Origin of the sequence: Amycolatopsis kentuckyensis (assembly GCF_041679295.1) — a bacterium.
In the GTDB taxonomy this organism is placed as follows: domain Bacteria; phylum Actinomycetota; class Actinomycetes; order Mycobacteriales; family Pseudonocardiaceae; genus Amycolatopsis; species Amycolatopsis kentuckyensis_A.
In genome coordinates, this window is the sequence record NZ_JBGDMD010000012.1 from 166883 (window position 1) to 222447 (window position 55565).

The following is a 55565-nucleotide window of genomic DNA, read 5'->3' on the forward strand; positions in this document are numbered from 1 at the left end:
CCGCGGCCGGACAGGAACCCCAGGAACGTCACCGGCAGCCCGCGCGCCCGGCGCTCCAAAGCCCGCCGCCGGGGCCCGTCGCCCGCCACCACCAGCCGGACCTTCACACCGGCCTCGGTCAGGGAAGCGACGGTGTCCACGCTGCGCTCCACGTGCTTCTCCGGCGACAGCCGTCCACAGTGGACGAGCAGGGCGTCCGCGCCGGAGGCCAGGCCGGCGCGCCAGCCGGCGTCGCGCATCGCGGGCCGGAACGTCGACAGGTCGACACCGAGCGGCACGCGGCGGACGTTCGGCGCGGCGATCCGGTCGAACTCCGCGCGCGCGAACGCCGTCGTGCAGACGACCGTGTCGTAGCTGGCCGCCATCCGCCGGTTGGCGACGTCGGCGACGCGGCGCGCCACCGGCTCGGGCAGCAGGAACTGCTCCAGCAGCCGGTCGAGGCGCTCGTGGGAGATGACCGTGCTCGGTACGCCGTGGCGCCGCGCCCAGCCACCCATCCCCCGCAGCGTCAGCCGGTCCGACACCTCCAGCCGGTCGGGTTCGAGTCTTCGCAGGACCGCGCGGACGCGGTGCGGGTCGACGGCCCGGTAGCCGCCGGTGCCCGGGATCTTCGGGGCCGGCAGGGAGAACCGGCGCACGCCGGTCGGCAGGACCTCGTCGGCGTAGCGGGTGCCGGGCACGACGAGCGTCACGGCGTGGCCGCTCGCGACGTAGCCGGCGCCGAGGTGGTGCAGCGCCGTGCGCAGCCCGCCCGAGCGCGGCCCGTAGAAGTTCGCGAGCTGGACGATGTGCATGTCAGGCCGCGCGGGCGGCCCGGCCGCGCACGGCTTCGTAGTGCCCGAGCAGCTCGTGGCAGACGGCGGGCCAGGTGCGGCCCAGCACGACCTTGCGCGCCTTCTCGCCGAGCCTCGCGCGCAACGCGGCGTCGCGGAGGGCGTCGACCTTCTCGACGAGCGCCGGACCGAAGCCCTCGCGGTCGGCGGGCAGCAGGTAACCGGTGCGGCCGGGCAGGACGAGGTCCTTGGGGCCGCCCGCGGCCGGCGCGAGCACCGGCAGGCCGGACGCCATCGCCTCCTGCACCGCCTGGCAGAACGTCTCGTGCGGGCCGGTGTGGACGAAGACGTCGAAGCTCGCGTAGGCCTTCGAGAGGTCGTCGCCGTACTTCGCGCCGAGGAAGGCCGCACCGGGCAGCTGCTCCCTGAGGTTTTCGAGTTCGGGCCCGTCGCCGACGACGACCACGCGGATCCCGGGCACGCCGGCGAGCGCGGCCAGCCGGTCGACCTCCTTCTCCGGCGCCAGCCGGCCGACGAACCCGACGAGCAGCTCGCCGTTCGGAGCCAGCTCGGCCCGCAGCTCGGCGTCGACGTGGTCCGGGGAGAAGCGCTCGATGTCGACGCCCCGCGCCCAGCGGTGCACGCGCGGGACGCCGTGCAGCTCGAGCTGCTCGACGGAGTCGCTGGACGGCGCGAGGGTCCGGTCGGCCCGCGAGTGCAGCCGCCGCACCCAGCGCCACGCGGCGCGCGCGGCGATGCCGAAGCCGTACGCCTGGGCGAACCCGGCGATGTCGGTCTGGTAGACGGCGATGGCCGGCACTCTCAACCGTCGCGCGGCGGCCAGCCCGCGGGCACCGACGACGAACGGCGAGGCGAGGTGCACGACGTCCGGGCCGAACGCGGCGAGCGCGTTCAGCACCGTGCGCGTGGGCAGGCCGATCGGCAGGGAGTTGACCCCGGGCACGTCGAGCGCGGGGATCCGCACCACGGGCGCGCCGCGGTAGGAGTCCGGGCCCGGGCCGGGGGCGATGATCAGCACGTCGTGAGCGCGTTCGCGCAGGTGCTCGACGACCCGCAGGACGGAGTTGGTCACGCCGTTCACCTGGGGCAGGAAACTTTCGGTGACTATGGCGACTCGCACGTCTTGGACGATCGCACCCGTTCCTGGCGCACGTGTGACACGGCGGCCAACGCTGCCGGAACAGATCGGCTACGACATGTCATCTCAAGGTCGTGTCCCGGAAACCAGCGGGGCCCAGACTAAGCAGGCATGACCCTCTTGTCCTCCCGGCCGCCGCGGCCCGTCGAGCCCGGCTTGCTGTCGAGGGCGCTCGAAGTGGCCGGACGGCTGGCCAACGACGCCACCGACGTGATCACCGCGACCGCCGGCCGCGGCGCCCACCCGTCCACGCTGGATTCGCCGTTCGACTGGGTCACCGACACCGACCGCATCCTGGAGCGCCACACCAGGCGCGTGCTGACGGCGGAGTTCCCGGGCATCCCGGTGGTCGGCCACGAGTTCGGCGCGGACCACGGAGCGGACGTGGCGGAGTACCGCTGGGTGGTCGACTCGGTCGACGGCACGGCGAACTACGTGGCGGGCGTCCCGTGGTGCGCGTACAGCCTGGCGCTGGTGGACGCGGCGGGCCCGGTGGTGGGGGTGGTGGCGGACCCGTACCGAGCCCAGATCTACGCGGCCGCGCGCGGACGAGGGGCCCGCGCGAACGGCAAGCCGGTCCAGCTGGTCGACCGCTGCGTGACGGCGGGAGCGCTGGTCTGCACGGAGTTCGCCCGGCGCGGCCCGTGGCCGGGGATGGGCGGCTTCATCGAGCGAGCGGCGGCGGCGCACGCGGGGGTCCGGGTCCTGGGATCGGCGGCGTTGTCGATCGCCCAGGTGGCATTGGGCCACGCGGCGGCGGCGGTGCTGCACAGCTACCACGAGTGGGACGTGGCCGGCTCGGTGGCAATGGCGATCGAGGCGGGAGCGGTGGTCCTGGACAAGCACGGCGAGGACGCGGCGCTGCCAACGGACGGCCTGCTGGTGGCAGCCCCAGGGGTGGCGGACGAGGTACTGGGCTGGTGGCAGGAGACGGCCCACGCGGGCTAATCCGGTTGCACGCCCGGCGACGATCAAGGCATGCCCACCCTCCACACGGCACGGCTCACCCTGGTCCCCCTCACCGACGAGCACATCGAGCTGGAGTACGAGCTGGACTCAGACCCCGAGGTCATGCGCTACCTGACCGGCCGAGCCTCGACCCGCACCGAGGTCGAGCGGGCCCACAAACGCCGGACGGACGTAGCGCCCGGCTTCGGGTTCTGGATGGGTTTCGCCGAAGAGGACTTCATCGGCTGGTGGATCCTCCGCCCGCCCCACGGCCCCGACCAGCCGGACATCGAAGGCGAAGCCGAGCTGGGCTACCGCCTGCTGCGCAGCCAGTGGCGGCGCGGATACGCCCGCGAGGGCTCGCTCGAGCTGCTTCGCTACGGGTTCAAGGAGCTGGGGTTGAACCGCATCTTCGCCCAGACAATGGCGGTCAACACCCCATCCCGGGCAACGATGGCCTCGATAGGCATGACGTTCGCAAGGGCATTCACCTCAGCCGCGGAGTACGAAGACCCGATCAAGGGCGCTGAGCAGGGCGAAGTCGAATACGAGATCACCCGAAGCGACTGGCTGAAGACAACGGACTGAGCACGACACGAGCCCCGAAGGGGCCGCGCCTAGACCTCCCCCGCCCCTCGTCCCAGCCGCAGTCAGCACCGGAGACCCGGGGTCAAGGGTGAGCGAAGCGAATCGCGAAGCGACGCCGAAGGCGCCCTTGAGGCCGGGTCTCCGGTGTTGAACAATCGAGGGATGAGGAGCGGGGGAAACCCCAAGGTCAAACGGAAACCCGCTTGTCAACCCGCCGAATCCACCAGAGCAACGGCCCAGCCACCAGCCAAGTGAAGAACACAAAACTCCCCAGCGGCAGCAAGGTCAAAGCCGCCGACCGCCCAGCCACCCGAGCCAACTCCGGATCAGAAGCGTCGTACTCGATCCGAACAAGCTGCCCAGCAGCCAACCCATCCGGGTAAAGCACCCCGTTGGCCGGACTGTGCACAATGCCATCAGGCGTCTCGAAGTGGATGATCGTCCGATCGAACGCCACCGAATCGACGGTCGCGTTAGCGGTACCCAGCTGCGCGGAGATAGCGCCGTCGTTGCGGATCGCGGCGAACAGCAAGCAAACACACATGACGGTGAGGAGCGAGGCAACGCCGAGGGCAGCCCACCACCCGACGCGCCTCACCCGCTCACCTCTCGTGCTCACGCCGCGAGCGTAGCGGTCCCGCTCAGCCCGCGTGTTCGGCGGCGAGATTCCGGTGGTTCTCCTGGATCTGGTCGAACGACTTCGGCTTCACGGACGCCGAACGAGCCGTGAAAGCGGCCGGCGAAGCCCCGTTCGGGCCCACGGACGGCTTGCCCGCCGTGTACAGCCACGTCTGGAACAGGTCGTGCAGCGGCTTGCCGGAGATCTTCTCCGCCAACGCGATGAACTCCAGGATCCGGCCGGACGAGCCTGCCTTCTGCACCTGCCACGCCTTCAAAATGGCAAAGAACGCCTGGTCGCCCACAGCCGTCCGCAGCGCCTGCAGGGCCAGCGCGCCCCGGTCGTACACGGCGTTGTCGAACTGGTTGTCCGCGCCCGGGTCGGCCGGGACGAGCTTCCACAGGTCGCCGTCGGCCGGGTTCGAGTCGTACGTGTACTGCGCCAGCTCGGCGACCGTGCCCTCGCCCTCGTGCTCCGACCACAGCCACTCGGCGTAGGACGCGAAGCCCTCGTTCAGCCAGATGTCGCTCCAGCGGCCGAGGGAGACGTTGTCGCCGAACCACTGGTGGGCGTTCTCGTGCGCGATCAGCGTCGTGTTGGAGCCCGCGCGGAAGTTGCGGGCGCCGTACGTCGGCCGGGTCTGGTTCTCCAGGGAGAAGCCGATGCCGCTTGTCACGACCCCACCCTCGGCCTCGAACGGGTACGGCCCGAACTGGGTACCGAGGAACTCGTTGATCTCCGGCGTGCGCTCGACGCTGGCCTTCGCCGCGTACAGCGAGTCACCGAGGTCGGCGCCGTACCCCGTGATGAACGGCTTGCCGTCCGGCGTCGTCGACTGGTTCAGCTCGTACGGGCCGACGATGAACGACGTCAGGTACGTGGCCTGCGGCTTCGTGCTGCGCCACTGCCAGCGGGTCCACCCCGCCCGGCTCTTCGTCGTGCGAACGAGCGAGCCGTTGGAGATGACGGTGTTGCCGTCCGGGGCCTCGACCGTGACGTCGTAGGTCGCCCGGTCGGTCGGGTGGTCGTTGGCCGGGAACCACCACGCCGAGCTCTGCGGCTCGTCGATGCCGAGCGCACCGAACGCGCCCTTCTTCCAGGCGTTGATGCCGTCCACCGTCTCGGTCGACGGCGTGTCCGAGTACGCCACGACGACGGTCGCGGTCTGGCCCTTGAGCAGCGGCTGCGCCGGGGTGATGACGAGCTCGCCGTTGCCGGTCTGGTTCGCGAACTGCGCGGGCCGGTTGTTCACGCGGACGCTCGACGCCTTCAGCGCGAAGTCGAGGTCGAACCGCGAGAGGTCCTGCGTGGCGGTGAGCAGCAGCGTCGTCGTGCCCGCGAGGACGTCGGTCGCCGGCTGGTAGGTCAGGCGGATGTCGTAGTGGAGCACGTCCGTGCCGCCGTTGCCGGCGTTCGGGTAGTACGGGTCGCCGACACCGGGGGCGCCGGGCGCGGGGGCCGCGGCGGCGGTACCGGCGAGCAGCACCGAGACGACGCCGGCCGCGAGCGCACCGAAGCCGGTGCGCGTTCTTGCACGCATTCGAATCCCTCCAACGGGTGAGGTTCAGCGCGCTCGAACGTAGCCAGCCAGGAAGCACCCAGGAACAGCCGAAGGGAGGATCTTGCCTGCTGGGATCACACCCGGAAAGCGGTTGACCGAGGCCGTCAGACCGCCGAGACGGCCGCGCTGACCGCGGAGCGCAACCGGCCGTGCAGGTGGCGGTGCCGGGCCCGGTCCACCCGCACCTCCACGACCCGCAGCCCCGGCGCCGGCCGCAGGGCCGCGCGGAACTCCGTCAGCGTCTCCGCGACGACGTGCGGGACGCGGTAGCCGGCGCACAACGCGCCCAGGTCGGCGCCGTGCGGCGTGCCGAAGACGCGCTCGAAGCTCGCCGCGTGCTCCGGCGCGCCCTGCTCCAGCAGCGAGAAGATGCCGCCGCCGTCGTCGTTGCACACCACGATCGTCAGGTCGGGGCGCTGCTCGGCCGGCCCGGTCAGCAGGCCCGACGCGTCGTGCAGGAACGTCAGGTCGCCCAGCAGCGCGTACGACGGCCCGCGGTGGACGTGCGCCGCGCCGATCGCCGTCGACACCGTCCCGTCGATGCCCGCGACCCCGCGGTTGCGGTGCACCAGCACGTCCGGGCGCAGCCGGCCCGCCAGCGCGACGTCGCGCGTCGGGTTGGACGAGCCCACCACCAGCAGCGAGTCCGCCGGCAGCGCGTCCACCAGCTCGGACGCGAGCCGCAGCCCGGACGGCCACGGCTCCGAGTCCAGCACCGAAGCGACCGCCGCGGACGCCGCCGCGTCGGCCCGGCGCCAGCTCGCCAGCCACTCCGGGTCGGCCGGCTTGGTCGGCTCGTCGAACCACTGCCCGACCTGGCGGACGTTGTGCGCGGGCGCCGGCCAGTCCGAGTCCGGGCGGACCAGCAGGACCTCGACCGACGGGTCCGAGATCACCTTCTGGATCTGCCGGAACACCGTCGGCCGGCCGAGGCAGAGCACCTGCTCCGGCTTGTGCTTCGCGATGAACTCCTCGACGCCCAGCAGCCACGCGCCGGACGAGATCGCCGTGCCGCCGGACAGGCCCAGCCCGCCGGTCTCCGACACCACCGGCCAGCCGTGCTGCTCGGCCCACTCGCTGGCCGCCTGGACGCCGGTGTCGCACGCGATGACCAGGCCGTGGCGCGCCGAGGGCACCACGAACGACGGCAGCGCGCCGAAGTCGGGCAGCTCGGTCCAGCGGGAGCCGTCGGGCCGGCCGTCGAGGGACTCGTACCACTCGCCGTCATCGTCCAGGTCCGGGACGAGCGGCTCGCGGAACGGGATGTTCAGGTGCACCGGGCCGCAGCGCCACTCGCCGTAGGCGGCGTTCCACGCGCGGCAGATCTGGCTGCGCCAGTAGGAGTTCTGGCCGGCCCGCCGTTCGGCGACGGCCAGCTCGTCGAAGTAGCGGATCGCGTTGCCGTAGAGCTGGTGCTGGTCGATGACCTGCGACGCCCCGGCCGCGCGAAGCTCGGGCGGCCGGTCGGCGGTCAGCACGATCAGCGGGACGCCGGCGCGGTCGGCCTCGAGGACGGCGGGGTGGAAGTTCGCGGCCGCGGTGCCGGACGTGCAGAGCACGGCCACCGGGCGGCCGGTGCGCGCGGCGATGCCGAGGGCGAGGAACGCGGCCCCGCGCTCGTCGATGCGGACGTGGAGCTGGAGCTTCCCGGCCGCCGCCGCGTCATAGAGCGCGATCGACAGCGGCGCGTTGCGGGAGCCCGGGCAGAGGACGACGTGCGAAACGGTGTTGCGGACGAGTTCGTCGACGATGACCCTGGCCTGCGCGGTGGAAGGGTTCACCGGCAGGCCTCGCATCCATCGAGATCAGTTGAGTCCACAGGTCCTATTCTCCCAAACGTGGATGACGCCCGAGTTTCCGAGCTGTTCGACCCCGCCGCGTGGACCGAGGTCGAAGGTTTCGCCTTCACCGACATCACCTACCACCGCTCCGCTGAGAGCCGCGGCGGCAAACGCGTGGTGCGCATCGCGTTCGACCGCCCGGAGGTCCGCAACGCCTTCCGGCCGCACACCGTCGACGAGCTCTACCGGGCCCTGGACCACGCCCGGATGAGCGCCGACGTCGGCTGTGTCCTGCTCACCGGGAACGGCCCCTCGCCCAAGGACGGCGGGTGGGCGTTCTGCTCCGGTGGTGACCAGCGTATTCGCGGACGCTCCGGCTATCAGTACGCGAGCGGCGAGACCTCCGACACGGTGGACCCCGCGCGGGCCGGCCGGCTGCACATCCTCGAGGTCCAGCGGCTGATCCGGTTCCTGCCGAAACCGGTGATCGCGGTCGTGCCGGGCTGGGCCGCGGGCGGCGGGCACTCCCTGCACGTCGTGTGCGATCTCACGCTCGCTTCGGCCGAGCACGCGAAGTTCAAGCAGACCGACGCCGACGTCGGCTCGTTCGACGGCGGCTACGGCTCGGCGTACCTGGCGAAGATGGCCGGGCAGAAGTTCGCCCGTGAGATCTTTTTTCTCGGCCGCGAGTACTCGGCCGAGCAGATGCACCACATGGGCGCGGTGAACGCGGTCGTCCCGCACGCCGACTTGGAAAAAGAGGCGCTGACCTGGGCGTGGGAGATCACCCGCAAGTCGCCGACGGCCCAGCGGATGCTGAAGTACGCGTTCAACCTCACCGACGACGGCCTCGTCGGCCAGCAGCTGTTCGCCGGCGAGACCACCCGCCTGGCGTACATGCAGGACGAAGCCGTCGAAGGCCGCGACGCGTTCCTGCAGAAGCGCGACCCCGACTTCAAGGACGTCCCCTATTACTACTGAGCTGCTCCCGGTCCACCTCGACGGCTCGCCGTCGGCGCTGGTCACGCTGAAGAACGCCATCGCGGACGCGCTGGGCGGCGGCCGGGCCGTGCTGCCGTTCACCGACCCCGCGCTGCGGGACGCGATGGCCCCGGCCGAGCCCGCCGAGCCGGACACCGCCGTGGTCATCGCCACGTCGGGCTCGACCGGCGCGCCCAAGGGCGTGCTGCTGTCGGCCCGCGCGCTGACCGCGTCGGCCGAGGCCACGCACACGCGCCTCGGCGGCCCCGGCCACTGGCTCCTGGCGACGCCGGCGCACTACATCGGCGGCCTGCAGGTGCTGGTCCGGTCGCTGCTGGCCGGGACGTCCCCGGTGTTCCTGACCGGCACCGGCTTCCGGCCGGACGACTTCGCGGCCGCGGCGGCCAAGCTCACCGGCGGCCCGCGGTACACGGCGCTGGTGCCGACCCAGCTGGTCCGGCTGCTCGACGACGGCGGCGCCGGGCTGGCCGCGGCGAAGACGTTCGACGCGATCGTGGTCGGCGCGGCGGCGACGTCGGCGGCCTTGCGCGAGCGCGCGGCCGACGCGGGCGTGGCGATCGTGCCCGCGTACGGCATGAGCGAGACGGCGAGCGGCTGCGTCTACGACGGCTTCCCCCTCGACGGCGTCCGCGTCGACGTCTCCGGGGAGCGCATCCGCATCGCCGGGGAGGTCCTCGCGCACGGCTACCGGCTCCAGCCGTCGCTGAGCGCGGAGTCGTTTTCGGACGGCTGGTTCACGACGTCCGACCGTGGGGTTCGTCACGACGACGGCCGGATCGAGGTCCTCGGCCGGGCCGACGACATGATCAACACCGGCGGTGTGAAGGTCTCGGCGAACGCGATCGAGCGCTTGCTGACCGCCCAGCCGGGCGTGCGCGACGCGTGCGTGGTCGGCCTGCCGGACCCCGAGTGGGGCGAGGCCGTCGTGGCGCTGGTGGTCCCGGACGGTGAACCGCGCGAAGCGGACGAACTGCGCGCCGCAGTCCGGGCCGAACTCGGTGCGGCAGCGACGCCGAAACGCGTCGAATACGCCTCCGACCTGCCACTACGCGGTCCGGGCAAGATCGACCGCGCGGCCGTGAAACAGCGACTTGAGTCGGGTTTGCGCGGCTGAATGGCGGCACTTCGTTGACATGTACGCCGTGCACCCGCTTGGCTACGGACCATGACGCGCTGGATTCGCACTGCTCTGATCGGTTCCGCCGTCGCCTTGGGGGTCCTCCTTCCCGCGGGCGCGGCCTTGGCGGACGGCCCCGGAGCCGACCCCAACAGCGGCCAGCTCACCTGGCAGCTGCCGACCACCGACTGACTGCCGCTCACTGATCGACATGGCGTTGAATGGCGCCATGGCGACAGTGAACGAGTGGATCGAGGGGGCGCGGCCCCGGACGCTGCCGAACGCGGTGGCCCCGGTGGTGGCGGGTGTCGGCGCGGCGATCGCGCTGGACGCGTTCTCGTGGTGGCGCTCGGCGCTGGCGCTGCTCGTCTCCCTCTCGCTGATCGTCGGCGTCAACTACGCCAACGACTACTCCGACGGCATCCGCGGCACGGACGAAAACCGCGTCGGCCCGCTGCGGCTGGTCGGTTCGGGCGTCGCCGCGCCGAAGGCGGTGCTGACCGCCGCGCTGGTCGCACTGGGCCTGGCCGGGGTGCTGGGGCTCGTGCTCGTCGTCAGCAGCGGGCACTGGTGGCTGCTGGCGATGGGCGCGCTGTGCATCCTCGGCGCGTGGTTCTACACCGGCGGCAAGAAGCCTTACGGCTACTACGGTTTCGGCGAGATCGCGGTGTTCGTGTTCTTCGGGCTGGCCGGCGTGCTGGGCACGGTGTACGTCCAGGCCGGGCGGGTCAGCTGGGCCGGGCTGGCGTGCGCGGTCGCCGTCGGCAGCTTCTCGACGGCGGTCCTGACGGCCAACAACCTTCGCGACATCCCGACGGACATCGAGTCCGGCAAGCGCACCCTGGCGACCCGCCTGGGCGACGGCGGGACGCGGCGGCTGTACCTGGTCCTGCTCGCGGTGCCGTACGCGCTGAGCATCGTGCTCGGGATCTTCCACCCGCTGCTGCTGATCACGCTGGTGACGGCGCCGTTGCTGCTGAAGTCGGTCCGCGCGGTCGGCGGCGGCGCGCACGGCCGTGAGCTGATCCCGGCGCTGCGGGACACCGGCCTGGCGATGCTCGCCTGGGCCGTGCTCGCCGCCGTCGCGCTGAGCTTCTAGTCCTCCGGGACGAAGAACTTCCCGGTCGTCAGGAACTCCTCGAACAACGCCGTGTGCGGAGCCAGGTCCAGGCCCTGGGCCTCGATCCACTCGTCGTTGTAGTACGTGTGCGCGTACCGCTCGCCGCCGTCGCACAGGAGCGTCACGACGCTGCCCGCCTGGCCGTCCTCGACCATCCGCGAGATGAGCCGGAACGCGCCGTAGAGGTTCGTGCCGGTCGAGCCGCCCGCCCAGTGCCCGGTGCGCTCGCGCAGCAGCCTGATCGCCGCCAGGGAGCCGGCGTCGGGGATCCGGAACATCTCGTCGATGACGCCGGGCACGAACGACGGTTCGCAGCGCGGGCGCCCGATCCCCTCGATCCGCGACGGCATGCCCGTCGCGTAGTCGAGCGCGCCCGTCTCCCAGGCTCCGTAGAACGACGAGTTCTCCGGGTCGGCCACGCAGATCTTCGTCGTGTGGCGCTTGTAGCGGACGTACCGGCCGAACGTCGCGCTCGTGCCGCCCGTGCCCGCGCCGACTACGATCCACGTCGGGATCGGGTGGCGTTCCGAGCGCATCTGTGCGAAGACCGATTCGGCGATGTTGTTGTTGCCGCGCCAGTCCGTCGCGCGCTCGGCGTAGGTGAACTGGTCGAGGTAGTGCCCGCCGCTCTCGGCCGCGAGCCGCTCCGCCTCGGGGTACATCGCCGGGGCTTCGTCGACGTAGTGGCACTCACCGCCGTAGAACTCGATGAGCGCGATCTTCTCCTTCGACGTCTTCCGCGGCACGACCGTGATGAAGCGCAGGCCGAGCATGCGCGCGAAGTACGCCTCGGACACCGCCGTCGACCCGCTGGACGCCTCGACGAGGACCGTGTCCGGGCCGATCTGGCCGTTTACGAGCCCGTAGAGGAACAGCGAGCGGGCCAGCCGGTGCTTGAGCGAGCCGGTCGGGTGGACGGACTCGTCCTTGAGGTACAGGTCGATGCCCCACTCCGGGGGCAACGGGAAGACGTGCAGGTGGGTGTCGGCGCTGCGGTTCGCGTCGGCCTCGATGATCCGGACGGCCTCGCGGACCCAGCTGCGGGCGTGCGGGCGGCTCATTCGGCTTGCCCGGGAGCGTCCCCGCGCAGCTGGGCGCGCAGCTCCGCACGAGCCCGGGCGCGCTTCTCGTTGCGCTTCGCCAGGCCGGCCGTGACGCGGGCGTTGAGCGAGCGGAACAGCAGGAGGCCCAGCGGCAGGCCGACGACCAGGCCGATGAGCAGGGCGACCAGCAGCGGCACGCCCACCAGGCTCAGCACCCACGCGATCACCGCGACCAGCAGGAACCGTGCCAGCAGGTACAGCGTCAGGTCACGGGCCAGCTGCGGGGGCTTCTCGTCGCTCACACCAACGCAGGCTACGCCCCGCCCGCCCGGTCCTTCTGCAGGCCCGCGTTGTTCGGGCGGCCCTCGAAGCGCGTCGAGAGCACGACGGTCGTGTTCGTCCGCCCGACGCCGGGGATGCGCCGGAGCCGGCCGAGCGTCCGCTCCAGCTCGTCGACGGTCGACACGCGCACCTTGACGACGAAGGCCTCGTCGCCCGCCACGGCGTAGCAGCTCTCGACCTCGTCGAGCTCGGCGAGCGCGTCGGCGACGTCGTCCTCCGTCGCGGTGTCGGTCGGGTGGATGCTGACGAGGGCGGTGACGCCGAGGCCGACCGAGCTCGGGTCGACGACCGCGTGGTAGCCGGTGATCACGCCGGCGGCTTCCAGCTTGCCCACCCGCTCGTGCACCGATGACGCCGAGAGCCCGACCGCTCGCCCGAGGTCGGCGTAAGTGGCCCGTCCGTTGATGCGCAACGCCGCGATGATCTTCCGGTCCAACTGATCCACGGGATCACTCTATGCGGTTGGACAATCCCCCATTGAGACCACGCCTCGCGGCCGATGACCCCGGCGAACGGCATCTCCGCACGTCATGTCACCACGACAATAGTTGCAGAACGTAAGCAAGCTGTCCGTTTTGACCTTTAAGGGCTCTTTACTCTTGGACAACCGTTCGAGTACCCGACGGGTGAAGTGCAACGATTGCCGTGTTGGCTACCCCGGCGCGACGGGCCAGAAGGGCCCGGATTGCCTCCGGTATAGCAGTGAGGTCGTTAAGGAGGCGGAAAATGACCGCGACGATGGGCGGACGCCTGCTCACCCCTGGCGAGGTGGCAGCACTGTTCCGGGTGGACCCCAAGACGGTCACCCGATGGGCGACGGCGGGCCGGATCGGCTCGATCCGGACCCCGGGCGGGCACCGGCGGTTCCGGGAGTCCGAGGTGAACGAGCTCCTCGCGGAGCTGACCACGGACGCCAGCGAACCGGCCCGCAAGGTCTGAAGGAGTTCCGGCGGAGGGCCGCGCCGGGCACGGGGACTCCCCCGGCCCGCGCGGCCCTTCGTCGTTCCCGCGACCGCACCCAGCGGCAACGCGGCGGCGCCCCACCGCCCCGCGGCCACGCCCACCGGCGGCGCAGCAAGACCCCGCCGACAACGCAGCCACACCCAGCCCCAAAGCGGCCACACCCACCGCCCCGCGGCCGCGTTCGCCGGCTCCGCCACCGGGCCGACCACCTCGGCCCACTGTCTTGAATGACTCATTCAGGTCTTCGGAGGTCTCGAATGACTCATTCAAGACCTCCGGGCCGCGAACCATCCGCACCCCGGAGCCGTATCCAGGTAATGGGGAACCAATCCCCGCCCGGCGCGGCCGTTCGTGTTCCGGTCGTCACCCCGCTCGCCGGGGTTCGGGCCGAAACCCGGTCCGACGGGTTAACCTCGGGGGACCCACACGGAAGGATCCGGCATGCTCGCTCTGCTCGCGGCGGTCGGCGCGCTGGTCGTCGCCCTGCTCCTGTGGCGGTCGTTCGCCGGTCAGCGGATGGTCACTTCGCCGCCGCGCCGCGCCCCGATCGCCCCGGACGACGATCCCGACTTCCTGCGCCAGCTGGCCGAACAGCAGCGCAAACGCCGGGACGAAGAGAGCTAGCCCGTCAGCGGTAGCCCTGCGAGAGCGGGGTAGCGAACCCGTCGGCCACCGTGGCCGCCAGGTCCAGCAGCGCCAGGCGCGTGTCCCCGGACAGCCGGTCCAGCTCGATCTCCGCGCCTTCTTCCAGGTGCGGGTCGAACGGGATCTTGCAGACCGCGCGGACCTTCGCCCCGAAGTGGGCCGACAGCTTGTCCAGGTCGACCGAGCCACCCTTCGGGCGGACCGAGTTGATCACCGCCACCGAGCGCTTGACCAGCTCGCCGTAGCCGTGGGCCTCGAGCCAGTCGAGCGTCGCCGAGGCGCTGCGGGCGCCGTCGACCGAGCCCGACGACACGACCACCAGCGCGTCCGCGACGTCCAGGACGCCCTTCATCGCCGAGTGCATCAGGCCGGTGCCGCAGTCGGTGAGCACGATGTTGTAGAAGTGCTCGAGCAGGTTGACCGTGCGCCGGTAGTCCTCCTCGGAGAAGGCCTCGGAAACGGCCGGGTCCTGCTCGCTCGCGAGGATTTCCAGCCGGCTGGCGCCCTGGGACGTGTAGGACCGGACGTCGCTGTAGCGCGTGATGCGGGCCGCGTCGCGCAGGAGGTGGCGGACCGTCGCCGTCGTCTCCAGCGGGAGCTTCTGCGACAGCGTGCCGCGGTCCGGGTTCGCGTCCACGGCCACCACGCGGTCGCCGCGCAGGGAGGCGAACGTCGCCCCGAGCGTCGTCGTCACCGTCGTCTTGCCGACGCCGCCCTTGAGGGACAGCATCGCGATCTTGTAGCAGCCACGCAGGGGCTGGTTGACGCGCGCGATGAGGTCGCGGCGCTGGGTGTCCGCCGGGCTCTCGCCGGGGTTGATCAGCTTGCCGGAGCCGACGTAGACGGCCTTGCGCCAGCCGGACTGCGGCGGCCGCTTGACCTGCTTGACCAGGTGCGCGGTCGAGAGGTCGTGCCCGTGGCCCGGCTGCTGCGGCGCCGCGTGCCGGCCACCCTGAGGCTGCGGCAGGCCGGACGCCTGCTGCTGCTGGTACTGGGCCTGGGTGTACTGCGGCTGCAGCGGCGGCAGGTTCTGGTCGTAGCCGTAGCCCGGCGGCACCTGGTGCGGGCCCGACACGGCCGGGTTGGGCACCTGGTGCGGCCCGGACACCGCCGGGTTCACCTGATGAGGCCCGGACACCGCCGGGTTCGGCGGCGGCGCGACCGCCTGGGTCGGCTGCACGTCGAACGCCCCCGACGTCTCCGGGTGCGGGTGCGAGTCCGTCCGGTCTTCGGCGAACAGGCTCACCTCAGGCTGCTTCTCGGCCTCTTCGGGGTGGCCAGGAGCCGATTCTTCACTGGGTCCGGTCACCGGTGTAAACCTCCGCGCACTCCGCCCGACATCACGCCCCCTGGTGACGACGGTAGTCGGCGGACCCGCGGCCTGCTCAGCCCACCCCGGCGTACGAGTGCAAGCCCGCGGTGACGAGGTTCACGAAGAACAGGTTGAAGATCATCGCGGCGAACCCGACGATGTTGATCGCCGCGGCGCGCGCCCCGCGCCAGCCCGCGGTCGCCCGCGAGTGCAGGTAGGCCGCGTAGATGACCCAGGCGATGAACGCGACGGTCTCCTTGGGGTCCCAGCCCCAGAACCGGCCCCACGCCGACTCGGCCCAGACCGCGCCGCAGAGCACGCCGAAGGTGAAGACCGGGAAGGCGAAGATCGTCGTCCGGTAGGCGATCCGGTCGAGGACGTCGGCCGCGGGCAGCTTCGAGGCGAACCGGGCGAACTTGGTCTCGTCCTTCTCGTAGGCCGCGCGGAACAGGTAAAGGACGCTCGCGACCCCGGGGACCAGGAAGACGCCGGAGCCGATGATGGCCGCCGAGACGTGGATGACCAGCCAGTACGACTGCAGCGCGGGCTGCACCGGTGCCGCGGTCGTGTACAGCAGCGTCCCGTTGATGAACATCAGGATCACGACGGGCAGCAGCAGGAAGCCGGTGAGGTGGCGGACCGGGAACTTCCACATCACGACGATCCAGGTGACCACCGTGATGAAGGTGACCGCCATGCCGTACTCGTACATGTTGCCCCACGGCGCGCGGTGCACGGCGAGCCCGCGCAGCACGATCGCCGACAGCTGCAGCAGCGCGCCGAGCACGAGCAGCGACGCGCCCATCTTGCCGATCCGCTCGGGGCGGCCGGACGTGCGCTGCGTGGCCTGGACCTCCTCGATCGGCGGCCCGCCGGCGCCGACGAGCTCGCGCGCCCGGAGCTTCGCCCGCTCGGTGGCGAGCCGGCCCTTGGCGCCGAAGCCCTGTTCGACCAGCGTCATCATCAGCGCGACGACGTAGATCGCCGCGGCGGTGGTGTACAGCCAGTCGCTGTACTGCGACAGCGTCTCGTTGATCGGCATGCCTCAGCCCTTCTGACCACTGATCAGGCGTTCACTGATCCGGTGGAACTCTTCGCCGTACCCCGCCTGGTCGGTGCGGGCGAGTCCGGCGACCTCGATCACGGTACCCGGGTCGTCCTCGGTCCCCGGCTTCACCCGCACCCACAGCCGGCGGCGCTTGACCAGCAGGGACGCGCCGAGGCCGAGGAACATCGAGATCGCGAAGCCGAGCACGAACCCCTGCGTCGGGTCGTGGGAGACCTGCAGGGAAACCCAGTGGTTGACGCCGTCGAAGCGGATCTTCGTGCCGTCGTCGAGCTTGATCTCCTGGCCGACCTTCAGGTTCTCGCGGGCGATCTTCTTCAGCCGGCCGTCGTCCACCAGGGACTGGTCGATCTCGAACACCGACTGGCCGCGCCCGGCGTCCAGGCCGAGGTCGCCGCGCATGATGTCGACGGCGACGGCGGGGTCCTTCAGCTCCGGCGCGGCCGACGTCAGGACGTTGCCATGCAGGAACGACGTCGGCGCGAACAGGCCGGTGATGGCCAGCTGACGGGTGCGCCGCTGGACCTCGTCGGTGACGCCGGGCTGGTCGAACTTCGTCGCGCCCTCGGCGAGCATCGTGGTCGGGTCGACCGTGCGCCACTGGGTGTTCTGGGTGCGCTTGTCGCCGTTGGGGAAGGTCACCGTGAACTGCGGCGAGTAGCCCTGGCCGAGCAGGTAGACGCGGTCGCCGGCGGTCCGCAGCGGCGAGTTGACCTCGAGGCCGTACGGGCGCCAGGTGCCGGTGTCGAGGTCGCCGCCGGACTGGTACTGGATGTTCGCGTGGTAGTACTCCGGCTCGCCGGCCGGGGTGTACCGCACGGTGAAGTCGTTCACCTTCACGCAGAACGGGTCGAGGTCGGTGCCGTCGACGCGCAGGCCCGCGTTGAAGGAGTCGTAGTTGTAGATGCCGGAGTTGCAGAACGAGCTGCCGTCGGCCTGGACGATGACCTGGCCCTCGTAGCCGTAGAGCTTGCCGAGCGCGAAGAACACGATCAGGCCCAGCATGCTGAAGTGGAAGAGCAGGTTGCCGGTCTCGCGCAGGAACCCGCGTTCGGCGGAGATCGTGCGGACGCCGTCGGCCTCTTCGCGCTCGACGCGGCGCCAGCCCGACAGTTGCTTGTGGACGGCCGCGATCTCGGCTCCGACGTCGGACTTGCCGCGGCCGAGCCGGTAGTGCGGCATCCGAGCGAGGTTGCGCGGGGTCAGCACGGGCTTCGCGCGCATCGCCTTGACGTAGTCGAAGCTGCGCGGTGTCAGGCAGCCGACCAGCGAGATCATCAGCAGCAGGTAGATGGCCGAGAACCAGATGCTGGAGTAGACGTCGTAGAACTCGAGCTTGTCGAGCAGGGTGCCCCACCAGCCGTGGGCGGCGATGTACTCGTCGACCTTGGGGGCGTTGAGCTTCCGCTGCGGCAGGAGCGCACCGGGCAGGGCGGCCAGGGCGAGCAGGAACAGCAGGACGAGCGCGGTGCGCATCGACGTCAGGCCGCGCCAGGTGTTGCGGATGAAGGCGAAGGTGCGCTTGGCGGGCGTGGGACCTTGCGGGGTCTTGGGCGGCGCTTCGGTTGTCGTCACAGCGGCAGCTCCAGGTTGCCCGCAAGTTCGTTGCGGAGCCAGCCCATCAGATCTCCCCAGACGCCGGTGACCAGCAGGATGCCGACGATCATCAGCAGCACGCCGCCGAAGATCTGCACCTGCCGGCCGTGCCGGCGCACCCAGTCGGTGGCGCGCACGGCCCAGCGGGCGCCGAGCGCGATGAGCAGGAACGGCAGCCCGAGGCCGAGGCAGTAGACGGCGATCAGCAGGTACCCGCGCGCCTCGGCACCGCCCGTGGCGCTGGCCAGCGTGGTGACGGCGGAGAGCGTCGGGCCGATGCAGGGCGTCCAGCCGAGGCCGAAGATGGCGCCGAGCACCGGGGCGCCCCAGATGCCGCCACCCGGCACGCGGTGCGAGCGGACCTCGCGCTGCAGGCCGGGGATCCAGCCGAGGAAGACCAGCGCCATGGCGATGGTCAGGACGCCACCGATGCGCTGGAGCAGGTCCTGGTTGAGCACGAGCGTGTCGGCCAGCCAGACGAGGGTGCCGAGGGTGGCGACGAAGACGACGGTGAACCCGAGCACGAAGAGCAGGGCGGCGCCGAGAACGGCCCAGCGACCTTTTTTGCGTTCTTCGTCGGCGCTGACGGCGGGAGCATCGGCCCCGACGAGCGCGGCGAGGTACGCGAGGTACCCCGGCACGAGCGGCACGACACAGGGCGAGGCGAAGGAGATGGTCCCGGCCAGCAGCGCGACGCCCGCGGCGAGCAGCAGCGGTCCGGAGATCGCCAGCTCGGTCACGGAGTTCACCCCGTTGAGGGTAGGCAGTGAGGTCCTGGTGAGAACTCCGGGGCCGGTTCACAGGACCTCGGTCACAGCAGTTCAGGACCTTGGTCCCGCCCGGCGCCCGGGCCCGGATGACGTGAATGACTCATTCATGTCGTGTGGCGACATGAATGAGTCATTCATTGCACCCGGCGCGGCGGGCCGACCGACCGTTCGGCTGCCCGGGGCGACCGGGCGGTGGCTCCCTTGGCGCAGTCTGGCTTCCCGTCAGAAGTGGAGTTCGCCGCCGCCGGTGAAGACGCCGTTCACGCTCGGGCCGTAGTTGCCGTACTCGCCCGTGTTGAGCTCCGACTGGCCGTTGCTCGTCACCGTCTCGTACGTCGTGTACGGGTAGCAGCAGCTGCCGATCGACAGCTTGTCTCCGTAGCGGGCGCCCGACAGGTTCGCGTGCACCTGGTTGTTGCTCGTGTTCAGCCACAGGCGCAGCGTGCGGCCGTAGCCGTTCGCCTCCTTGAGCACCGTGAACCCCTGGACCGATGCCGAGGCGGGCACCGACACCGTCGTCACCGCCGCCGCGGCGATCAGCGTGGCGGCCGCGAACTTCTTGAACAAGAGAATCTCCCCCTGGTCAGGTCGAAATGATCATGGGGGAATCTAGCCGAACAACCACGCGAGCCGGTAAAAATCCGGCAAAAGCCCCTCGATCAGGCTTCGGCCGCCAGGCGCTGGGTCACCGGGAGGAGGTCCTGGGCCAGCACCGGACGCAGGAACACCGCCGCCACGCGGTGCTGCTTGTCCAGCACGATCGTCGACGGGATGATGTTGCGCGGGTAGCCGCTCAGCTTGAGCAGCACCCGGCCGTCCGGGTCGTAGATCGACGGGTACGTCAGCTTCCGGTCCCGGACGAAGTCCTGCGCCACCTCGCGCGCCGGGTCGCGGACGTCGATGCCGACCACCTGGACGCCCTGCTTGGCCACCGCCTCCATCTCCGGCACCTCCGTGCGGCACGGCCCGCACCACTGGCCCCACAGGTTGAGCACGACGACCTTGCCCGGGAAGTCCGCGAGCGAAAGCTGCTTGCCCTCGTTCATCAGGTCTTCGCCGGCCAGCACCGGCGCGGTCTGGCGCTGGGCGAGGTCGTAGGTGATGTCGACCTTGCCGCCCGGGGAGACGAAGCTGAAGCTGCTCCCCTGCACCACCGCGTCCTTGCCGCTGCTGCACCCGGCCAGCGCCAGCAGCGCGACGGCGGCCAAGAAGACCCTTTTCATGCCCCGGTCACCTTCGGGTCGGTCGTCCCCGCCGGCTCGCTGTAGACGATCTCCCGCAGCTCGTCGCCGTCGAACACCAGCGAAGTCAGCGACGCCAGCGAGCACTGGCGGCGCCGCGGGTCGTGCCACAGGCGCTTGCCCTCGAGGAACCGGCGCAGCGTCCAGATCGGCAGCTGGTGGGACACGCAGAGCGCCTCGTGCCCCTCCGCGGCGGCGCGGGCCCGGTGGACCGCGCCGAGCATCCGGTGCGCGATCTCGACGTACGGCTCGCCCCACGACGGCTTGAACGGGTTCACCAGCTTCGGCCAGTGCTTGGGCTCCCGCAGCGCGCCGTCGCCGACCGCCACGTGCAGGCCCTCGAACTGGTTGCCCGCCTCGATCAGGCCTTCGTCGGTCGCGATGTCGAGGCGGTGCGCCGCGGCGATCGGCCGGGCCGTCTCCTGGGCGCGCTGCAGCGGCGACGCGACGACGTGCACCAGGTCGTGGCCGGCGACGGCCTCGGCGACCGTCAGCGCCTGCCGCTGCCCGCGCTCGGACAGCCGGTAGCCCTCGAGACGGCCGTAGAGGATCTTCTCGGGGTTGTGCACTTCGCCGTGCCGGAGCATGTGGACGACGGTGGTCACTTGACCGCCTCCGCCGCCGCGCGCGCCGCCGCGGGCAGGGCCGCTTCGATCACCGAGAACGCTTCGTCGTCCATGGCCGCGTTGACGAACCAGGCCTCGTACGCGCTGGGCGGTCCGTACACGCCCGCGTCGAGCAGCGCGTGGAAGAACGCCGGGTACCGCCACGTCTCGGACGCCTGCGCGCCCGCGTAGTCGCGTACGGGCGCTTCGCCGAAGAACACGCTTACCAAGTTGCCCGCGTACTGGACGTTGTTGGCGACGCCCGCGTTGCTGAGCTCGCGGCGGAAGAGGTCGCCGAGCCGCTTCGAGTTGGCGTCCAGTGCCGCGTACACGGCGTGGTCGGCCGCGCGCAGCGTCGCGAGGCCCGTGGCCACCGCGACGGGGTTCCCGGACAGCGTCCCGGCCTGGTAGACCGGCCCGCCCGGGGCGAGCTTCGCCATCACGTCGGCGCGGCCGCCGAAGGCCGCCGCCGGCAGCCCGCCGGACATCACCTTGCCGAACGTGTAAAGGTCGCCGGCCACGCCTTCGAGGCCGAACCAGCCCGCGCTCGAGACGCGGAACCCGGTCATCACCTCGTCCATGATGAGCAGCGCGCCGTGCTCGTGGGCCAGGTCGCGCAGGCCCGCGTTGAAGCCCTCGTCCGGCGCGATCGCGCCCATGTTGCCCGCCGCGGCCTCGGTGATCACCGCGGCGATCTCCCCCGGGTTGTCCGCAAAGGACTGCCGGACGGCGTCGAGGTCGTTGTAGGGCAGCACGATCGTGTCCGCGGCCTGGGCGCCGGTGACGCCCGGCGACGTCGGCAGCCCGAGCGTCGCGACGCCGGAGCCGGCCTGGGCGAGCAGCGCGTCGACGTGACCGTGGTAACACCCGGCGAACTTCACGATCTTCGACCGGCCGGTGAAGCCCCGGGCCAGCCGGATCGCGCTCATCGTCGCCTCGGTGCCCGAGTTGACCAGGCGGACCCGCTCGACCGGCTCGACGCGGTTGATGATCTCCTCGGCCAGCTCGACCTCGCCGATGGTCGGCGTGCCGAACGACAGCCCGGACGTCGCCGCCTCGCGCGCCGCTTCGACGACGTGCGGGTGCGCGTGGCCCAGGATCATCGGGCCCCAGGACGACACCAGGTCGACGTAGCGGTTGCCGTCGGCGTCCCACAGGTGCGGGCCCTCGCCGCGGACCATGAACCGCGGGGTGCCGCCGACCGAGTTGAACGCCCGGACCGGCGAGTTCACCCCGCCCGGGATGGCCGTCTTCGCGCGGTCGAACCATGCCTTGGACTGCTCGGTTCCAGTGCTCACCTCTCCATACTCCCAAACGCGCCTAAGATGGCCGGACGCCGCCCGGGAGGGGAACAGCCGGTGACCGAACGCGCCCCGCAGCGCAACCCGTGGGTCATGCTGGGCGGCTTCCTGGGCGTCGTCGCCGTCGTGGCCGTGGTCGCCGCACTGGCCGCGACCTCGGCGAAGGACGTCTACGCGCGGCTCGAGCAGCCGTCGTGGGCGGCGCCCGCGTCCTGGTTCGGTCCGGTGTGGACGGTGCTGTACGTCACCATCGCGGTCTCCGGCTGGCTGTACTGGCGCACCGACGGCGAGAACCGCGGGTTCGCCGCCTACGGCATCGGCCTGCTGGCCAACCTCCTGTGGACGCCGTTGTTCTTCGAGGGCGGCGCGGCGAAGGCGGCGCTCGTCGACATCGTCGTGCTGGACGTCGTCGTGGCCGTCACGATCATCCTGTTCGCCCGCCGGTCGAAGGCCGCCGCCGCGCTGCTGGTGCCCTACCTCGCCTGGATCCTCTACGCGACGGCGCTCAACACCGCGATCGTCGCGCTCAACTAGCGCGCTGCCTGCTGGGTGATGGCCTGTGCGGTCACCGTGCCGTCCTCGCCCGCCTGGCCCTGGACGGTGACCGTCGCGCCCGGCTTGAGGTCGGACAGCTTGCCCTGCTGGGTGACGCCGACCGTGGTCGAGTCCGATGTGGACACCTTGACGTCGTCGCCCTGCGCGGTTTTCACGTAGACCGTGGTGCCGTCGACGCGGTCGACGGTCCCGGTGGTGCCGCGGCCGCCACCCGCGCCGCGGAAGCCGCCTTGGCCGGTGCCACCGGTCTGGCCGGTCCCGCCCTGGGCACCGCTCGGCCGGGTCGGTGCCGAAGAAGAGGTCGACGAGGAGCCGAACGCGGCGTGCGTCCAGGCGCCGCCGCCGAACGCGACCGCGAGGACGAAGAGCCCGGCCAGCACCAGCGTCGTGCGCGAGAACGGCTTCGCGGCCCGCCGCATTTCGGCGTTGAGATCCCCTTCGACCGCCGGGCTGGCGACGATCTCCTCCGCGCTCGGCGGCGGGGTCGTGGTGGAAGACATGCGGAGACTCCTTATTCGTGACGCAGGGCGTCGATCGGCCGCAGCTTGGCGGCCCGGTTCGCCGGGAAGCTGCCGAAGAACAGGCCGATCAGGGCGGATACCGCGAAGGCGAGCAGGATCGACGAGGGCACCACGACGGGTTTGATCCCGGAGATGGTGAACCGGCTGCCGATGAGCCCGATCGCGACGCCGAGCAGTCCGCCGAACAGGCTGAGCATGGTCGCTTCGGCGAGGAACTGGCCGAGGATGGCCGCGCGCGGGGCGCCGATGGCCTTGCGGATACCGATTTCGCGGATCCGCTCGGTGACCGTGACGAGCATGATGTTGGTGACGCCGATGCCGCCGACGAGCAGCGAGATCGCCGCGACCGCGGCCAGCAGCACGGTGAACGTCTCGGTCGCCGACGTCCGCGTGGCAAGGAGCTGCTCGGAGTTCTGGATCTGGTAGTCGGCGGTGCCGCCGAGCCGGATGCCGTGGCGGGCGTTGAGGATCGCGGTGATCTCGGACTGGGCCAGCGACACGGAGTCCGCGCTGGTGGCCTGGACGGCGATCTGGCTGAGGCTGCCGTAGCCGGCCAGGGAGTTCTGGACGGCCGAGATGGGCGCGATGGCGACGTCGTCGGCGTTCTGCAGCCCGGTGCTGCCCTTGGCCTGCAGCACCCCGATCACGGTGAACTGGATGCTGTTCAGCAGCACGTTCTTGCCGACCGGGTCGGCAGCGCCGAAGATCGACTCGGCCGTCGTCGGGCCGAGCACGACGACCTTGCGCGCGGCCGTGACGTCCTCGCTGGTGAACAGCTGGCCCTGGGCGAGGTCGCGGTTGGTCGTCGTGAAGTAGGCCGGTTCGGTGCCGGCGACGCTGGAGATGTCGTAGGACGTCTGACCGTAGGTCGCGGTCGCCGTCGTGTTCACCACCGGCGACGCGGCTTTGACGTCCGGCGCGCCGACGGGGTCGACGAGCGCGTGCGCGTCCTGGACGGTCAGCGGCCGCGCCGACGCGCCCTGCCCGCCGCCGCGTGCCGGGGAGACGTTGACGACGTTGGTGCCGAGGCCCTGGATGCTGGCCGCGATGGCCGCCGACGCGCCGTTGCCGACCGCGACGAGCAGGATCACCGCGGCGACGCCGATGGTGATGCCGAGCGTGGTGAGCGCCGAGCGCAGCTTGTTCGCGGTGAGCCCGCGGACGGCGAAGCGCAGGATTTCGAGGAAGTTCACGTGAGCGCTCCGGCCGCGCGGGTGATCTCGTCCGAGACGATGAGGCCGTCGTCGACCCGCACCACGCGGCGCGCGTGCTCGGCGACTTCGTCTTCGTGCGTGATGACGACGATGGTGCGCCCGAGCCGGTTGAGCCGGTCGAACACGCCGAGGACGTCTTCGGTGCTGCGGCGGTCGAGGTTGCCGGTCGGCTCGTCGGCCAGCAGCATCGCCGGGCCGGTGACCAGCGCACGCGCCACGGCGACGCGCTGGATCTGGCCGCCGGACAGCTCGCTCGGCAGGTGCTTGGCGCGGTCGGACAGCCCGACCATGTCGAGCGCGGCGAGTGCGCGGCGCCGGCGTTCCGCCCGGCGGAGTCCACTGTAGACAAGTGGAAGTTCCACATTGGACAACGCGGACGTCCGCGGCACCAGGTTGAACGACTGGAAGATGAAGCCGATCTTCCGGTTGCGCAGCAACGCCAGTTGCCGTTCGTTCAGCTTGCCGACGCCGAAGCCGTCGAGCAGGTACTGGCCGGACGTAGGGACGTCGAGGCAGCCGAGCATGTTCAGCAGCGTCGACTTGCCCGAGCCCGAGGCACCCATGATGGCGACGTACTCGCCGGGCCACACCGTGAGCTCGACGCCGCGCAACGCGTGCACCGCCGTCTCGCCGGCGCCGTAGGTCTTGCGCAGCCCGGAGACCGCGATCACCGGCTTCGCGCGTGCCGGGTTCACCCGCGACCGCCGAAGCCGCCGCCGGCCCCCGTGCCGGTGCCGGTGCCGCGCTGGCCGCCGCCGGGGAAGCCGCCGGTCCCGCCGCCCGGGAACCCGCCGGTGCCACCCGTCCCGCCGGTGCCGGTCCGGCCGGTGCCGGTCGTGCCGGTCGAGGCCCCGCTGAGCACGACGTTCTCGCCCTCGGTCAGCCCGGAGGTGATCTGCACGGTCGACTCGCCGCGGATGCCGACCTGCACCTGGCGCGTGACGTTCTGGCCGTTCTCCTGCACGGTGACGATGTTGGTGCCGCCCGCGGTGGTCACGGCCGCGGCCGGCACGCTCAGCGCGTTCTGCGCCTCCGCCACGGTGATCACGACGCTCGCCGACTGGCCGGGCCGCAGCCCGTCCGGCGGGTCGGTCAGCGCGAGCTGCGCGCCGTAGGAGACGACGCTGCCGCTGGTCGTCGGGGTCAGGTTGATGCTCGAAACGGTGGCCTGGATCGGCTTGTCCGGCAGCGCGTTGAGCGTGACGGTGGCCTTCTGGCCGGTCTTGACCTTGCTGACGTCGATCTCGGCGACCGAGGTGGTGACGACCAGGCCGGTCATGTTCGTGATGGTGATGAAGCCGCTGCTGGAGCTGCTGCCGGCCGAGGACGCGGAGCTGTTCGACGAACCCTGGCCACCCTGGCCACTGCTCGACGTCGACTGGGAGCTGCTGCTCGCCGAGCCGCTGGAGGACTGCTGCCCGACGGTGCCGTTGATCGCGGTGACCGTGCCGGCGCCGGGCGCGTAGAGCGTCGTGTTGTCGAGGGCTTCCTGCGCGGTCTGGACGTCCAGCTGGGCCTGGTCGAGCTTGGCCTGCGCGGAAGTGACGCTGTTGGCCGCGGACTGCGTGCTGTTCTGGGAGTTCTGGCCGGTCGCCGGGGTGTCCTCGGCGTCCTCGGCCGAATCCAGGCTGTCCTGTGCGACGGCGAGATTCGCCTTGGCGACCTGAAGCTGCTTCGCCGCCTGCGTGCTGTCGACGGTGGCGAGCTTCTGGCCCGCGCTGACGACGTCGCCGACCTTGACGTCGATCGAGGTGACCTTGCCCGCCGTCGAGAAGTTCGCCGCGCCGGTGTAGCTGCTGGCGAGGGTCCCGGCGGCGGAGATGGTCTCGGTGACCGTCGCGCGGCGCACCTGGGTGCTGCGCGTCTGCGCCTGCGCCGTGCTCGGTTCGGGGCTGAATGCCTGGTATATCCCGAAACCCGCTCCGGCCAGCAGTACGACCAGAGCACCGTTGATCACCCATGCCTTCGAGGCACGCACGCGCGTCATGCGGCAACAGTGCTGCCGCTGCTTAGCAATTGACTGTTCGTTCCCTGTGCGGGAGCTGTGTATCAGGCCTTCGGCGCGCGGTGCCGCGCACGCACGGCGAGCAGCAGCTGACGCACCGCGTCGACCAGCAGGATCGCGGCCACGGTGCCGAGCCCGATGGCGGCGGCGAGCATGCCCCCGAAGTACCGGTGCGACTCGAGGACGGCACCGTCGTCGGTCCGCGTGACGACGATCGCGCGGCCGCCGTGCCAAAGCGCGTAGGCGGCCCACCCGGCGGCAACGGCGAGCACGACTTCCACGACGGCGACGAGCGTCCGCCACGGCTTGTGCAGCCGCGCTTGCGGGCCGGCTTCTTCCGGCGGCCAGAGCTCGGCCCCGGTGGGCTGCGGAAGGTCGATCACGGAAGCGATTTTCTCATGCTTCCTTCGGCGTCGCCCGGACGAGCCGGTCCAGCGCGTCCTTCAGCGCTTCTACGTCCTTCGCCCACGCCAGGACCACCGTGCCGTCCGCCAGCTCGACCGGGAGCGAGTCGTACTTGCGCGGCACCGTCCAGCCGCCGCCCAGGACCCTCGCCCCCACCGGTACGCCCACGTCCGTCACCGACGCCAGCTGGTCCGCCGGGACCTTCTCGCGGCCCTGGCGCAGCTGCTTCGTCGTCACTTCCAGCGAAAGGAACCGGCGGCGCGCGTACACCCACGGCACCGTGATGACGCACAGCCCGAAGCCGACCATCACCCAGCCCACGACGTGCACCGGGCCGCCCGTGACCAGCTCCGCCAGCGCGCCGAGCAGCGCGAACACCGGACCCCACACGATGGCGGTCCAGCTCACGCCCGACTCGGCGTAGAGCCGGTCGCTCACGGCTTGCTGCCGGCCTTCGGGAAGTAGTCGCGCACCGACGGCAGGTACATCAGGACCAGCGCGATGACGAACAGCAGCGTCGCGATGACCGACGGCAGGTTGCTGAACAGCGCGAACTGGAACAGCACGCACGCGATCGCGAGCCACGTGAGCACCGTGCGCGCCGAGCGGGTGCCTTCGCGGGCCTTGTAGGCGAACAGCGCCATCAGCAGCGCGAACACCACCGCGCCCACGAACAGCACCCAGACCAGCGTGGTGGTGCCGCTCGCGACCGCCGCCGCGTCGAACTGCCGGCCCGCCTCGCGGTTCTGCTTGATCAGCTGGTCGATCAGCTGCTGCTTGAGGACCAGGGTGAGCACCTGGCCGCCGATCAGCACGAGACCGCCGGCGAGCCAGCACCAGAAGGACGCCTGCACGGGTCCCGGCGGGGTCACCTGTGTCGTGACCTGGCCCGGCAGCACCGGATCCGGCGAGCGGCCCAGTTTGCGCCGTTCGTCGTCGGTCAGACCCGTCAGGTCCTCTTTGTCGTCCACGGGTGGACTCTAATACGTCAGTCCAGCCACGCAGCGGCCTCGGCCGCCCAGTACGTGAGGATCAGGTCGGCGCCCGCGCGGCGGATCGACGTCAGCACCTCGAGGACGGTCCGTTCGCGGTCCAGCCAGCCGTTCGCCGCGGCCGCCTCGACCATCGCGTACTCGCCGGAGATGTTGTACGCCGCCACCGGCACCGGCGAGATGTCCGCGGCCGCCTTGATGACGTCCAAATAGGACAGCGCGGGCTTGACCATGATCATGTCCGCGCCCTCGGCGAGGTCCAGCTCGATCTCGCGCAGCGCCTCGCGGCCGTTGCCCGGGTCCTGCTGGTAGGTCTTGCGGTCGCCCTTGAGCTGCGAGTCGACGGCCTCGCGGAAGGGGCCGTAGAACGCGCTGGCGTACTTCGCGGAGTAGGCGAGGATCGCCTTGTCGCGGTGGCCGGCCTCGTCGAGCGCGCGGCGGATGACGCCGATCTGGCCGTCCATCATCCCGGACGGCCCGAGCACGTGCGCCCCGGCTTCGGCCTGCGCGACGGCCATCTCCGCGTAGATGCGCAGGGTGGCGTCGTTGTCGACCCCGCCGTCGGCGTCGAGGACGCCGCAGTGGCCGTGGTCGGTGAACTCGTCGAGGCAGGTGTCGGCCATCAGCACGGTGGCGTCGCCCAGCTCCTGGCGCAGATCGCGCAGGGCGACGTTGAGGATGCCGTTCTCGTCGACGGCCCCGGAGCCCTCGGCGTCCCGGGTCTGCGGGACGCCGAACAGCATGAGCCCGCCGACGCCGGCGTTGACCGCGTCGACGGCGGCCTTCCGCAGCGTGTCCCGGGTGTGCTGCACGACGCCCGGCATGCTCGAAATCGCCTTCGGCTGGTCGAGGCCTTCGGCGACGAACATCGGGAGGATCAGCTGGCGTGGCCGCAGCGTCGTCTCACCCACCAGCCTGCGCATGGCCGGGGTGGTGCGGAGCCTGCGGGGACGATGCTCTGGGAACACCCTTACCAAGTTACTCCGGCGCACTCCGGCGGGGTTCCGCAAGGGTGCTTGACGCCGGTTCGCGCGGACGATTCGGTACGGGGGTGACCGAGTACGTCGAACGCCTGCCCGCGCCGCGGCTGGCACCCTTCGTGCGGACGGTCTGGCTCCAGCGCACCGGCGACGAGCCGTACGTCCAGCGGCACCTGCCGACCGGCGGCGTCGAGCTGCACTTCCCCCTCGGTGGCCGTCCCCGCTTGCTGGGCCCGCTGACGACGGCCCGGCTCGAGGTCATCCCGGCCCGCACGACCCTCGTCGGCGTCCGGTTCCACCCGGGTGCCGCACCACCGCTGCCGGCGCCCCTCGACGACCTGGTCGACCAGCACGTCGACCTCGCCGACGGCCGCTTGGCCGAAGCGGTGGCCGCGGCCGGCTCCCCGTCGAGCGCCCTCGACGTCCTCCAGGCCCGGCTGCCCGTGAGAGCGGTGGACCCGCTGGTGGCCGAGGCCGTGCGGCTGCTGATGCCGTGGCGCCCGGTCGACATCGACACCCTCGCCGGGCACCTCGCGCTCTCCCCCAGCCAGCTGCGCCGCCGCTGCGTGCGGGCGGTCGGCGTCGCGCCGAAGGTGCTGCAGCGGACGCTGCGGTTCCAGGGTTTTCTCGCACTGGCCCAGGCGGGCGCGGCCGGTCCGGCGGGACTCGCCGCCGACGCGGGGTACGCCGACCAGGCCCACCTCAACCGCGAGTGCCTCCGGCTGACCGGGTCGACTCCGCGCGCGCTGCTCGGCGGCAGCGTCTCGGCGTGTGCCTGCGGCCACGACCATTCGGCGTCCTACCTGCCGTTCCTGCGCGATTCGTTCAAGAACGCCCCGGCCGGGCGTGCTTAGCCTGGCGCGATGATCCTCGTCACCGGCGGGCTCGGCATGATCGGCGCCCACACCGCCCGCGCGCTGCTGCACCTCGGCCACGACGTCGTCGTGACGGCCCACCGCCGCACCGGAGTCCCGTCGTTCCTCGAGGGGCGGGTCACGGTCGAGCAGCTCGACGTCACCGACCGGGACGCGTTCCTGGCGCTCGGTTCCCGCCACGGCATCAGCGACCTCGTCCACCTCGCGGGCAGCATCCCGGGTGACGATCCGGTCGAGTTCTTCCGCCGCGACACGGCGGGCCTGCTCAACGCCCTCGACGCGGCCCGCGCCTGGGGTGTCCGGCGGTTCGCCGTCGCGAGCAGTCTCGGCGTGTACATCGGCCGTCCGGAGATCCCGTGGACCGAGGACCTCGCCCTGCCGACGGCCGCCCTGCCGCACTTGATCATCGCCTACAAGAAGGCGGTCGAGCCGCTGACGACGCACGCCTTGGCGGGCAGCGGCGTCCAGCCGGTGGTGCTGCGGATCGGCACGATCTGGGGCCCGCTGGTGGATCCGCGGTCGCCGTTCTGCCCGATCCCGTCGCTGGTCAACACGGCCACCTCGCACATGCACGCCGACGACGGCGGTGACGTCTGCTACGCCCCGGACGCGGGCCGCGCGATCGCCCTGCTGACGACGGCCCCGACGTTGAACCACGAGGTGTACAACGTCTCGAGCGGCCGCCCGTTCACGTACGGCGAGTTCGCGGCCGCTCTGGGGACAACCCTTCAACCGGGCGGCGCGAACGGCCCGTACCTGGACATCTCACGCCTGACGGAGGACACGGGCTTCAAGCCGGAGTTCGACGTCCCGGCTTCGGTGGCCGACTACCTGAAGTGGCGCGAGACCAACCCCCGCTGAAACGAGCGAAGGCCGCCCCGGCGAACCGGGGCGGCCTTCGTCACGCAGAACCGTCAGGAGCGGCGGGCCCGCTTCGCCTTGCGCGGCGGCGGCAGCGCACCCTCGGCGCGAAGCCGCGCGGCGTGCTCGGCCAACGCGTCCACCAGGTGCGGCACGTCCGCCTTCTCCGGCTGGACGTCCACGCGCAGCCCGAACTCCACGGCGGTCTCCGCGGTCTTCGGGCCGATGCACGCGACCAGCGTGCGGGTGTGCGGCTTGCCGGCGATGCCGACCAGGTTCCGCACGGTCGAAGACGAGGTGAAGCAGACCGCGTCGAAACCGCCGGTCTTGATCATCTCGCGGGTCTCGGCGGGCGGCGGCGCGGCGCGGACCGTGCGGTAGGCCGTCACGTCGTCGATCTCCCAGCCGCGGTCGCGAAGGCCGGCCGACAGCGTCTCGGTGGCGATGTCCGCCCGGGGCAGCAGCACGCGGTCGACCGGGTCGAGCACGTCGTCGTACGGCGGGAACTCGGCCAGGAGCCCTTCCGAAGACTGCTCACCGGACGGGACCAGCTCCGGGATGATGCCGAACGAGCGCACCTTCGCCGCGGTCGATTCGCCGACGCAGGCGATCTTGACGCCGGAGAACGCACGGGCGTCGAGCCCGAACTCCTCGAACTTCTCCCACACCGCGCGGACCGCGTTGGTGGAGGTGAAGACGATCCACTGGTAGCGGCCGTCGACCAGGCCCTTGACCGAACGCTCCATCTGCGCCGGGCTGCGGGGCGGCTCGACCGAGATGGTCGGGACCTCGTGCGACGTCGCGCCGTGGCCGCGCAGGCGCTCGGCCATCTCGCCGGCCTGCTCCTTGGTGCGCGGCACCAGGACCTTCCAGCCGTACAGCGCGCGCGACTCCCACCACGACAGCTTCGAGCGCTGGCCGGCGGCCTGGCCGATCGTGACGATCAGCGGGCCGACGAGCTCGCCCGCGTCGTTGGCGAGCTTCTCGAGCGTGGTGTCGAGGGTGCGCTGGGTGTTGATGGTGCCGTTCGCGGTGACCGCGACCGGGGTCGACGCCGGGACGCCGTTGCCGGTCAGCGCGGACGCGGCCTCGGCCAGGTGCGCCGACGAAGCGTGCAGCACCAGCGGGCCCGGCGAGGCGGCCAGGGCCGCCCAGTCGACGTCGCCGCGGACGTCGACCTCGGTGTGCGTGCCGCCCAGCGCAACGCCCGCGTACGCCGGGACGGCCGCGCCCGGCGAGACGCCCGGGATGACGTCGAACACGGCGCTCGTGCGCGCGACCGCCTGCACCTCGGCCACCACGGCCGGGGTGGTCAGCGGGTCGCCCGCCACCAGGCGCAGCACCAGCCGGCCGGCCTTGGCCTCGGCGGTGAGGTCCTTGGCGACCTCGGTGGCCTCGCCGACGGCGGGCCGGACCTCGGCGCCTTCGGCGGCCATGGCCAGCACCGCCTGGGGGACGTCGGGGTCGGTCACCACGACCTCGGCCTTGGTCAGCAGCTCCTGGGCACGGACCGTGAGCAGGCCGGCGTCGCCGGGGCCGGAGCCCACGAACGCTACGCGCCCGGTGGTCTTTCGCGCGGGGGTCATCTGTGCGTTTCTCCTCTTGCGGCGGCCGTGCGGGATCGCACGGACGCAGGTCTCCTACGTCTTCGTGAAGCGCTCGGGAAAGCGCTACTGAGCGGGACCGGAGAGGGCTCCGGCTCCGAGGTCCAGCAGCTCGGCGGCCAGGTCCTTGCCCAGCTGGGCGGCCTGGTCCTTGTCGGCGAGCGCGATGGCCCGGACCATGTCCACCGCGCCGTTCTCGCCTTCGGCCGCGGCGGTGCCGCGCAGCGAGATCCGTTCCACGACCTTGCCGTCGGCGTCGAGATCTTCGACGATCTCGGCGAGCGCGCCCACTGGCGCGCTGCACCCCGCCTCGAGCGCGGCCAGCAGGGCCCGCTCGGCCGTCACCGCGACCCGCGTGCCCTCGTCGTCCACTGTGGACGCGAGCAGCTGCTCGATGTCCACGTCCGCGGACCGGCACTCCACCGCCAGCGCGCCCTGGGCGGGCGCGGGCAGCATCTGGATCGGGTCGAGGGTCTCGGTGATCGCCTCGACCAGGCCGACCCTGGCCAGTCCGGCACGCGCGAGCACCACGGCATCGAGCTCGCCGTCGGTCACCTTGCGCATGCGGGTGTCGATATTGCCGCGAATCGGCACGATTTCCAAACCGAGACCCAACGCCTGCAGCTGCGCGGTGCGCCGGGCGGCGCCGGTGCCCACCGTCGAGCCCGGCGGCAGCTCGCCCAAAGTCAGGCCGTCACGCGCGATCAACGCGTCGCGCGGGTCTTCGCGCGGCGGCACGGCGGCGAGGGTGATGCCCGGCTCCGGCGCGGTCGGCAGGTCCTTGTACGAGTGGACGATGACGTCGACTTCACCGCGCAGCAAGGCTTCCCGCAGCGCGGAGGTGAAGACGCCGACGCCGATCGTCGCGATCGGCGCCATCGACTTGTCGCCGGGGGTGGTCACCTTGACGATCTCGACCTCGACGCCGGTGGCGCGCAGGGCGTCGGCGACGGTCCCGGTCTGGGTGAGCGCGAGCTTCGAACCGCGCGTGCCCATGCGAATGACTCTGGTCACTGCTACTTCTTCTCTGGTGGGGGCTTCGGGCTCGCCACCGCGGCGGGTGCCTGCGGGTCGAGGCAGAACAGTTCTCGCAACGCGTTCGCGTAGTCGGTGTCGGCCGTCTCGGCGGCCAGCTGCTTGACCCGCACCGTCGGTGCGTGCAGCAGCTTGTCGACCACCCGGCGGACCGTGCGGCCGACCTCTTCGCGGACCGCGCCGTCCAGTTCGGGCAGGCGGTTGTCCAGCCGGAGCAGCTCGGCGTCGACGACCTCGGCCGCGCGCCGGCGCAACGCCGTCACGGTCGGGGTCACCTCGGCGCTGCGCTGCCCGGCGAGGTAGTCGCGGACCTCGTCGAGGACGATCCCGGTCGCCTTGGCCGTCTGGCGCTCGGTGGTCGGGGTCCCGGCTTCGCGCATCCGGCGCTGGACGGTGGCCAGGTCGACGACGCGGGTGTCGGCGAGCTCGCCGACCGCCGGGTCGACGTCGCGGGGCAGGCCGAGGTCGCAGACGACCAGGGCGCGGCCGGCGCGGGGCACCACGTGCTCCGGGGTGAAGACGGCGTCCTGCGCGCCGGTGCAGCAGATCACGACGTCGGCGTCGCGGACCGCGTCGGCAACGCCGGACAGCGGGATCGCGCGGGCCGGCACACCCTGCTCGGTGACGTTCGCGGCCAGGCGGCGGGCGCGGGCGTCGGTGCGGTTGGCGACGGTGATCTCGCCGATCCCGGCCTTGCGCAGCTGTGACGCGCTCAGCGCACCCATCGAGCCGGCGCCGACGATGACGGCGTGCTTGCCAGCGACGTCCCCGGCCGCGGCGAGCGCCTCGGACACGACCGACGCGCCGAGCTGGTCGAGCCCGGTCTCGGTGTGGACGCGCTTGCCGACGCGCAGCGTGGTCTGGATCAGCTCGTGCAGCGTGCGGCCGACGGTGCCGGCCTCCCGCGCGGTGGCGTAGGCGGACCGGATCTGGCCGAGGATCTGCGTCTCGCCGACGACCATCGAGTCCAGGCCCGAGGTGACCGAGAACAGGTGCTCGACCGCGGCGCCGGCGTAGTGCACGTACAGGCTGTCGTAGAGCTCGGCGGTTTCCATCCCGGCCTGGCGGGACAGCACGCGGGTGACGTCGTCGAGGCCGCCGTGGAAGGTCTCGACGACCGCGTAGACCTCGATCCGGTTGCACGTCGAGACGAGCATGACCTCACTGACGTGTTCGGCCTGCTGCAGCTCGTCGAGCACCTTGCCGATCTCGGGCGCGGGGACCGCGACGCGCTCCAGCGTGCTCAGCTCCGCACTGCGATGCGAGAGACCGACCGCCAAGACGCTCATGAGCGCACCACCATTTCCCGTCCGCCGTCCGGACCCGAACCGTTCCGGCCGCCCTTCCCATTCTCGGACGGCAAGCCTGTCCCGGGTAATCCGGAATTGCCCTGATTGCCGGCGGCGTCGTCCGCGCGGCGGGCCACATGGAACGAGAGTATCTGCAGCTCGACGGCCAAATCCACTTTGCGGACCTCGATGTGAGCAGGAACCTGCAACACGACGGGGGCGAAGTTGAGGATGCACTGGACACCGCCCGCAACCAGGCGGTCACACACCGATTGCGCGGCGGTGGGCGGGGTGGCGATCACGCCGATGGAGATGCCGCGCTCGGCGCAGATCCGCGGGATGTCGTCCATGTGCGACACGGGGAGGCCGCCGACGGGCACGCCGATCAGGTCCGCGTCCAGGTCGAACAGGGCCTCGACCGGGAAGCCGCGCCCCGGGAAGCCGCCGTAGTTGGCCAGCGCGTGCCCGAGGTTTCCGATACCGACCACGGCCACCTTGTGCTGCCGGGTCAGGCCCAGGATGCGCTCGATCTGGCTGACCAGAACGCTGACCTCGTAGCCGACGCCGCGGGTGCCGTACGAGCCGAGGTAGGAGAGGTCTTTGCGCAATTTCGCGGAATTGACGCCGGCCGCCTGCGAGAGCTCTTCGCTCGAAACGGTCGTCGCGCCCTGTTCCGACATTCCGGACAACACCCGGAGGTAGACGGCGAGACGGGCGACGGCGGCTTCCGGGATCGACTTCGCCCGGACGGCCTCGGGGGCGTCCCCGGTGCGCCCGGCCGGGACGGCGGGCATCTCGGCGGTGGGGGCGTTGTCGGCGTCCGGGGTGGCTTGCCGGCCGGGCCGTCGCGGCACCCGGCCCGGGGAGTCCGCCGCGTCGCGCCTCCCCCGCTGTGTCACCACGCCGTCGTCTCCTGCCCGCTGTTCGAAGTGAAGCTGTGCACCCGGCGGCCATCGCCACGGCCGTGCCGAACTGTGTCTTGACCCGAGGCACGAGGTCCGGTTCGATGCGGACCGCCCGGGGGCGATGGTCCTACGGTAGACCACTTGTGAACGCGCGCACAAAGTCACTGGTCGGAGGCGGTTCAGGGGTGGCCACGATCATGACGCGGTGTCAGAATCCTTGCCCGCCAGGCACTTCCGAGGTCTCCCGCCGCGACGACATGAATGAGTCATTCACGTCGCCTGGTGACAGGGCTCCGGCAAAGTCGGATCGGTGCGGCCGGTCCGGGGGCCGGTGACGTCATGAACGAGTCGTTCGTCTCGCCGGATGCGATGAACGAGTCGTTGATGACTACCGAAGCTCGGCATCCTGCCGACGCGCCTCTTCGGCCTGGCGTTCCGCGGGGGTGCCGGGCGGAGCATCGCCCCGCCCGACTTTGCCGGAGCCCTGGTGTCAGGTGACTTGAATGGGTCATGGCGTGCGGGGCGGGGCGGGGCTTGGGGACGTGCATTCGGGTCGCGTGAGGTGGGGCGGGGCAGCTGTCCTGCCAAAGCGCCTTCCGGCACCCCGAAGCTGTCATGGTGACTACGGCCGGCAACACCGCGTCAAGGCGGGAAAGATGCCTTGACCCGGCGCTGCCGGCCGTGTTGTGGCTTCGGATCGGGGTGCGGGGGAGTCTGGGTTCTCGTCGGTGTCTGTTCTCGGGGGCCTCTCGCCTTTGGCGTCGCGTTTGGTGTCGGCTTTTGGGGCGAGGCTGTGGGCAGTCAGCCGTTCAGGCGGCGGATGGCATGAACGAGTCGTTTACCTCGCCGGACGCGATGAACGAGTCGTTCATGACCACCGAAGCTCGGCATCCCGCCGACGTGCCTCTTCGGCCCAGCGTTCCGCGGGCGGTGGTGCCGGGCGGAGCATCGCCCCACCCGACTTTGCCGGGACCCTGTCGCCTGGTGACATGAATGAGTCATTCACGTCGTTCGGGCGGGGCCGGGTAGCCGTCAGCTCGCGTCGAGGCTCACCGAGTGCCAGCCGGTGGCGCCGTCGGGGACCGGGTCCGCGCGGTTCTCCGTCTGCGTGTAGCCGTCCTGGTCGGTCGCGCGGACGAACGCCTGGTGCGTCCCCTTCGGCACGTCCAGCTCGATCCACCACATGCGCCAGGTGTCCTTGCTCACCTCGGCCGACAGCACCGCCGGCTGCCACGCCCCCTGGTCCAGCCGGACCTCGACCTTCGCGATGCCCGTGTGCTGCGCCCACGCCGTCCCCGCCAGCCGGACCTTGCCCGCGCTCACCCGCGCGAAGCCGGTCGGGGTGTCGATGCGGGACTCCGTCTTGATCGGCGCCTGCTCGGCCCAGCCGCGGCTGAGCCAGTACGCCTGCCGGTCGTCCCACTTCGCGAACTCCAGCGACTGGACCCACTTCGTCGCGGACACGTACCCGTACAGCCCGGGGATGACGATCCGCGCCGGGAAGCCGTGCTCGATCGGCAGCGGCTCGCCGTTCATGCCGATCGCCAGCATCGCGCCGCGCTGCGGGTCGAGCGCCACGTTCGCCGGCGTGCCGCACGTCCAGCCGTCGACGCTGGTCGCGTACATCTGCTCGGCGCTCGCGTGCACGCCCGCCTCGTCGAGCAGGTCGACGAGGTCGACGCCGAGCCAGGTCGCGTTCGAGATCAGCGGGCCGCCCACCTCGTTGGACACGCAGGTCAGCGTGACGCGCCGCTCGACCAGCGGCCGGTTCCGGATGTCGGCGTAGGAGAACGTCACTTCCCGGTCGACCATCCCGTGCACGCGAAGGCTCCAGTCTTCGGTGCGGATCTGCGGGACGACCAGCGCGGTGTCGATGCGGTAGAAGTCGCCGTTCGGCGTGATGAACGGCGGTGAGCCGAGCTTCGCGAAGTCGGCGTCGGCGGGCAGCGACGGCGCGGTCCGCGCGGGGACGAGCGGCCCGACGGCGGCCCGCGAGTCCTCGGCGTTCTTGCTGGTCCCGGCCACCTGCCCGACGACGGCGGCGACCCCCGAGCCCGCGACGACCCCTACGCCGGCCCGCAGGAACTTCCGCCGGTCGAAACCCCGGTCGTGCACGAGGTCCACCGGCAGCGCGACCCGGTGCAGCCAGGTGAACACGGCCAGCCCGGCGACGAGCGCGGCCACCGGCGCGAGCAGCGAGACCTGCCCGAGATCGCTGCGCGCGTACACGGCCGCGACGCCGGCGGCCCCGAGCAGGACGACGAGGATCTGCCCCGCGCGGGGCGTCCGGCGCGAGAGCTGCCCGGCCAGCAGCGCGAACAGCACGAGCACCACGGCCAGCCCGATCTTGAGGACCGGCTTGTCCCACGTGCCCAGCGTCCGCTCGGCCCACTTCACGATCCCGGTCGGGCTGTGGTCGATGACGTAGTTGGCGACCGCGATGAAGGGCGAAGCGGTGTAGCCGACGAAGCCGGCGACGAGGTGCCCGACGCCGAGGGCGGCCGCCAGCGCGAGCAGCCCGATGAGGGTCGCGACGGGCAGCGAAAGCCGCCGGGGCGCTTCGGGCGGCGCTTCCTGCAGAGTGCTCACGCCTCCATCTTCGGAGCGGAAGCGTGCAGCGGCTGCCCGATCCCCCTTACGAGCCGGTTACGGCTTCAGGCGAGGGCCTTCCGCAGCCGGTCCTCCTCCACGCGCCAGTACCCGTGCTCGGCGCCGTCGACGAGGATCACCGGGACGCGGTCGCCGTACTCCGCGCGCCACTCCGGGTCCGTGTCGACGTCCTCCGCGCGCCAGGGAACCCCCAGCTCGCCGCAGATCCGGGCGACCTCCGCCTCCGCGACCTCGCAGAGGTGGCAGCCGTCGCGGCCCATGACCGTCACTTCGTGCGCCATGCCGTCCTTACTACCGCAACCGGACCCGGCGCAGCTTGCCGGTCGCCGAGTGCGGCAGCGACTCGGCGAACTCGACCGCGTGCGGCACCTTGTACCCCGCGAGGTGGGCCGCGCAGTGGTCGACGACCTGCTGCTCCGACAGCGACGCCCCGGCCACCGGCACGACGAACGCCTTGACCGCTTCGCCGCTTCGCTCGTCGACGACCCCGACGACCGCGGCCTCGGCCACCTCCGGCAGCTGCCCGATGACCTCCTCCACCTCGTGCGGGAAGACGTTGAAGCCGTTGACGATGATCAGGTCGTTGGCCCGGTCGACCAGGTGCAGGTCGCCGTCGACGTCCAGGTAGCCGACGTCGCCGGTGCGGAACCAGCCCTCGTCGTCCGGCCCGTGGTCGCCGTCGGGCCAGTAGCCGGAGAAGAGGTTGGCGCCGCGGATCGACACCAGCCCGGTCTCGCCCTCGGCCTCGAAGACGTCGTCGACGTCGTCCGGGTCGAGCGGCACGGCCTGGTCGGTGCCGTCGCTGTCGACCAGCCGCAGCTCGACCCCGGGCAGCGGCCGCCCGACCGAACCCGGCTTCGGGTAGCCGGTGACCAGCGTCGACGTCACCACCGGCGCGCACTCGGTGAGCCCGTAGCCCTCGAAGACGTCCAGGCCGGTGGCCTCGCGGACCGCGCCGAGCACCTTCGGGTGCAGCGGCGCGGCGCCGGACGTCATCCGCCGGACCGTGGCCAGCTTCGCGCGCAGCTCGTCGGTGCCCAGCGCGGCGAACTCGGTGTACATCGTCGGGACGCCGGTGATCGTCGTGACGCCGTGCTCGGCGCAGTCGTCCAGCGTGCGCTGCGCCTCGAACCGCTCCGACAGGACCGCGGTCGCACCGACGGCGACCGCGTGCAGCAGGCCGGGGCCGAGGCCGTAGACGTGGAAGAGCGGGATGGTGATCAGGACGCGGTCGTCGTGCTCGAGCGCGCCCTCGACCTCGCCGATCTGCGCCAGGTTCGCCAGCAGCGCGCGGTGCGACAGCATCACGCCGCGCGGCGGCCCGGTGGTGCCCGAGGTGTAGGAGACGACGGCGATGTCCTCCCCGGCCCGGCCGGCATCGACGGATTCGATTGCTCCATCCGGGTCGGATTCCGGAGTGAGACCGGTCACGCCGTCCGGGAACGCCTCTTCGGCGTCGCGCGTGATGACAACCTTGGCACCGCTGTGCTCGAGCAGCTTCTCGAGCTCGGGTCCCGGCGCCTGCGGCGACAGCGGCACGACGACCGCGCCGGCGCGCAGCGCGCCGAAGAACGCGATCACGAAGTCCACCGACGTCGGCAGCCGCAGCGCGACCCGGTCGCCGGGCTCGACGCCCGACTCCGCGAGCCGCCCGGCCTGCGCCTGGACAGCGGCCTCGACCTGGCGGTAGCTCAGGCCGCGCCCGGTGCCGGTCTCCTGCACGGCCGGGTGGTCCGGCCACGTCGCCGCGGCCCGCGTGAGCAGCCCGCCGACCCCCGACTGCGTCCCCTCTGGAGCACTCACGCGCGATCCACCTCTCCTCGCCCGGCCCAAACCGTTGCAAGTCTGTCATTCGGAGCGACGTCATGGGTGCTGACCGCGAGCGTCGCGTCTGCACAACCCCGGAGCCACTACCTACTTCGCGGTAACTACACGTATGCTGCACTGCGTCGTGGGGGTGGCGGTGATCACCACCACGACCGGAGAGAGGGAGTCGCCGTGACGAACTTGCTTGCCCACGAGGTCGTGGGGCACGCGAGCCGGCAGGCCCCTGCTCGCCGGAGTTCCGGGGGTACCGTGGCCCGCTGGGCCAGCTTCGCCGCCGGAGGTGCCGCCCGATGACCGTGCCGACCGCCGTGAGCCGCGGGCCCGTCTTCATGTTCGCCGAGCGCGTGTTCGGGCGTTCCCCGTCCGTGCCGGTGAGCAGGCAGGCGTCCGACGACGAACGCGCCGAAGCGGCGAAGGCCGAGGCGTGGGACCTCGTGCGCGCCGCGCAGGAGGGCGACACGTCCGCGTTCGGCCGGCTCTACGACCGCTACGTCGACGTCGTCTACCGGTACGTGCTGTTCCGCCTCGGCGACCGCGACCTGGCCGAGGACGTCACCAGCGAGACGTTCCTGCGCGCGCTGCGCCGGATCACGTCGGTGAGCTACCAGGGGCGTGACGTCGGCGCCTGGTTCGTCACCATCGCCCGCAACCTCGTACTCGACCACGTGAAGTCGAGCCGGTTCCGCCTCGAGGTCGTCACCGACGACGTGACCGAGCCGGGTTCGGCGCCGTTCAGCGTCGGCGCGAGCGTCCAGGCGGGTCCCGAGCAGGAGGCGATCAGCCGCGCGACCCGCACCGAGCTGCTCCGCTGCGTCGCCGAACTGGGCGATGACCAGCGGGAATGCATCATCCTGCGGTTCCTGCAGGGCCTGTCGGTGGCGGAGACGGCGCAGATCATGAACCGCAACGAGGGCGCGATCAAGGCGCTCCAGCACCGCGCGGTACGCCGTTTGGCACAACTTCTGCCCACGGGGTTGCGCTGATCCCGCGAACTTTTCGGCCCATCGATCGAATCCGGTAACCCCGGCGGCTTCTGGATCGTTACTCCTGCCAGACCGGTGTCAGGACCGGCCGTGGCCCGAGATGGAGCAGCGCAGTGAGGTTTGCGCGTGAGCGAGCCGAGATCGATCGGTTCGCACGTGCCCTGGAGCCGTCCCCCGTGGCGCGGGACGGCGAGTTCGCCGACGAGCTGGCTCTCGTCGGCGCCCTGCGCGAGCTCGGGGCCGCCGGGGCCCCGGACCTGGAGACCCGGCAGCGGATCCGCGCGGAGATCGCGGGCCGCCTGGAGACGGCGGCGGTCACCCCTGGTCGGAGGTGGCGGCCGCGGACCGCCGACCTGGTGGCCGCCGCGCTCTTCCTCTTCCTCGTCCTCTCCGGGCTGACGCTCGTCCTTTCCCGCAACGCGCTCCCGGGCGACCCGCTCTACGGCGTCAAGCGCGCCGGGGAGTCGACGGCGCTGGGGCTGACGTTCGGCGACGAGGCCAAGGCCCGCAAGCACCTCGAGTTCGCGACCAACCGCGTCACCGAGATGGGCGAGCTGGCGTCGGAAGGCGCGAGCGACGCCGACTACCGGACGGCCTACGACGACTTCGCGGCCGACCTGAAGGCCGGGGTCGCCCAGATCGCGACCGTGGCGACCAGCGAAGGCGGCGGCGCGCAGGCGCTGTCCGACGTCCGGCTGTGGGCCCGCAACCAGGAGGCGCGGCTCGCGGCGCTCCCGGCCGGCTCGGCCCCGGTGTTCGACGACGTCCGCGACCTGCTCGGCAAGGTCCAGGAGCGCACGAGCGGCCTGGCGGCGCGGATGAACTGCTACCAGATCACCACCGGGTCGTCCGACGATCTGGGCCTCATCCCGGCGACCGGCGAATGCACGCAGCGGCCCACCCCGTCTTCGGGCGGCGAGCCGACGTCGGCGGCTCCGCAGTCGTCGACCGAGAGCACCGCGCCGGTGGCGACCGGCACGCAGCTGCCGCCGTCGGACGCCGCGGCGACGCCGGGCCTGCCCGCGCCGACCGGCGGGGTCACGCCGCCGCCGGTGTACGGCCAGGTGCCGACGACCACGCAGCCGCCGCCGGTGACCTCGACCACGCAGCCGCCCCCGCTGGTTTCGATCCCGCCGCTGCTCCCGGGTCTGCCCCCGATCGTGATCGGCTGAGGTCCGGGCCACACCCGCGACGCCGCCGTGGGCAGCTCGCTACGCTGTGCGAAGGAGACGTGGAGGCGGTGTACGTGTCAGCTTGGCGTGGCAAGGACAGAAGTCAGGAGCTCGAACGGCTCGCCGCGCTGGCGGGCGAGGCGTCGGCCGAAGCCGCTCACGCCCTGTCCGAACCCCCGGCTCCGCCCGCGCCGCCGGACCTGACCGCGGCCGCGTTCTTCGACGTCGACAACACGATGATGATGGGCGCGTCGATCTTCTACTTCGCCCGCGGGCTGGCGGCGCGCAAGTTCTTCACGTCGTCCGACCTGGCCGGGTTCGTCTGGGGCCAGGTCAAGTTCCGCCTCGGCGGCCGCGAGAACAAAGAGGACATCAAGACCCACCGCGAGCGCGCACTGTCCTTTGTGGCCGGCCGCACGGTGGCCGAGCTGACGTCGATCAGCGAAGAGATCTACGACGAGCTGATGGCGGACAAGATCTGGTCCGGCACGCGCGCGCTCGCCCAGATGCACCTGGACGCCGGGCAGCGCGTCTGGCTGGTGACGGCGACCCCGATCGAGCTGGCGGCGATCATCTCCCGCCGGCTGGGGCTCACCGGCGCGCTGGGCACGGTCGCCGAGACCCGCGACGGTGTGTACACGGGCCGGCTGGTCGGCGACCTGCTGCACGGCCGCGCGAAGGCGCACGCGGTGCGCGCGCTGGCGTCCCGCGAGGGGCTGAACCTCAAGCGCTGCACGGCGTATTCGGACTCGGCCAACGACATCCCGATGCTGTCGGCGGTGGGCACGGCGGTGGCGGTCAACCCGGACGGCGGGCTGAGGGACGTGGCCCGCGCGCGCGGCTGGGAGATCCGCGACTTCCGGACGGGCCGCAAGGCGGCGAAGATCGGCGTGCCATCGGTGCTGGGCGCGGGCGCGTTGGCCGGTGCCGTGGCGGCGGGGATGGCTTACCGCCGCCGCTGAGGCACGTCAGCCGCGGAAGACCGACTTGCGCTGCGAAAGCCGCTGGTACAGCGTCTGCTGGATCGACTCGCGCACCTGGTCCGTCAGCTGGAACACCAGCATCGGGTCCTCGACGGCCTCCGGCTCGAACTCGTCGGTGCGGATCGGCTCGCCGAACTCGATGCTCCACTTCGTCGGCAGCGGAATCGCACCCAAGAGCCCGAACATCGGGAAGAACGGCGTCACCGGGAAGTACGGCAGCCCGAGCATCCGCGCCAGGACCTTGATGTCGCCCAGCTTCGGGTAGATCTCCTCCGCGCCGATCACCGACACCGGGATGATCGGGACGCCCGCGCGCAGGGCCGCCGAGACGAACCCGCCGCGGCCGAAGCGCTGCAGCTTGTAGCGGGACGAGAACGGCTTGCCGACCCCCTTGAACCCCTCGGGCCACACGCCGACCAGCTCGCCGCCGCGCAGGAGGCGTTCCGCGTCCTCGTTGCAGGCCAGCGTCTGGCCGGACTTGCGGGCGAACGACCCGACCAGCGGCACCTGGAACACCAGGTCCGCGCCGAGGCCACGCAGGTGCCGGCCGCCCGTTTCGTCGTGGACGGCGACCGCCGTCATCAGCGAGTCGAGCGGGATCGTGCCGGAGTGGTTGGACACCAGGAGCGCGCCGCCTTCGAGCGGCAGGTTCTCGACGCCGTACGTGTCGACGCGGAACCACTTCTTGTACAGCGCGCGCAGCGGCGGCAGGAACACCGCGTCGGTCAGCTCGGCATCGAAGCCGAACTCGTCGACCGTGTAGTCGCCGGTCAGCCGGTCCCGGATGAAGCCGAGCGCCGAGCGCGCGGCGTCGGAAAGCGGCTCGGGCGCCTCTTCCCGCTCGGCGCCGGGGAACGCGACGACCGGCGCGTCCACCCGCGCGGCTTCTTCCCGGCGGCCGCCCGGCTGGGCCTCCGGCTTCTCCCGGCCCGGCCCGTGCAGCGGGATGACCTGCGCCTCGGCACCGCCCACCGTCTCCGCCTCGCTTCCGAAGTCGTCCAAGTCGTGCGGTCTGCTCACCGGCTCTGCCCCGTCGCCGCCGCGACAAGCACCTTGCCGGCCAGGCCGGCCAGCTTGCCGCCGTCGAGCACCGGCCTCAAGCCACGTCCGGCGATGTAGTCGTCGAACGCCTCACGCGTCGTCCACCGCGGGGTGTAGCCGAACTCTTCCTTCAGCTTCGTGATGTCGACGACCCGGCCGAAGTTCAGCAGCCGGACCTGGTCGGCGGAAAAGTCCACGACGCGCGCGCCGCGCAGGACCTTGCCCACCGACGGCACCACGCTCCGCGGCATCGGCAGCTCGACCCGGCCCGCTCGCCGGATCGCCTGCGAGAGGGTGAGTACCCCCTCCGATCCGACGTTGAACACGCCGGGTTTGTCGCTCAGGGTCGCGCGTTCCAGCACGGACAGCGCGTCCGAAGAGTGCAGCAGCTGGATCCGGGCGTCGTAGCCGAAGACCGTCGGCACGACCGGCAGCGCGAAGTAGCGCGAAAGGACCGTGTCGGTCTCGGGACCGATGATGTTGGCGAAGCGGAACAGCGTCGTGGTGATGTCGGGGCGGCGCCGCACCAGGCCGCGCACGTACCCCTCCATTTCGACGGCGTCCTTCGCGTACCCGCTGGTCGACGTCGGGATCAGCTCGGAGTCCTCGGTGAACACCGCCTGCGAGCGGGCGCCGGCGCCGTAGACCGCCGCCGTCGACTTGACCACCAGCTTCTTCACCAGCGGCGAGCGCTGGCACGCGGCGAGCAGCCGCATGGTGCCGATGACGTTGACTTCCTTGATGGCGGTGCGGCGCCCCGGCCCGGCCGGGTGCGCGGTGCAGGACGCGTGCACCACGGTGTCCACTTCGGCCGTGCTGATCACCTTGGCGATCAACGGGTTCCGGATGTCCGCCCGGACGAACTCGGCGTGGCCCATGCGCTGCAGCACCGTCTTGTCCGGCGCCACCGTGTCGACACCGATGACCCGCTCGAAGTCGGGGTTGTTGCCCAGCCGGGCGAGGAGCTTCCCGCCCAGTTCCCCGGCGACCCCGGTGACGAGCACGATGTTCGACGGCATGCGACTCCCTGCGGCGTAGGGCGTGGTGGGGGTGGACGATCACCCGATGTGCGCGGGCCTGCACTCACTGGAAGCATCGCGCGGACGCCCTTGAGATGTTACCGCTCATTAGTGGTAGCTCCAGGGTGTCTTACGTGCTATTAACCGCCATCCCCCGGAAAGCGACGAAGGCCTCACTCGAACGGGGGGAACCGACCCACCACATGGACGTGGCCCGTCCAGAGACTGGACGGGCCACGGCTGCGCACGGCTGGGTTTACTTGCCGGCCTTACGACGCTGCACTCGCGTGCGGCGAAGCAGCTTGCGGTGCTTCTTCTTCGACATGCGCTTGCGGCGCTTCTTGATCACAGAGCCCATGGGCGCTCCTTAGGTCGTCGTCGGTCACGCTGCCCGGCGCAGCGTCCAACGGGTGGAGCGCACAGGCACGAGCGGTTTTCCAGGTTACCCGGCACCCGGTGCGGGCCGGTCGGCGGGCACGTCGTAAGGCGACGTGCCGCCGGCCGCGACGTCGATCAGCCGACGTCGTAATAAGCGCCCTGGAGGTACTCGTGCACTGCTTTTTCCGGCACCCGGAAGGACTTCCCGACCCTGACGGCGGGCAGTTCACCCGAGTGCACGAGACGGTAGACGGTCATCTTGGAGACCCGCATCAGCGTGGCCACCTCGGCGACCGTCAGGAACTGGACCTGCCCGACTGCCGGCAGATCCTCCTTCTTGTTCGGCGACATGTTTACCGCGTCCTTCGACACGTGTCGCGCCACGAGGCTTCCCCACCTGTGGTATCGACACGCACGTGCTCTATCGAGAGTAGCGGGACTGGTGGGACTAATGCGACGCCTGTCACCGAGATGGGCTCCTACCTGCGCTAACGCACAGCCACCCGCGCGTGCAAGACCTCCGGAATCGCCCATTACGGCGAATCCGGGCGCGCGGTCCCCGGTTCGAGGGGCAGCCGCAGGGCCCGGACGGTGAACGAGACGGCGTGGTACCACCCGCAGACGAGCAGCAGGTCGAGGGCGCCGTCCTCGCCGACGGCGTGCTCGAGGTCCGCCCAGGTGCCATCGGAGAGGTCGTAGGTGGCGTGGAGTTCGTCGACGGCTTCGAGGACCGCGCGGTCGCCCGCGTCCCAGCACCCGTCGGCCGGGCTGCCGGCGGCGAGCGAACGGATCTGTGCCGCGTCGAGGCCGGCCTTCTCGGCAAAGGTGGCGATGTGGATGCCCCACTCGTAGCCGGCCCCGCAGAGCGCGGCCGTGCGGTCGATGACCAGCTCACGCTGCCGGACGGTCAACGCCGACTGCCTCGAGAAGTAGTACCGCCCCCAGTCCGCGACACCCCGGGCCAGCTCCGGCCGGCGGGCCCAGACGCGGAAGAGCGCGATCGGCGGTCCGAGCCGGTCGAGCACTTCGGCCGTCCCGGCGTCGAACGGCGGCTCGAGGGGCACGATCCGCGGCTGCTTCGATTTCAGAGGCATACCGGGGACGCTAACATCGGCGCTTCGGAAAGGAAAGCAATGACGGCACCTCTGCCCGGCCGCCCGGTCCGCGGTTCGACGACGGGCCGCCCGATCATGGCGCTGCTCGACCTGCTCGGCCGGCGGTGGACGCTGCGGATCCTCTGGGAGCTGCGCGACGACGAATCTTTGACGTTCCGCGCGCTCCAGCAGCGTTGTGACGGAGTGTCGTCGAGCGTGCTGGCCACGCGGCTGCGCGAACTGGGCGAGGCCGACCTGGTCGGGACCGCCGAGGGCTACTCGCTCACCGAACAGGGCCGGTCGTTGTTCGGGACGCTGGTCCAGCTCGACGCATGGGCGGCGGACTGGCGGCCGCGTCAGCCTTCGTGAGCCTTGCCCAGCTCCACGGACCGGTCCTTGGCGGCCTCGATGGCGGCGAGCATCGCGGCCCGGACGCCGTGCTTCTCCAGCTCGCGGATGGCGTTGATGGTCGTCCCGGCGGGCGACGTCACGGCCTCGCGCAGCAGCACCGGGTGCTCTTCGGATTCGGCGAGCATCTTCGCCGCCCCGACGGCCGACTGGATGATCAGCTGCCCGGCGAGCGCGCGCGGCAGGCCCAGGAGGATGCCGGCGTCGATCATGGCCTCGACCAGGTAGAAGAAGTAGGCCGGGCCGGAGCCCGAGAGGGCGGTCACGGCATCCTGCTGAGCCTCGGGCACCTCGACGACCTGCCCGACGTGCGAGAGCAGGTCACGCACGACGGCGAGGTGCTCGGCGGTGGCGTGCCGGCCGGCGGAGATGGCGCTCATGGCCTCGTTGACCAGCATCGGCGTGTTCGGCATGACCCGCACGACGGGAACGCCCTCGGCCAGCCGCCGCTCGTACAGCGAGGTGGGCAGGCCCGCGCAGAGCGAGACGACGAGCGAGGTCGGGCCGAGCAGCGGCGCAAGTTCGTCGAGCACGGGCTCGATGTCCTGCGGCTTCACGGCGACAACGAGCACATCGGCGCGCTTCGCGGCTTCCTCGACCTCGACGCCACGGACGCCGTAGCGCGCGGTGAGCTCTTCGACGCGCGCCGGGTATCGCTCGGTGAAGAGCAGATCGCCCGGCTCGTGGCCGCCGTGCAGCAGCCCCGAGAGCAACGCCTCGCCGATCTTTCCCGCACCCAGCACCGCGATGACCGTCATGGCGTAAAGCGTGCCAAACGCGCTTCAGGCGCCCGGTGCCGGGGCGAGGCCCGCTGCCGGCCTGGGTTCGGTTCCCGCGCCTCCCCGCCCCGGCGCACCGGTCGCCCCGGTCTTGAATGAGTCATTCAGGACCACCGAAGACCTGAATGACTCATTCAAGACGCCCGCCGGCCGGTTCCGGCGCCGGGCAAACGCGCTTCAGGCGCCCGGTGCCGGGGCGAGGCCCAGCTGCCGGGCCTGGCACACCAGCCGCCCCTGGGAGTCGACCACCGTCGCGTCCGAGTCGAACCACGACTCGTGGACCGACCTGGACTCCACCACCACCCGCAGCCACCCCGGCGCCGGCCGCGTCCGCAGCAACGCCGTCAACTGGACCGTCGGTGCCCACCCGATCCGCCCCAGGTTCATCACCACCGGCGGGTTCACGTCGGACGCCAGCAGCGTGAAGTACGGATCCACCAGCCCGTGCCGGGGCCGCACCCACAGCCGCATCCGGGGCGGCTCGCCCGTGCGGCCCGCCAAGTACCCCGCCGTCGCCGGGTCCAGGCGGACCTCGCACCCCTTGGCCAGGTTGAACGGCCCCTCCGTGCTCTCCGCCATCGCCAGCGCGCCCGGGGACGGCTCGGCGGGCATCGACGGCACGTCCGTCCACTCCGGCCGCCGCATCGGCAGCCGGCCGGTCGTCACGCGCGCCTCGACGCAGCTGCGGCCGCGCTGCTCCAGCCGGACCTCGACCACCGTCGCGCGGCGGCCGACCTTGCGGACGTCCGTGCGCAGCAGCACCGGGCCCAGCGCGGGCGCGTGCAGGAACTCCGCGCTGACCACCAGGGGCTCCGCGTGCGGCTCACCGCGCTCGTGGAGGGCGGCGATCGCCGCCTTGGCCAGCAGGGCCAGCAGGAAACCCCCGTGCGGGTGCGAGCCGATGGCCCACTCCGCACGCAGCACCGCGGTGAAGGTGCCGTCCCCCAGCGACCGCGCCGCACTCGCCGTGTCGAAGGACACGGCGGTGCCGTCCGTACCGCTCACGAACGCGCCGGGCCAATGGGTAAATCCGGGCAGGTGACGATCAACGAGCGCGACGGGTTCACGGTCCGAACTTTACGTGTTCGATCCCGGTAAATGGACCCGGGAGTAGTCGTGTCCGCGCAATTACTGCCCGAGGTGGAATCGCGCGAACAGCAATGCCTCCGCCAGATCACGGACCCGCTCGGCACCGGTGACGGCGTGCCGGGTGTTGATCTCCAGCACGATCTGGCCGCCGAAACCGCTGCTGACCAGCTTCTCCAGCAGCGCGGCGCAGGGCTGGCCACCCCGCCCGGGCACCAGGTGTTCGTCCTTCGGGACGCCGGTGCCGTCCGCCAGATGGACGTGCGAGAGGCCTTCGCCCATCCGCTCGGCGAGCGCGAGGGCGTCCATCCGGGCTGCCGCTGTGTGGGACAGGTCGAGCGTGTAGTGCCGGAAACCGACGTCCGTCGGGTCGATCGACGGCCGGAACGCGGAGACGCGCGAATTCTTCGAACCACCCGGCGGGCGCACCTTGAACATGTTCTCGACGGCGATTTCGATCCCGCTGGACTCCTCCAGCTCGTCGACGAGATCACCGAAGGCGTCGCCGTAGCGCCGCTGCCACCGGAACGGCGGGTGCACGACGACGGTCCGCGCGCCGAGCTCCTGCGCGGCCTCGACGGACATCCGCAGCCGCACGACCGGGTCCGGCGACCAGATCCGCTGCGTGATCAGCAGCGACGGCGAGTGGATCGACAGCACGCGCACCCCGGTCCGGCGCGACCACCGGCGCAGGGCGCTGACGTCCTGGCTGACCGCGTCGGCCCACACCATGACCTCGACGCCGTCGTAGCCCAGCTCGGCGGCGAGCTCGAAGGCGGTCCCGGCCTTGAGGGGCCACACGGACGCCGTGCTGAGCCCGACGGGGACCGGCTGCTCGTCTGTCACGCGCGCCATCCTGCCTCGTCACCGAGGGTGCGGAGCAGGGGCACGCGCGGAAGGGGACGCGGATCTCACCGCGTCCCCGCGCGCGTCAGCGGCCGACGAGCAGCAACGCCGCCGGCGAGACCGTCACCACCAGGCCGACCAGCACCGCCAGCACGGTCGTCTGCAGGTCCTCGGCGCGGCGGATCTTCCGCACGATCCAGACCAGTGCGACGACCACCAGCAGCGCGGCCACCAGCGCGGCGGCCGGGATGTTCACCCACAGCCAGTTGAAGCCGAGCCACACGGCCGCGCCGCCGACGACGCCCAGCGCCAGCTGGCCGGCCAGCGCCAGCCACGCCTTGCCGGGCGAGGCCGTGGGCTCCGGCTCCGCGACCGGCTCGGGCGCGTCGTCGTACTCGTCGTCCTCGTAGCCGTCGGCCTGCTCGTAGCCGTAGTCGTCCTGCTCGAAGTCCGGGCCGCCGTCCGGGTAGCCGTCGGCGAACTCGCGCTCGTACGGCGCCAGGTCGTCCGGGATCGGCGCCCGCGACGCGCGGTCGCCGGGTGCGAACGGCATCGGCGGCGGGTACGCGCCGGTCGGCGGGCCCGCGTCGTACGCGGCCTGGTAGCCGCTGCTCTCCGGCGCGAAGCCGTCGGGCTCGAAGTCGTCTTCGGGGTAGCCGTCGGCCGGGGTGTCGCCGGGCACCACCGGCATGACGCCGATCTCGGTGTCCTCCAGCTGCTCCTTCTGCCGGCGCTTGCGCCAGTTCGCGAGCCCACCCGGCGTCGACGGCTCGTCGGGCTTCGCCGGCGGCGCGGGCGGCGGCGGGGGCTGCTCGTGCACGACGGCGTCGAACTGCTCGGTGTAGGCCTCCTGCTGCGGCTGCGGACGGCGGGCCGGGCCGCGGCGCGGGCGCCCGGGCGCGGCCGGCGGCGTCGCGAACTTCCCGCTGGCCATCGGGGGCGGCGGGACGTCGACGTCGGCGTCCGGGGTGCCGTTGAGGCCGTCGAGCCGGGCCGACAGCGGCCCGCTGGGCGGCGGCGTCGGCAGCTGCTGCGACGGCTGGGGCGGCGGGACCGGCAGTTGCTGCGAGGGCGGCGCGGGACGGCGCCGGACCGGCGGGACGGCCCCGCGGGTCTCCTCGGCTGGCGGCGGCGTGGGCAGCTGCTGCGACGGCTGCGGCGGCGGGGTCGGCAGCTGCTGGGACGGCTGCGGGGGTGGCGGCTGGCGCCGCGGCGCGCGCGGCGGCACGGGCAGCGGCGCCGACTCCTGCGGGCGCGAGAACTGACCGGACTCCTGCGGCGGCCGGCTGAACTGGGTCGGCTCCTGCTGCGGCGGGCGCGCGTACTGGCCGGACTCGGCGCCACCGGGCGCGGGGCGGGCCGGCGGGGGCGGCGGGACCGGCCGCGGCAGCGGCTGCGAGTCCTGCGGGACCGCGCGGGGCGCGGGCGGCGGCGGGGAGGGCGGCTCGGCGCGCCGCCGTCCGGTGGGCCGGTTCGGCGGGGGCGGCGTGCCTTCCGAGGCGACGCGGTCGATGATCGCCTGCGGGCCGGTGTCGCTCACGCCCGGACGGCGGTGCGAGCCGGTCGGCCCCGGGGTCTCCGGGGTGGCCGGCTCGTCGTCGTCATCGGCCGCGCGGCGGCGGCGACGGCGACCGCCGTCGACCTGGGCACCGTGCTGGGCGAGCAGCTCGGCCACGGTCTTCTGCGGCTGGTCGCCTCCGGTCTGGTCCGTCATACCTGGTCGTCCCCTGCGCGCTCTGGGTTCTCGGCACTCGGCGAAGCGGTACCTGACGGCACGCCGGCGGCGCCGCGCGCGCTGTACGCCGACCTCTGCATGTCCGTCACCTCTCCACCGTGCCCGTTGTCCGTCCGGGAAGTCCAGCCGCGTGCTTTCACCGGTCCTCCTGTGCGCCGAAGCGCCCCACGAGGGCGGCTCCAGTCTCATCCGCGCCGTTCGAATGGTCCAGCCGCCGCAGGATGACACCCTCTCGCAGAGCCCACGGGCAGATCTCGAGTTCCGCCAAACCGAGCGCCCGCATCGTGGCCTGCGCGACGAGCGCGCCCGCCACCAGCTGGTGCGACCGGCTCGGGCTGACGCCCTCGAGCTGGGCCAGATCGGCCGACGTCATCCGCGAGATGAAGGCCAGGAGCTGGCGCAACGCGGTGTCCGTGAGCGTACGTCGGACGCGCGGGCCCGCCGCCGAGGGGGCGGCGCCGGTCAGCCGGGCGAGGGACCGGAACGTCTTCGACGTCGCGACGACGCGGTCGGGTTCACCCCATTTGGTGACCTTGCGGGTGAGGTCGGTGAGCTGGTCGTCCAGCCACGCCGACGTCGCGACGAGCTCGGAGCGCGTCGGCGGGTCGTGCTTGAAGCGGGTGCGCGTGGTGCGGCCCGCGCCCAGCGGCAGCGATTCGGCCAGGACGGGCTCTTCGTCGCGGCCCATCGCGATCTCCAGCGAGCCGCCGCCGATGTCGAGCACGAGCAGCTGCCCGGCGGACCAGCCGTACCACCGCCGGACGGCCAGGAAGGTGAGCCGGGCTTCGTCGGTACCGGAAAGGACCTGCAGCTCGACGCCGGTCTTGTCGGCGACACGGGCGAGGACCTTGGCCGAGTTCTTCGCTTCGCGGACGGCGGACGTGGCGAACGCCATGACTTCCTGGCAGCCGAGCCGCGCGGCGGCGTCCTTCGCGGATTCGACCGCGGTCACGAGGTCGTCGGCACCGGCCTTGCTGAGCTCGCCACCCGGGGTGAGCTGCTCGGCCAGGCGCAGCACGGACTTTTCGGAATGCATCGGCGTCGGGTGGGCGCCACGGTGGGCGTCGACCACGAGCAGGTGGACGGTGTTGGAACCGACGTCGAGTACCCCTAGGCGCACGGGGGTCCACGGTACCGGCCCCAGCGCCAGGTCTCGAACTTGTAACCGAAAACACTCGGTGCGGTACCGCCCCGGCGCGCCTCCACGCGGGAGCGGTACCGCCCAAAAGGGACTTACGTCTCGAACTTGTAGCCGAGGCCGCGAACCGTCACCAGGTGCCGCGGCGAGCCCGGGTCCGGCTCGATCTTCGAGCGCAGCCGCTTCACGTGGACGTCGAGCGTCTTCGTGTCGCCCACGTAGTCCGCGCCCCACACCCGGTCGATCAGCTGGCCGCGTGTCAGCACCCGGCCGACGTTGCGCAGCAGGTACTCCAGCAGGTCGAACTCCTTGAGCGGCAGCGACACCTCGGCGCCGTCCACCGTCACGACGTGCCGCTCGACGTCCATCCGGACCGGGCCCGCCGACAGCACCAGCGGGGCCAGCTCGCCGTCAGTGCCCGGCTCGCCGCCGCGGCGCAGGACCGCGCGGACCCGCGCGATCAGCTCACGCGCCGAGTACGGCTTCGTCACGTAGTCGTCCGCGCCCAGCTCCAGGCCGACGACCTTGTCGATCTCGCTGTCGCGCGCCGTCACCATGATCACCGGCACGGCCGAACGCTGGCGCAGCTGCTTGCAGACGTCGGTGCCGCTCATGCCGGGCAGCATCAGGTCGAGCAGCACGATGTCGGCGCCGTTGCGGTCGAACTCCTCCAGCGCGGCCTGGCCCGTCCCGGCGACGGCCGCGGTGAACCCTTCCTTGCGCAGCAGGAAGGCGAGGGGGTCGGCGAACGACTCCTCGTCCTCGACGATGAGAACCCTGGTCACAGGTTTCCTCCATGATCTGGGCTGTCCTGCCCGGTAACCACGAGCCTCGGGGTGCGCTCGGGGGTCTTCTCCTGCCGAGGTGCCGGCGAGGTCTTGGCGCCCTTGGCCGGCTCCGTGGCCGGCTCGGGGCGGACGTGCGCGGGGATGCGCAGGGTGAACGTCGAGCCGGTGCCCGGCCGGCTCCACAGCCCGACCGAGCCGCCGTGGTTGGCCGCGACGTGCTTGACGATCGCCAGGCCGAGCCCGGTGCCGCCGGTGGCGCGCGAGCGGGCCTTGTCGGCGCGGTAGAAGCGCTCGAACACGCGCTGCTGCTCGTCCTCGGCGATGCCGATGCCGCGGTCGGTGACGGCGATCTCGACCATCCCGTCGGCCAGGCGCCTGCTGATCGACACCGGGCTGCCGGCCGGCGAGTACGCGACGGCGTTCTCCAGCAGGTTCGACAGCGCGGTGACCAGCAGCGTGCGGTCGCCCTCGATGAGCAGGCCGCTGGGGGTGTCGGTGGTGATCCGGATGTCGGCCGACTCGGCCGAGAGCGTCGTGCGGCCGAGCGCCTCGCGGACGACGGCGTCGACCTCGACGACGTTGAGGTCCGGCAGCCGCTCGGCGCCCTGCAGGCGGGACAGCGCGATCAGCTCGGTGACGAGCTGGCCCAGGCGCGTCGACTCGCGGAGGATCTTGCCGCCGAAGCGGCGGACCTCCTCGACGTCCTCGGCGGCGTCGAGCACGGCCTCGGTGAGCAGCGCGATCGCGCCGACCGGGGTCTTGAGCTCGTGGCTGACGTTGGCGACGAAGTCGCGGCGGACGGCCTCCAGCCGGATGGCCTCGGAGTGGTCGACGGCCTCGACGACGGTGAAGCCGTCGCCGAGCGGCCGGACCTGGCCGAGCACCGCCTCCGGCTGGCGGCCGCGCGCTTCGAGCGGCGAGAGATCGATTTCCAGCGGTTCGTCGGTCTCGACGACCTGCTCGGCGGCCTTGCGGGCCCGCGGGTCGGCCTGGTTGACCTTCACCAGCCCGAGCTCGTAGGCGCGCGGGTTGTGCAGCACCATGTCGCCGAACCGGTTGAGGACGACGACGCCGTTGTGGGACGAGCGGACCAGCCGTTCGAGGAGCTCCGCGACGGTCGGGCCCGGCGGCCGGGCCTCTTCGCGCCGGGTACGAGCCCGGGCGATGAGGTAACCGGCCACCGCACCGGCCACCAGTGCTCCGATGGCCAGTGCGAGTGAAACAGGCGTGGTCACAGGCCGATCGTAAGCTGAGAAGTGGCCCTTCGGCCTAGCGTTGTCCGCCTTGTCGTGAGCACCGCGACACCTGGCGAGGACATGTTCGCCGGTGCTTCAGCCCGCGTTCACCCGATCGATTCCGCGGCGAGACATTCCGGGTGAATCACCCGGCGGTGTCGAGGGTCTTCAGATCGTCGTCGGTGAGCTCCAGGGCGGCCGCGGCGACGTTCTGCTCGAGGTGCGCGACGTCGCCGGTGCCCGGGATGGCGAGCACATGCGGTCCTTGGTGGAGGGTCCACGCGAGCCGCACCTGGGCCGGGGTGGCGTCGTGCCGGCGGGCGACCTCGGCGACGCGCGCGTCCTCGCCCGTCCCGCTCGCGACCGCGAAGAAGGGCACGAAGGCGATGCCGTGCTCGGCGCACATCCTGACGATCTCGTCGTCCTCGCGGCGCGCGGTGAGGCCGTACTGGTTCTGGACGCAGACGACCGGCGCGATCGCGAGGGCCTCGGTGAGGTGCGCCGGCCCGATGTTGGAGATGCCCAGCTCGCGGATCAAGCCCTGTTCCCGCAGCTCGGCGAGGGCGCCGAAGCCGTCGGCGAGCGAGCCTTCGCCGCGGTCGAGCGCCTGGCCGATCCGGTAGTTGACGACGTCGAGGTGGTCCAGACCCAGCTCACGCAGGTTCTGCTCGACCTGGGCGCGCAGCTGCTCCGGCCGGGCGGTGTAGAAGGTGCCCTCGTAGTCGCGGCCGGGGCCGACCTTGGTCGTGATCGTCAGGTTGTCGTAGGGCGAGAGCGCGCTGTTGATCAGCTCGTTCGCCGAGCGCGGGCCGGCGAAGTAGAACGCGGCGGTGTCGATGTGGTTGACGCCGAGTTCGACAGCCCGGCGCAGCACGGCCAGCGACGTTTCGCGGGCGCGGATACCACCGTCCGAAGTGGACATCAGGCGCATCGCGCCGAAGCCGAGCCGGTTGACTTCGAAGGAGCCGAGCTGCCAGGTGCCCGCCGCGGCGGCGGGGAGGGTCGTGTTCGTGGTCATGGCTCCAGCTTTCCGAGGGAGCGCCGTTGACCTCCGCGTTTGGCATCTTGCTGCCACACTGGAATGCGTGGAGAGAGTCAGTGACGTCGTCGTCGTGCGCGGCGAAGCCGAGCTGTTCGAGCGCACCCAGCACCTGTTCGCGACCGCGACCGAGATTTCGTGCGCGGCCCGCGACCTGCACACCTGGTCGGTGGCGCACCCGAGCGCGCCGGAACGCGAGCAGGCCGTGCGCACGACATCGGTGCGCAAGATGTACCTGCCCGGCGTCCTGTTCGACCCGGCATTGGCCGAGCACCTGCGGTTCATGGCGACGCACGGCGCGCGCATCCGGATCACCGAGCGCGAGGTCAACGAGACGATCCTGCTGGACCGCCGGATCGCGATCGTCGCGGGCGACCACGTCGGCGGGGTCCGCAGCTACACCGTCGTCAGCAGCCCGGAGCTGGTCCAGGGCATCCAGTCGCTGTTCGAGGCGGCCTGGGCGGGCGCCACCGACCTCGAGTCGTACCAGGCGCGGTTCACCGAGCTGGGCGCGCGGGAGATCCTCGAGCAGCTGGCGTCCGGCTGCAAGGACGAGACGGCGGCCCGCGCGCTCGGCGTCGGCCTGCGGACGTACCGGCGGCGGGTGGCGG

General features: G+C 71.7%; 60 protein-coding genes (2 of these 60 running past the window's edge). 16 read left to right on the top strand and 44 right to left on the bottom strand.

All coding sequences use genetic code 11. The features are described from left to right. Both ACERZO_RS40935 and ACERZO_RS40940 read right to left on the bottom strand, forming a co-directional pair. A protein-coding gene (locus ACERZO_RS40935) for a glycosyltransferase family 4 protein (protein ID WP_372671367.1) crosses the window boundary here: on the bottom strand, positions 1-794 show its 5' portion. It extends 310 nt beyond the left edge of the window; only the first 794 of its 1104 coding nucleotides appear in the window; it begins with the start codon at positions 792-794; the stop codon falls past the left edge of the window. Position 795: 1 nt separating this feature from the next. Then, complete coding sequence (locus ACERZO_RS40940) at positions 796-1866, bottom strand: glycosyltransferase family 4 protein (protein WP_372671368.1); 1071 nt, start codon at positions 1864-1866, stop codon at positions 796-798. A gap of 177 nt (positions 1867-2043) precedes the next feature. Here ACERZO_RS40940 and ACERZO_RS40945 point away from each other — a divergent pair, with 177 nt between their 5' ends. Continuing rightward, positions 2044-2880 carry an inositol monophosphatase family protein gene (locus ACERZO_RS40945; protein ID WP_372671369.1) on the top strand — a complete coding sequence of 279 codons (837 nt, stop codon included), beginning with the start codon at positions 2044-2046 and terminating at the stop codon, positions 2878-2880. A gap of 30 nt (positions 2881-2910) precedes the next feature. Then, a complete protein-coding gene (locus ACERZO_RS40950; RefSeq protein ID WP_372671370.1) occupies positions 2911-3468 on the top strand; it encodes a GNAT family N-acetyltransferase in 558 nt (185 codons plus the stop codon). Between the two features lie 187 nt (positions 3469-3655). Here the strand turns inward: ACERZO_RS40950 and ACERZO_RS40955 are convergent, their stop codons facing one another. The 3 genes from ACERZO_RS40955 to menD form a co-directional block, all read right to left on the bottom strand. Beyond that, positions 3656-4087 carry a DUF3592 domain-containing protein gene (locus tag ACERZO_RS40955; RefSeq protein WP_372671371.1) on the bottom strand — a complete coding sequence of 144 codons (432 nt, stop codon included), beginning with the start codon at positions 4085-4087 and terminating at the stop codon, positions 3656-3658. Positions 4088-4109: 22 nt separating this feature from the next. Then, positions 4110-5627: a M1 family metallopeptidase gene (locus ACERZO_RS40960; RefSeq protein WP_372671372.1), complete on the bottom strand. Its 1518-nt coding sequence runs from the start codon at positions 5625-5627 to the stop codon at positions 4110-4112. 125 nt (positions 5628-5752) lie between these two features. Further along, on the bottom strand, positions 5753-7429 hold the full coding sequence (gene menD / locus ACERZO_RS40965; RefSeq protein ID WP_372671373.1) for a 2-succinyl-5-enolpyruvyl-6-hydroxy-3-cyclohexene-1-carboxylic-acid synthase: 1677 nt from the start codon (positions 7427-7429) through the stop codon (positions 5753-5755). 57 nt (positions 7430-7486) lie between these two features. On the opposite strand from menD, the gene ACERZO_RS40970 reads away from it, so the two are divergent. From ACERZO_RS40970 to ACERZO_RS40985, 4 genes are read left to right on the top strand one after another with little or no spacing between them, the layout of a single operon-like run. After that, on the top strand, positions 7487-8410 hold the full coding sequence (locus tag ACERZO_RS40970; protein ID WP_372671374.1) for a 1,4-dihydroxy-2-naphthoyl-CoA synthase: 924 nt from the start codon (positions 7487-7489) through the stop codon (positions 8408-8410). A gap of 1 nt (position 8411) precedes the next feature. Beyond that, positions 8412-9545: an o-succinylbenzoate--CoA ligase gene (menE, locus tag ACERZO_RS40975; protein ID WP_372671535.1), complete on the top strand. Its 1134-nt coding sequence runs from the start codon at positions 8412-8414 to the stop codon at positions 9543-9545. 51 nt (positions 9546-9596) lie between these two features. Further along, positions 9597-9740 carry a hypothetical protein gene (locus ACERZO_RS40980; protein WP_372671375.1) on the top strand — a complete coding sequence of 48 codons (144 nt, stop codon included), beginning with the start codon at positions 9597-9599 and terminating at the stop codon, positions 9738-9740. Positions 9741-9777: 37 nt separating this feature from the next. Further along, the gene (locus tag ACERZO_RS40985; RefSeq protein ID WP_372671376.1) at positions 9778-10647 is read left to right on the top strand and encodes a 1,4-dihydroxy-2-naphthoate polyprenyltransferase; all 870 of its coding nucleotides are present in this window, start codon (positions 9778-9780) and stop codon (positions 10645-10647) included. Here ACERZO_RS40985 and ACERZO_RS40990 read toward each other — a convergent pair. From ACERZO_RS40990 to ACERZO_RS41000, 3 genes are read right to left on the bottom strand one after another with little or no spacing between them, the layout of a single operon-like run. Further along, positions 10644-11729 carry a PLP-dependent cysteine synthase family protein gene (locus ACERZO_RS40990; RefSeq protein ID WP_372671377.1) on the bottom strand — a complete coding sequence of 362 codons (1086 nt, stop codon included), beginning with the start codon at positions 11727-11729 and terminating at the stop codon, positions 10644-10646. The genes ACERZO_RS40985 and ACERZO_RS40990 overlap by 4 nt on opposite strands. Beyond that, entirely contained in the window at positions 11726-12013 is a 288-nt protein-coding gene (locus ACERZO_RS40995; RefSeq protein ID WP_372671378.1) for a DUF4229 domain-containing protein, read from the bottom strand. The genes ACERZO_RS40990 and ACERZO_RS40995 overlap by 4 nt, the downstream gene beginning before the upstream one ends. An 11-nt stretch (positions 12014-12024) precedes the next feature. Then, positions 12025-12498: an Lrp/AsnC family transcriptional regulator gene (locus ACERZO_RS41000; protein WP_199191200.1), complete on the bottom strand. Its 474-nt coding sequence runs from the start codon at positions 12496-12498 to the stop codon at positions 12025-12027. Between the two features lie 281 nt (positions 12499-12779). On the opposite strand from ACERZO_RS41000, the gene ACERZO_RS41005 reads away from it, so the two are divergent. Continuing rightward, positions 12780-12992, top strand: coding sequence for a BldC family transcriptional regulator (locus ACERZO_RS41005; protein WP_033291096.1), 213 nt, complete (start codon positions 12780-12782; stop codon positions 12990-12992). A gap of 465 nt (positions 12993-13457) precedes the next feature. Beyond that, positions 13458-13640 (top strand): hypothetical protein, encoded by a 183-nt coding sequence (locus ACERZO_RS41010; protein ID WP_372671379.1) that lies wholly within the window; start codon positions 13458-13460, stop codon positions 13638-13640. Between the two features lie 4 nt (positions 13641-13644). Here ACERZO_RS41010 and ACERZO_RS41015 read toward each other — a convergent pair whose 3' ends face one another. The 8 genes from ACERZO_RS41015 to hemL all read right to left on the bottom strand — a co-directional run bounded on the left by ACERZO_RS41015 (position 13645) and on the right by hemL (position 21549). Further along, positions 13645-14970 carry a MinD/ParA family ATP-binding protein gene (locus ACERZO_RS41015; RefSeq protein WP_372671380.1) on the bottom strand — a complete coding sequence of 442 codons (1326 nt, stop codon included), beginning with the start codon at positions 14968-14970 and terminating at the stop codon, positions 13645-13647. Between the two features lie 76 nt (positions 14971-15046). Beyond that, complete coding sequence (gene ccsB / locus ACERZO_RS41020; RefSeq protein ID WP_372671381.1) at positions 15047-16015, bottom strand: c-type cytochrome biogenesis protein CcsB; 969 nt, start codon at positions 16013-16015, stop codon at positions 15047-15049. Positions 16016-16018: 3 nt separating this feature from the next. Then, complete coding sequence (resB, locus tag ACERZO_RS41025) at positions 16019-17614, bottom strand: cytochrome c biogenesis protein ResB (protein ID WP_372671382.1); 1596 nt, start codon at positions 17612-17614, stop codon at positions 16019-16021. Then, positions 17611-18384 (bottom strand): cytochrome c biogenesis CcdA family protein, encoded by a 774-nt coding sequence (locus tag ACERZO_RS41030; protein ID WP_372671383.1) that lies wholly within the window; start codon positions 18382-18384, stop codon positions 17611-17613. Before ACERZO_RS41030 ends, resB begins: the two co-directional genes overlap by 4 nt. Positions 18385-18627: 243 nt before the next feature. Continuing rightward, positions 18628-18972 carry a hypothetical protein gene (locus ACERZO_RS41035; RefSeq protein ID WP_372671384.1) on the bottom strand — a complete coding sequence of 115 codons (345 nt, stop codon included), beginning with the start codon at positions 18970-18972 and terminating at the stop codon, positions 18628-18630. A gap of 92 nt (positions 18973-19064) precedes the next feature. Further along, a complete protein-coding gene (locus ACERZO_RS41040) occupies positions 19065-19628 on the bottom strand; it encodes a TlpA family protein disulfide reductase (protein ID WP_372671385.1) in 564 nt (187 codons plus the stop codon). Beyond that, positions 19625-20251 (bottom strand): histidine phosphatase family protein, encoded by a 627-nt coding sequence (locus ACERZO_RS41045; RefSeq protein ID WP_372671386.1) that lies wholly within the window; start codon positions 20249-20251, stop codon positions 19625-19627. The genes ACERZO_RS41040 and ACERZO_RS41045 overlap by 4 nt, the downstream gene beginning before the upstream one ends. Further along, entirely contained in the window at positions 20248-21549 is a 1302-nt protein-coding gene (gene hemL / locus ACERZO_RS41050; protein ID WP_372671387.1) for a glutamate-1-semialdehyde 2,1-aminomutase, read from the bottom strand. Before hemL ends, ACERZO_RS41045 begins: the two co-directional genes overlap by 4 nt. 60 nt (positions 21550-21609) lie before the next feature. Here hemL and ACERZO_RS41055 point away from each other — a divergent pair, with 60 nt between their 5' ends. Then, positions 21610-22086, top strand: a complete 477-nt coding sequence (locus tag ACERZO_RS41055; protein WP_372671388.1) for a TspO/MBR family protein — start codon at positions 21610-21612, stop codon at positions 22084-22086. On the opposite strand, the gene ACERZO_RS41060 is transcribed toward ACERZO_RS41055, so the two are convergent. The 8 genes from ACERZO_RS41060 to hemB form a co-directional block, all read right to left on the bottom strand. Next, positions 22083-22607, bottom strand: coding sequence for a hypothetical protein (locus ACERZO_RS41060; RefSeq protein WP_372671389.1), 525 nt, complete (start codon positions 22605-22607; stop codon positions 22083-22085). The genes ACERZO_RS41055 and ACERZO_RS41060 overlap by 4 nt on opposite strands. An 11-nt stretch (positions 22608-22618) precedes the next feature. After that, positions 22619-23821 carry an ABC transporter permease gene (locus ACERZO_RS41065; protein ID WP_372671390.1) on the bottom strand — a complete coding sequence of 401 codons (1203 nt, stop codon included), beginning with the start codon at positions 23819-23821 and terminating at the stop codon, positions 22619-22621. Then, positions 23818-24537, bottom strand: coding sequence for an ABC transporter ATP-binding protein (locus ACERZO_RS41070; RefSeq protein ID WP_372671391.1), 720 nt, complete (start codon positions 24535-24537; stop codon positions 23818-23820). Before ACERZO_RS41070 ends, ACERZO_RS41065 begins: the two co-directional genes overlap by 4 nt. Then, on the bottom strand, positions 24534-25829 hold the full coding sequence (locus tag ACERZO_RS41075; RefSeq protein WP_372671392.1) for an efflux RND transporter periplasmic adaptor subunit: 1296 nt from the start codon (positions 25827-25829) through the stop codon (positions 24534-24536). The genes ACERZO_RS41070 and ACERZO_RS41075 overlap by 4 nt, the downstream gene beginning before the upstream one ends. 62 nt (positions 25830-25891) lie before the next feature. Then, the gene (locus ACERZO_RS41080) at positions 25892-26230 is read right to left on the bottom strand and encodes a hypothetical protein (RefSeq protein WP_372671393.1); all 339 of its coding nucleotides are present in this window, start codon (positions 26228-26230) and stop codon (positions 25892-25894) included. Positions 26231-26243: 13 nt separating this feature from the next. Then, the gene (locus ACERZO_RS41085) at positions 26244-26690 is read right to left on the bottom strand and encodes a hypothetical protein (RefSeq protein ID WP_372671394.1); all 447 of its coding nucleotides are present in this window, start codon (positions 26688-26690) and stop codon (positions 26244-26246) included. Beyond that, a complete protein-coding gene (locus ACERZO_RS41090) occupies positions 26687-27223 on the bottom strand; it encodes a hypothetical protein (RefSeq protein ID WP_372671395.1) in 537 nt (178 codons plus the stop codon). The genes ACERZO_RS41085 and ACERZO_RS41090 overlap by 4 nt, the downstream gene beginning before the upstream one ends. 17 nt (positions 27224-27240) lie before the next feature. After that, the gene (hemB, locus tag ACERZO_RS41095) at positions 27241-28212 is read right to left on the bottom strand and encodes a porphobilinogen synthase (RefSeq protein ID WP_372671396.1); all 972 of its coding nucleotides are present in this window, start codon (positions 28210-28212) and stop codon (positions 27241-27243) included. An 83-nt stretch (positions 28213-28295) separates the two neighbouring features. Here hemB and ACERZO_RS41100 point away from each other — a divergent pair, with 83 nt between their 5' ends. Next, entirely contained in the window at positions 28296-29078 is a 783-nt protein-coding gene (locus ACERZO_RS41100; protein ID WP_372671397.1) for a DUF6597 domain-containing transcriptional factor, read from the top strand. Positions 29079-29087: 9 nt separating this feature from the next. Continuing rightward, positions 29088-29960: an NAD-dependent epimerase/dehydratase family protein gene (locus tag ACERZO_RS41105; RefSeq protein ID WP_372671398.1), complete on the top strand. Its 873-nt coding sequence runs from the start codon at positions 29088-29090 to the stop codon at positions 29958-29960. Between the two features lie 53 nt (positions 29961-30013). Here the strand turns inward: ACERZO_RS41105 and ACERZO_RS41110 are convergent, their stop codons facing one another. From ACERZO_RS41110 to ACERZO_RS41140, 7 genes are all read right to left on the bottom strand, one after another. Continuing rightward, positions 30014-31546 carry a uroporphyrinogen-III synthase gene (locus ACERZO_RS41110; protein ID WP_372671399.1) on the bottom strand — a complete coding sequence of 511 codons (1533 nt, stop codon included), beginning with the start codon at positions 31544-31546 and terminating at the stop codon, positions 30014-30016. Between the two features lie 84 nt (positions 31547-31630). Further along, entirely contained in the window at positions 31631-32560 is a 930-nt protein-coding gene (gene hemC, locus ACERZO_RS41115; protein ID WP_372671536.1) for a hydroxymethylbilane synthase, read from the bottom strand. Positions 32561-32580: 20 nt separating this feature from the next. After that, positions 32581-33888, bottom strand: a complete 1308-nt coding sequence (locus ACERZO_RS41120) for a glutamyl-tRNA reductase (RefSeq protein ID WP_372671400.1) — start codon at positions 33886-33888, stop codon at positions 32581-32583. Next, the gene (locus ACERZO_RS41125; protein WP_372671401.1) at positions 33885-34790 is read right to left on the bottom strand and encodes a redox-sensing transcriptional repressor Rex; all 906 of its coding nucleotides are present in this window, start codon (positions 34788-34790) and stop codon (positions 33885-33887) included. The genes ACERZO_RS41120 and ACERZO_RS41125 overlap by 4 nt, the downstream gene beginning before the upstream one ends. A 1035-nt stretch (positions 34791-35825) precedes the next feature. Then, the gene (locus tag ACERZO_RS41130) at positions 35826-37382 is read right to left on the bottom strand and encodes a molybdopterin-dependent oxidoreductase (RefSeq protein WP_372671402.1); all 1557 of its coding nucleotides are present in this window, start codon (positions 37380-37382) and stop codon (positions 35826-35828) included. A gap of 65 nt (positions 37383-37447) precedes the next feature. Beyond that, on the bottom strand, positions 37448-37684 hold the full coding sequence (locus ACERZO_RS41135) for a glutaredoxin family protein (RefSeq protein ID WP_372671403.1): 237 nt from the start codon (positions 37682-37684) through the stop codon (positions 37448-37450). Between the two features lie 10 nt (positions 37685-37694). Beyond that, a complete protein-coding gene (locus tag ACERZO_RS41140; RefSeq protein ID WP_372671404.1) occupies positions 37695-39206 on the bottom strand; it encodes a long-chain-fatty-acid--CoA ligase in 1512 nt (503 codons plus the stop codon). Positions 39207-39520: 314 nt separating this feature from the next. On the opposite strand from ACERZO_RS41140, the gene ACERZO_RS41145 reads away from it, so the two are divergent. The 3 genes from ACERZO_RS41145 (at position 39521) to ACERZO_RS41155 (ending at position 42347) form a co-directional block, all read left to right on the top strand. Then, positions 39521-40213, top strand: coding sequence for a sigma-70 family RNA polymerase sigma factor (locus ACERZO_RS41145; protein WP_372671405.1), 693 nt, complete (start codon positions 39521-39523; stop codon positions 40211-40213). Between the two features lie 113 nt (positions 40214-40326). Continuing rightward, positions 40327-41385 (top strand): DUF5667 domain-containing protein, encoded by a 1059-nt coding sequence (locus ACERZO_RS41150; RefSeq protein WP_372671406.1) that lies wholly within the window; start codon positions 40327-40329, stop codon positions 41383-41385. Between the two features lie 74 nt (positions 41386-41459). Beyond that, complete coding sequence (locus ACERZO_RS41155) at positions 41460-42347, top strand: HAD family hydrolase (RefSeq protein WP_244180432.1); 888 nt, start codon at positions 41460-41462, stop codon at positions 42345-42347. A gap of 6 nt (positions 42348-42353) precedes the next feature. Here ACERZO_RS41155 and ACERZO_RS41160 read toward each other — a convergent pair whose 3' ends face one another. The 5 genes from ACERZO_RS41160 to ACERZO_RS41180 all read right to left on the bottom strand — a co-directional run bounded on the left by ACERZO_RS41160 (position 42354) and on the right by ACERZO_RS41180 (position 45900). Then, a complete protein-coding gene (locus tag ACERZO_RS41160; RefSeq protein WP_372671537.1) occupies positions 42354-43370 on the bottom strand; it encodes a lysophospholipid acyltransferase family protein in 1017 nt (338 codons plus the stop codon). Between the two features lie 14 nt (positions 43371-43384). Continuing rightward, positions 43385-44428 carry an NAD-dependent epimerase/dehydratase family protein gene (locus ACERZO_RS41165; protein WP_372671407.1) on the bottom strand — a complete coding sequence of 348 codons (1044 nt, stop codon included), beginning with the start codon at positions 44426-44428 and terminating at the stop codon, positions 43385-43387. Positions 44429-44684: 256 nt separating this feature from the next. Next, on the bottom strand, positions 44685-44786 hold the full coding sequence (locus tag ACERZO_RS41170) for a 30S ribosomal protein bS22 (protein ID WP_007030867.1): 102 nt from the start codon (positions 44784-44786) through the stop codon (positions 44685-44687). A 155-nt stretch (positions 44787-44941) separates the two neighbouring features. Beyond that, complete coding sequence (locus tag ACERZO_RS41175) at positions 44942-45157, bottom strand: helix-turn-helix domain-containing protein (protein ID WP_013222402.1); 216 nt, start codon at positions 45155-45157, stop codon at positions 44942-44944. A gap of 182 nt (positions 45158-45339) precedes the next feature. Then, positions 45340-45900 carry a carboxymuconolactone decarboxylase family protein gene (locus ACERZO_RS41180; protein WP_372671408.1) on the bottom strand — a complete coding sequence of 187 codons (561 nt, stop codon included), beginning with the start codon at positions 45898-45900 and terminating at the stop codon, positions 45340-45342. Between the two features lie 39 nt (positions 45901-45939). On the opposite strand from ACERZO_RS41180, the gene ACERZO_RS41185 reads away from it, so the two are divergent. Continuing rightward, positions 45940-46269: a winged helix-turn-helix transcriptional regulator gene (locus ACERZO_RS41185; RefSeq protein ID WP_372671409.1), complete on the top strand. Its 330-nt coding sequence runs from the start codon at positions 45940-45942 to the stop codon at positions 46267-46269. On the opposite strand, the gene proC is transcribed toward ACERZO_RS41185, so the two are convergent. The 8 genes from proC to ACERZO_RS41225 form a co-directional block, all read right to left on the bottom strand. After that, positions 46257-47066: a pyrroline-5-carboxylate reductase gene (proC, locus tag ACERZO_RS41190; protein ID WP_372671410.1), complete on the bottom strand. Its 810-nt coding sequence runs from the start codon at positions 47064-47066 to the stop codon at positions 46257-46259. The two genes, ACERZO_RS41185 and proC, sit on opposite strands and share 13 nt — an antisense overlap. Positions 47067-47264: 198 nt before the next feature. Then, positions 47265-48092: a thioesterase family protein gene (locus tag ACERZO_RS41195; protein ID WP_372671411.1), complete on the bottom strand. Its 828-nt coding sequence runs from the start codon at positions 48090-48092 to the stop codon at positions 47265-47267. A gap of 123 nt (positions 48093-48215) precedes the next feature. Continuing rightward, positions 48216-49028 carry a sugar phosphate isomerase/epimerase family protein gene (locus ACERZO_RS41200; RefSeq protein ID WP_372671412.1) on the bottom strand — a complete coding sequence of 271 codons (813 nt, stop codon included), beginning with the start codon at positions 49026-49028 and terminating at the stop codon, positions 48216-48218. Between the two features lie 76 nt (positions 49029-49104). Continuing rightward, positions 49105-50733, bottom strand: a complete 1629-nt coding sequence (locus tag ACERZO_RS41205; protein WP_372671413.1) for a hypothetical protein — start codon at positions 50731-50733, stop codon at positions 49105-49107. Between the two features lie 157 nt (positions 50734-50890). Continuing rightward, entirely contained in the window at positions 50891-51874 is a 984-nt protein-coding gene (locus tag ACERZO_RS41210; protein WP_372671414.1) for a Ppx/GppA phosphatase family protein, read from the bottom strand. A 113-nt stretch (positions 51875-51987) separates the two neighbouring features. Further along, complete coding sequence (locus tag ACERZO_RS41215) at positions 51988-52677, bottom strand: response regulator transcription factor (protein WP_086680214.1); 690 nt, start codon at positions 52675-52677, stop codon at positions 51988-51990. Further along, a complete protein-coding gene (locus tag ACERZO_RS41220; RefSeq protein WP_372671415.1) occupies positions 52674-53915 on the bottom strand; it encodes a sensor histidine kinase in 1242 nt (413 codons plus the stop codon). Before ACERZO_RS41220 ends, ACERZO_RS41215 begins: the two co-directional genes overlap by 4 nt. A gap of 145 nt (positions 53916-54060) precedes the next feature. Continuing rightward, positions 54061-54933, bottom strand: a complete 873-nt coding sequence (locus ACERZO_RS41225) for an oxidoreductase (protein WP_372671416.1) — start codon at positions 54931-54933, stop codon at positions 54061-54063. Positions 54934-55000: 67 nt separating this feature from the next. Here ACERZO_RS41225 and ACERZO_RS41230 point away from each other — a divergent pair, with 67 nt between their 5' ends. Beyond that, positions 55001-55565 carry the 5' portion of a DNA-binding response regulator gene (locus ACERZO_RS41230; protein ID WP_372671417.1) on the top strand. Its footprint extends 74 nt past the window's final position, so 565 of the gene's 639 nt are visible here — the first part of the coding sequence; the start codon lies at positions 55001-55003; the stop codon falls past the right edge of the window.

Bases quoted from the DNA above. Each gene is read 5' to 3' on its own strand.
- ACERZO_RS41225 (WP_372671416.1), bottom strand. From the start codon at position 54,933: ATGACCACGAACACGACCCTCCCCGCCGCCGCGGCGGGCACCTGGCAG.
- ACERZO_RS41110 (WP_372671399.1), bottom strand. From the start codon at position 31,546: ATGACCCCCGCGCGAAAGACCACCGGGCGCGTAGCGTTCGTGGGCTCC.
- ACERZO_RS41040 (WP_372671385.1), bottom strand. From the start codon at position 19,628: ATGAAAAGGGTCTTCTTGGCCGCCGTCGCGCTGCTGGCGCTGGCCGGG.
- proC (WP_372671410.1), bottom strand. From the start codon at position 47,066: ATGACGGTCATCGCGGTGCTGGGTGCGGGAAAGATCGGCGAGGCGTTG.
- ACERZO_RS40960 (WP_372671372.1), bottom strand. From the start codon at position 5,627: ATGCGTGCAAGAACGCGCACCGGCTTCGGTGCGCTCGCGGCCGGCGTC.
- ACERZO_RS41135 (WP_372671403.1), bottom strand. From the start codon at position 37,684: ATGGCGCACGAAGTGACGGTCATGGGCCGCGACGGCTGCCACCTCTGC.
- ACERZO_RS40990 (WP_372671377.1), bottom strand. From the start codon at position 11,729: ATGAGCCGCCCGCACGCCCGCAGCTGGGTCCGCGAGGCCGTCCGGATC.
- ACERZO_RS41145 (WP_372671405.1), top strand. From the start codon at position 39,521: ATGACCGTGCCGACCGCCGTGAGCCGCGGGCCCGTCTTCATGTTCGCC.
- ACERZO_RS41185 (WP_372671409.1), top strand. From the start codon at position 45,940: ATGACGGCACCTCTGCCCGGCCGCCCGGTCCGCGGTTCGACGACGGGC.
- ACERZO_RS41060 (WP_372671389.1), bottom strand. From the start codon at position 22,607: ATGTCTTCCACCACGACCCCGCCGCCGAGCGCGGAGGAGATCGTCGCC.
- ACERZO_RS41120 (WP_372671400.1), bottom strand. From the start codon at position 33,888: ATGAGCGTCTTGGCGGTCGGTCTCTCGCATCGCAGTGCGGAGCTGAGC.
- ccsB (WP_372671381.1), bottom strand. From the start codon at position 16,015: ATGCCGATCAACGAGACGCTGTCGCAGTACAGCGACTGGCTGTACACC.
- ACERZO_RS41105 (WP_372671398.1), top strand. From the start codon at position 29,088: ATGATCCTCGTCACCGGCGGGCTCGGCATGATCGGCGCCCACACCGCC.
- ACERZO_RS41165 (WP_372671407.1), bottom strand. From the start codon at position 44,428: ATGCCGTCGAACATCGTGCTCGTCACCGGGGTCGCCGGGGAACTGGGC.
- ACERZO_RS41175 (WP_013222402.1), bottom strand. From the start codon at position 45,157: ATGTCGCCGAACAAGAAGGAGGATCTGCCGGCAGTCGGGCAGGTCCAG.
- ACERZO_RS40980 (WP_372671375.1), top strand. From the start codon at position 9,597: ATGACGCGCTGGATTCGCACTGCTCTGATCGGTTCCGCCGTCGCCTTG.
- ACERZO_RS41170 (WP_007030867.1), bottom strand. From the start codon at position 44,786: ATGGGCTCTGTGATCAAGAAGCGCCGCAAGCGCATGTCGAAGAAGAAG.
- hemC (WP_372671536.1), bottom strand. From the start codon at position 32,560: ATGGGCACGCGCGGTTCGAAGCTCGCGCTCACCCAGACCGGGACCGTC.
- ACERZO_RS41180 (WP_372671408.1), bottom strand. From the start codon at position 45,900: ATGCCTCTGAAATCGAAGCAGCCGCGGATCGTGCCCCTCGAGCCGCCG.
- ACERZO_RS41010 (WP_372671379.1), top strand. From the start codon at position 13,458: ATGCTCGCTCTGCTCGCGGCGGTCGGCGCGCTGGTCGTCGCCCTGCTC.
- ACERZO_RS41075 (WP_372671392.1), bottom strand. From the start codon at position 25,829: ATGACGCGCGTGCGTGCCTCGAAGGCATGGGTGATCAACGGTGCTCTG.
- ACERZO_RS41200 (WP_372671412.1), bottom strand. From the start codon at position 49,028: ATGGCGCGCGTGACAGACGAGCAGCCGGTCCCCGTCGGGCTCAGCACG.
- ACERZO_RS40945 (WP_372671369.1), top strand. From the start codon at position 2,044: ATGACCCTCTTGTCCTCCCGGCCGCCGCGGCCCGTCGAGCCCGGCTTG.
- ACERZO_RS40985 (WP_372671376.1), top strand. From the start codon at position 9,778: ATGGCGACAGTGAACGAGTGGATCGAGGGGGCGCGGCCCCGGACGCTG.
- ACERZO_RS41205 (WP_372671413.1), bottom strand. From the start codon at position 50,733: ATGACGGACCAGACCGGAGGCGACCAGCCGCAGAAGACCGTGGCCGAG.
- ACERZO_RS40950 (WP_372671370.1), top strand. From the start codon at position 2,911: ATGCCCACCCTCCACACGGCACGGCTCACCCTGGTCCCCCTCACCGAC.
- ACERZO_RS41005 (WP_033291096.1), top strand. From the start codon at position 12,780: ATGACCGCGACGATGGGCGGACGCCTGCTCACCCCTGGCGAGGTGGCA.